Annotated in this window: 50 protein-coding genes and 1 pseudogene (1 of these 51 only partly in view); 30 read left to right on the top strand and 21 right to left on the bottom strand. The window is 61.3% G+C overall.

Annotation, left to right across the window (positions count from 1 at the left end):
• The first annotated feature begins 746 nt into the window (after positions 1–746).
• From JWZ97_RS05830 to JWZ97_RS05800, 7 genes are all read left to right on the top strand, one after another.
• Positions 747–2,003: an IS256 family transposase gene (locus JWZ97_RS05830; RefSeq protein WP_205428540.1), complete on the top strand. Its 1,257-nt coding sequence runs from the start codon at positions 747–749 to the stop codon at positions 2,001–2,003.
• Positions 2,004–2,197: 194 nt separating this feature from the next.
• The gene (locus JWZ97_RS05825; protein ID WP_205433861.1) at positions 2,198–2,572 is read left to right on the top strand and encodes a DUF3597 domain-containing protein; all 375 of its coding nucleotides are present in this window, start codon (positions 2,198–2,200) and stop codon (positions 2,570–2,572) included.
• 104 nt (positions 2,573–2,676) lie between these two features.
• Complete coding sequence (locus JWZ97_RS05820; protein WP_205433860.1) at positions 2,677–3,096, top strand: YidB family protein; 420 nt, start codon at positions 2,677–2,679, stop codon at positions 3,094–3,096.
• Between the two features lie 275 nt (positions 3,097–3,371).
• The gene (locus JWZ97_RS05815; RefSeq protein WP_205433859.1) at positions 3,372–4,418 is read left to right on the top strand and encodes an IS481 family transposase; all 1,047 of its coding nucleotides are present in this window, start codon (positions 3,372–3,374) and stop codon (positions 4,416–4,418) included.
• 62 nt (positions 4,419–4,480) lie between these two features.
• Positions 4,481–4,837, top strand: a complete 357-nt coding sequence (locus tag JWZ97_RS05810) for a flavoprotein (protein ID WP_371822613.1) — start codon at positions 4,481–4,483, stop codon at positions 4,835–4,837.
• Between the two features lie 212 nt (positions 4,838–5,049).
• Positions 5,050–5,475 (top strand): hypothetical protein, encoded by a 426-nt coding sequence (locus JWZ97_RS05805; protein ID WP_205433857.1) that lies wholly within the window; start codon positions 5,050–5,052, stop codon positions 5,473–5,475.
• A 141-nt stretch (positions 5,476–5,616) separates the two neighbouring features.
• Positions 5,617–6,777 (top strand): IS30 family transposase, encoded by a 1,161-nt coding sequence (locus JWZ97_RS05800; RefSeq protein WP_205431327.1) that lies wholly within the window; start codon positions 5,617–5,619, stop codon positions 6,775–6,777.
• A gap of 238 nt (positions 6,778–7,015) precedes the next feature.
• Here the strand turns inward: JWZ97_RS05800 and JWZ97_RS05795 are convergent, their stop codons facing one another.
• The 5 genes from JWZ97_RS05795 to lexA form a co-directional block, all read right to left on the bottom strand.
• A complete protein-coding gene (locus JWZ97_RS05795; RefSeq protein ID WP_205433856.1) occupies positions 7,016–8,344 on the bottom strand; it encodes an NAD(P)/FAD-dependent oxidoreductase in 1,329 nt (442 codons plus the stop codon).
• Positions 8,345–8,474: 130 nt separating this feature from the next.
• A complete protein-coding gene (locus JWZ97_RS05790) occupies positions 8,475–11,564 on the bottom strand; it encodes an error-prone DNA polymerase (RefSeq protein WP_205433855.1) in 3,090 nt (1,029 codons plus the stop codon).
• Entirely contained in the window at positions 11,548–13,191 is a 1,644-nt protein-coding gene (locus tag JWZ97_RS05785) for a DNA polymerase Y family protein (protein ID WP_240342507.1), read from the bottom strand. The genes JWZ97_RS05790 and JWZ97_RS05785 overlap by 17 nt, the downstream gene beginning before the upstream one ends.
• Before the next feature lie 9 nt (positions 13,192–13,200).
• A complete protein-coding gene (gene imuA / locus JWZ97_RS05780; protein ID WP_205433854.1) occupies positions 13,201–13,941 on the bottom strand; it encodes a translesion DNA synthesis-associated protein ImuA in 741 nt (246 codons plus the stop codon).
• Positions 13,938–14,546 carry a transcriptional repressor LexA gene (gene lexA, locus JWZ97_RS05775; protein ID WP_205433853.1) on the bottom strand — a complete coding sequence of 203 codons (609 nt, stop codon included), beginning with the start codon at positions 14,544–14,546 and terminating at the stop codon, positions 13,938–13,940. Before lexA ends, imuA begins: the two co-directional genes overlap by 4 nt.
• A gap of 202 nt (positions 14,547–14,748) precedes the next feature.
• Here lexA and JWZ97_RS05770 point away from each other — a divergent pair, with 202 nt between their 5' ends.
• From JWZ97_RS05770 to JWZ97_RS05755, 4 genes are all read left to right on the top strand, one after another.
• Entirely contained in the window at positions 14,749–15,480 is a 732-nt protein-coding gene (locus JWZ97_RS05770; protein WP_205433852.1) for a glycosyltransferase, read from the top strand.
• A 217-nt stretch (positions 15,481–15,697) separates the two neighbouring features.
• A complete protein-coding gene (locus tag JWZ97_RS05765; protein ID WP_205433851.1) occupies positions 15,698–16,639 on the top strand; it encodes an ABC transporter ATP-binding protein in 942 nt (313 codons plus the stop codon).
• On the top strand, positions 16,636–17,982 hold the full coding sequence (locus JWZ97_RS05760) for a hypothetical protein (protein WP_205433850.1): 1,347 nt from the start codon (positions 16,636–16,638) through the stop codon (positions 17,980–17,982). The genes JWZ97_RS05765 and JWZ97_RS05760 overlap by 4 nt, the downstream gene beginning before the upstream one ends.
• Before the next feature lie 305 nt (positions 17,983–18,287).
• Entirely contained in the window at positions 18,288–18,722 is a 435-nt protein-coding gene (locus JWZ97_RS05755) for a hypothetical protein (protein WP_205433849.1), read from the top strand.
• A gap of 529 nt (positions 18,723–19,251) precedes the next feature.
• Here JWZ97_RS05755 and amrS read toward each other — a convergent pair.
• A complete protein-coding gene (gene amrS / locus JWZ97_RS05750) occupies positions 19,252–20,349 on the bottom strand; it encodes an AmmeMemoRadiSam system radical SAM enzyme (RefSeq protein WP_205433848.1) in 1,098 nt (365 codons plus the stop codon).
• 92 nt (positions 20,350–20,441) lie between these two features.
• On the opposite strand from amrS, the gene amrB reads away from it, so the two are divergent.
• Together amrB and amrA are read left to right on the top strand one after the other, a co-directional pair.
• Positions 20,442–21,227 carry an AmmeMemoRadiSam system protein B gene (gene amrB, locus JWZ97_RS05745; protein WP_205433847.1) on the top strand — a complete coding sequence of 262 codons (786 nt, stop codon included), beginning with the start codon at positions 20,442–20,444 and terminating at the stop codon, positions 21,225–21,227.
• Entirely contained in the window at positions 21,214–21,825 is a 612-nt protein-coding gene (gene amrA / locus JWZ97_RS05740) for an AmmeMemoRadiSam system protein A (RefSeq protein ID WP_205433846.1), read from the top strand. Before amrB ends, amrA begins: the two co-directional genes overlap by 14 nt.
• Here amrA and JWZ97_RS05735 read toward each other — a convergent pair.
• Positions 21,822–22,616, bottom strand: coding sequence for a DUF5765 domain-containing protein (locus JWZ97_RS05735; protein ID WP_205433845.1), 795 nt, complete (start codon positions 22,614–22,616; stop codon positions 21,822–21,824). The two genes, amrA and JWZ97_RS05735, sit on opposite strands and share 4 nt — an antisense overlap.
• 67 nt (positions 22,617–22,683) lie before the next feature.
• Entirely contained in the window at positions 22,684–23,298 is a 615-nt protein-coding gene (locus tag JWZ97_RS05730) for a 2OG-Fe(II) oxygenase (protein ID WP_205433844.1), read from the bottom strand.
• 367 nt (positions 23,299–23,665) lie between these two features.
• On the opposite strand from JWZ97_RS05730, the gene hflK reads away from it, so the two are divergent.
• From hflK to JWZ97_RS05710, 4 genes are all read left to right on the top strand, one after another.
• Positions 23,666–24,856, top strand: coding sequence for an FtsH protease activity modulator HflK (hflK, locus tag JWZ97_RS05725; RefSeq protein ID WP_205433843.1), 1,191 nt, complete (start codon positions 23,666–23,668; stop codon positions 24,854–24,856).
• Between the two features lie 53 nt (positions 24,857–24,909).
• Positions 24,910–25,713, top strand: coding sequence for a protease modulator HflC (gene hflC, locus JWZ97_RS05720; RefSeq protein WP_240342506.1), 804 nt, complete (start codon positions 24,910–24,912; stop codon positions 25,711–25,713).
• A gap of 132 nt (positions 25,714–25,845) precedes the next feature.
• On the top strand, positions 25,846–27,039 hold the full coding sequence (locus tag JWZ97_RS05715) for an ATP phosphoribosyltransferase regulatory subunit (RefSeq protein WP_205433841.1): 1,194 nt from the start codon (positions 25,846–25,848) through the stop codon (positions 27,037–27,039).
• Positions 27,040–27,081: 42 nt separating this feature from the next.
• Positions 27,082–28,380 carry an adenylosuccinate synthase gene (locus JWZ97_RS05710; protein ID WP_205434568.1) on the top strand — a complete coding sequence of 433 codons (1,299 nt, stop codon included), beginning with the start codon at positions 27,082–27,084 and terminating at the stop codon, positions 28,378–28,380.
• Here JWZ97_RS05710 and rlmKL read toward each other — a convergent pair.
• The 9 genes from rlmKL to purM all read right to left on the bottom strand — a co-directional run bounded on the left by rlmKL (position 28,371) and on the right by purM (position 38,353).
• On the bottom strand, positions 28,371–30,605 hold the full coding sequence (rlmKL, locus tag JWZ97_RS05705; RefSeq protein WP_205433840.1) for a bifunctional 23S rRNA (guanine(2069)-N(7))-methyltransferase RlmK/23S rRNA (guanine(2445)-N(2))-methyltransferase RlmL: 2,235 nt from the start codon (positions 30,603–30,605) through the stop codon (positions 28,371–28,373). The two genes, JWZ97_RS05710 and rlmKL, sit on opposite strands and share 10 nt — an antisense overlap.
• 17 nt (positions 30,606–30,622) lie before the next feature.
• Positions 30,623–31,186 carry a DUF4124 domain-containing protein gene (locus JWZ97_RS05700; RefSeq protein WP_205433839.1) on the bottom strand — a complete coding sequence of 188 codons (564 nt, stop codon included), beginning with the start codon at positions 31,184–31,186 and terminating at the stop codon, positions 30,623–30,625.
• Between the two features lie 19 nt (positions 31,187–31,205).
• Positions 31,206–32,495, bottom strand: a complete 1,290-nt coding sequence (locus tag JWZ97_RS05695) for a YhjD/YihY/BrkB family envelope integrity protein (protein ID WP_205433838.1) — start codon at positions 32,493–32,495, stop codon at positions 31,206–31,208.
• A 22-nt stretch (positions 32,496–32,517) separates the two neighbouring features.
• Positions 32,518–33,108, bottom strand: a complete 591-nt coding sequence (locus tag JWZ97_RS05690) for a transglycosylase SLT domain-containing protein (RefSeq protein WP_240342505.1) — start codon at positions 33,106–33,108, stop codon at positions 32,518–32,520.
• A 286-nt stretch (positions 33,109–33,394) separates the two neighbouring features.
• The gene (locus tag JWZ97_RS05685; RefSeq protein ID WP_205433837.1) at positions 33,395–33,778 is read right to left on the bottom strand and encodes a cupin domain-containing protein; all 384 of its coding nucleotides are present in this window, start codon (positions 33,776–33,778) and stop codon (positions 33,395–33,397) included.
• Between the two features lie 46 nt (positions 33,779–33,824).
• On the bottom strand, positions 33,825–35,468 hold the full coding sequence (locus JWZ97_RS05680) for a glycosyltransferase family 39 protein (RefSeq protein ID WP_205433836.1): 1,644 nt from the start codon (positions 35,466–35,468) through the stop codon (positions 33,825–33,827).
• A 160-nt stretch (positions 35,469–35,628) separates the two neighbouring features.
• Positions 35,629–36,423, bottom strand: coding sequence for a DUF268 domain-containing protein (locus tag JWZ97_RS05675; RefSeq protein WP_205433835.1), 795 nt, complete (start codon positions 36,421–36,423; stop codon positions 35,629–35,631).
• Between the two features lie 122 nt (positions 36,424–36,545).
• Positions 36,546–37,283 carry a glycosyltransferase family 2 protein gene (locus tag JWZ97_RS05670; RefSeq protein WP_205433834.1) on the bottom strand — a complete coding sequence of 246 codons (738 nt, stop codon included), beginning with the start codon at positions 37,281–37,283 and terminating at the stop codon, positions 36,546–36,548.
• A gap of 14 nt (positions 37,284–37,297) precedes the next feature.
• Positions 37,298–38,353 (bottom strand): phosphoribosylformylglycinamidine cyclo-ligase, encoded by a 1,056-nt coding sequence (gene purM, locus JWZ97_RS05665; protein WP_205433833.1) that lies wholly within the window; start codon positions 38,351–38,353, stop codon positions 37,298–37,300.
• Between the two features lie 206 nt (positions 38,354–38,559).
• Here purM and JWZ97_RS05660 point away from each other — a divergent pair, with 206 nt between their 5' ends.
• Complete coding sequence (locus tag JWZ97_RS05660) at positions 38,560–39,117, top strand: CDP-alcohol phosphatidyltransferase family protein (RefSeq protein ID WP_240342504.1); 558 nt, start codon at positions 38,560–38,562, stop codon at positions 39,115–39,117.
• Positions 39,118–39,124: 7 nt separating this feature from the next.
• Here the strand turns inward: JWZ97_RS05660 and JWZ97_RS05655 are convergent, their stop codons facing one another.
• On the bottom strand, positions 39,125–40,189 hold the full coding sequence (locus tag JWZ97_RS05655; protein WP_205433832.1) for an ABC transporter ATP-binding protein: 1,065 nt from the start codon (positions 40,187–40,189) through the stop codon (positions 39,125–39,127).
• Positions 40,186–41,877, bottom strand: a complete 1,692-nt coding sequence (locus tag JWZ97_RS05650; protein ID WP_205433831.1) for an iron ABC transporter permease — start codon at positions 41,875–41,877, stop codon at positions 40,186–40,188. Before JWZ97_RS05650 ends, JWZ97_RS05655 begins: the two co-directional genes overlap by 4 nt.
• A gap of 332 nt (positions 41,878–42,209) precedes the next feature.
• Between JWZ97_RS05650 and JWZ97_RS05645 the strand changes: the two genes are divergently transcribed.
• From JWZ97_RS05645 to JWZ97_RS05600, 9 genes and pseudogenes are all read left to right on the top strand, one after another.
• Complete coding sequence (locus JWZ97_RS05645; protein ID WP_205433830.1) at positions 42,210–43,109, top strand: ROK family protein; 900 nt, start codon at positions 42,210–42,212, stop codon at positions 43,107–43,109.
• Positions 43,110–43,226: 117 nt separating this feature from the next.
• On the top strand, positions 43,227–44,894 hold the full coding sequence (locus JWZ97_RS05640; RefSeq protein ID WP_205433829.1) for an ABC transporter ATP-binding protein/permease: 1,668 nt from the start codon (positions 43,227–43,229) through the stop codon (positions 44,892–44,894).
• 161 nt (positions 44,895–45,055) lie between these two features.
• Positions 45,056–47,005: a class I SAM-dependent DNA methyltransferase gene (locus tag JWZ97_RS05635; RefSeq protein ID WP_205433828.1), complete on the top strand. Its 1,950-nt coding sequence runs from the start codon at positions 45,056–45,058 to the stop codon at positions 47,003–47,005.
• Positions 47,006–47,007: 2 nt separating this feature from the next.
• Positions 47,008–48,081 (top strand): restriction endonuclease subunit S, encoded by a 1,074-nt coding sequence (locus tag JWZ97_RS05630; RefSeq protein WP_205433827.1) that lies wholly within the window; start codon positions 47,008–47,010, stop codon positions 48,079–48,081.
• A 3-nt stretch (positions 48,082–48,084) separates the two neighbouring features.
• A pseudogene (locus JWZ97_RS05620) lies at positions 48,085–48,458 on the top strand (DUF1016 N-terminal domain-containing protein).
• A 170-nt stretch (positions 48,459–48,628) separates the two neighbouring features.
• A complete protein-coding gene (locus JWZ97_RS05615; protein WP_205433825.1) occupies positions 48,629–49,177 on the top strand; it encodes a transposase in 549 nt (182 codons plus the stop codon).
• A gap of 60 nt (positions 49,178–49,237) precedes the next feature.
• Entirely contained in the window at positions 49,238–51,274 is a 2,037-nt protein-coding gene (locus JWZ97_RS05610; RefSeq protein ID WP_205433824.1) for a type I restriction endonuclease subunit R, read from the top strand.
• Positions 51,183–52,583, top strand: coding sequence for a type I restriction enzyme endonuclease domain-containing protein (locus JWZ97_RS05605; protein WP_205433823.1), 1,401 nt, complete (start codon positions 51,183–51,185; stop codon positions 52,581–52,583). The genes JWZ97_RS05610 and JWZ97_RS05605 overlap by 92 nt, the downstream gene beginning before the upstream one ends.
• Before the next feature lie 381 nt (positions 52,584–52,964).
• The gene (locus JWZ97_RS05600; RefSeq protein ID WP_205433822.1) at positions 52,965–53,126 is read left to right on the top strand and encodes a hypothetical protein; all 162 of its coding nucleotides are present in this window, start codon (positions 52,965–52,967) and stop codon (positions 53,124–53,126) included.
• Positions 53,127–53,140: 14 nt separating this feature from the next.
• On the opposite strand, the gene cysG is transcribed toward JWZ97_RS05600, so the two are convergent.
• Positions 53,141–54,553: a siroheme synthase CysG gene (gene cysG, locus JWZ97_RS05595; RefSeq protein ID WP_205433821.1), complete on the bottom strand. Its 1,413-nt coding sequence runs from the start codon at positions 54,551–54,553 to the stop codon at positions 53,141–53,143.
• Positions 54,554–54,607: 54 nt separating this feature from the next.
• On the opposite strand from cysG, the gene JWZ97_RS05590 reads away from it, so the two are divergent.
• Positions 54,608–54,847, top strand: a complete 240-nt coding sequence (locus tag JWZ97_RS05590) for a sulfurtransferase TusA family protein (RefSeq protein WP_240342503.1) — start codon at positions 54,608–54,610, stop codon at positions 54,845–54,847.
• 9 nt (positions 54,848–54,856) lie between these two features.
• Here JWZ97_RS05590 and JWZ97_RS05585 read toward each other — a convergent pair whose 3' ends face one another.
• Positions 54,857–55,510, bottom strand: coding sequence for an HAD family phosphatase (locus tag JWZ97_RS05585; protein ID WP_205433820.1), 654 nt, complete (start codon positions 55,508–55,510; stop codon positions 54,857–54,859).
• A gap of 148 nt (positions 55,511–55,658) precedes the next feature.
• Between JWZ97_RS05585 and JWZ97_RS05580 the strand changes: the two genes are divergently transcribed.
• Positions 55,659–56,171 (top strand): RNA pyrophosphohydrolase, encoded by a 513-nt coding sequence (locus tag JWZ97_RS05580; protein WP_205433819.1) that lies wholly within the window; start codon positions 55,659–55,661, stop codon positions 56,169–56,171.
• A 429-nt stretch (positions 56,172–56,600) separates the two neighbouring features.
• Positions 56,601–57,486: the start of a CHASE domain-containing protein gene (locus JWZ97_RS05575; RefSeq protein WP_205433818.1), read on the top strand. The gene runs 1,070 nt beyond the window's last position; only the first 886 of its 1,956 coding nucleotides appear in the window; its start codon is at positions 56,601–56,603; the stop codon falls past the right edge of the window.

Raw genomic sequence — 57,486 nt, 5'->3', positions numbered from 1 at the left:
TAAGCTGTAATAAGCAGACTTTGCGCCAATGTCTAGACCGGTCGGCACGGGTTGGCTACTCAGTCGGAAGACCCAGGCATCAACCGGGATGGAGAAAAGCTGCCTTGGATAGATCGATACTATCCGGCGAAATCCCACATTAAATACCTTGTATTTTTGTCAACATTCTGACGATTTATGGGTAGGATTGTTGAAGTCTGCACAAGGCAGGTTTTGCCTATGCCGTCGGCATGAACACTCATTGATGACTATCGACGTGTGCGTGATCGTTCAGCTCCAGGACGGCGGCGCCACGCTGTATCGGCGATAGTTCAGCGCGTTCAAGCGCGACCTGCGTATCGGGGCCGAACGGGGAGCGGCGTATTCCCCGAAAACGCGGCCAGAACATAAGGGGTGGAAAACGGGCTGGCTAGCGGGTGACCCCGTTTTACCTGCGACGAAGCCGTCTGCTCAGATAACGCCAGGAGAAACAGCGGCAAGCCAACGAGGAAACCTGCTGCACGTGCACGTAAACGTTACCCGCGTAAGACAGAAGAAGCACCGAACAGCACTTGAACAGGAGGGACTGTTTCGAGACCCAGTAATCGTACGGATTGATTTTTATGCGCCAATCGATGATGGTGCTTATTAGGTACTTGTAGTGCGCTGTCTGATGTTTGCTACGCAGGTTGGCTTCCTGGGTCCCGGCTACGCGAGCCTGTCAGAAATTTTGTGTGTGAGGCATAACATGTTGTTAAGGAGCATGTATGCCAAGCAAGACGAGCAAGAAGAAACCGGCAGCGGCGCTGCCCAGCATTCCGAAAGAACTCATAGACCAGATGGTCAGTGGCCCGATGGACGCCGAGGCGATCAATGCCGCCTCGATGGCGTTCAAGAAGGCGCTGATCGAACGTGCACTGGGCGCCGAACTCAGCCATCACCTGGGTTACCCACCCGGCGCCGACAAGCCCGGCGAGGTGGGCAATCACCGCAACGGGGTGACCGGCAAGACGGTGCTGACCGAAGACGGGCCGCTTCGGATCGACATCCCGCGCGACCGTCAGGGCAGCTTCGAACCCCTGCTTATCCCTAAGCACGAGCGGCGCTTCACCGGTTTCGATGACAAGATCGTGGCCATGTACGCCCGGGGCATGACGGTGCGCGAGATTCAGGGCTTCCTGGCCGAGCAGTACGGCACCGAGGTTTCACCGGAATTCATCAGTTCAGTCACCGATGCGGTGATGGCCGAGGTCACCGCCTGGCAGTCACGCCCGCTCGAAGCCATGTATCCGGTGGTGTTCTTCGATGCTCTGCGGGTCAAGATTCGCGAGGAGGCGGTGGTCCGCAACAAGGCGATCTACCTGGCCTTGGCTGTTCTGCCAGACGGCACGCGCGACATCCTCGGGTTGTGGATCGAGAACACCGAGGGCGCCAAGTTCTGGATGAAGGTCTTCAATGACCTCAAGACGCGCGGTGTGGTCGACATCCTGATCGCCGTCACCGACGGCCTGAAGGGCATGCCCGAGGCCTTGGCCGCCGTTTTCCCAGCGACCACGCTGCAGACCTGTATCGTGCATCTGATTCGCAACAGCCTCGACTACGCGAGTTGGAAGGACCGTAAGGCACTGGCGGCAGCGATCAAGCCGATCTACACCGCGCCCAGCGCCGAAGCCGCGCTGGCCGAACTCGACGCGTTCGAGCAAGGCCTCTGGGGTGAGAAATTCCCGACCGTGGTCGCCGCCTGGCGGCGGGCCTGGGACCGGGTGATTCCCTTCTTTGCCTTCCCGCCCGCCATCCGCCGGGTGATCTACACGACCAATGCCATCGAGAGCATCAACGCCCGACTGCGCAAGATCCTCAAGACGCGTGGCCATTTCCCGAGCGACGATGCTGCCAGCAAGCTGATCTGGCTGGCCTTGCGCAACATTACGGCCGACTGGGGACGGGCGGCCAAGGATTGGAAGGACGCCATGAACCAATTCGCCATCCTCTACGCTGAACGCTTTGAAGCGGCTCGCGGATAAAATGACCACCGACTTTGCCACCGCGCCCTCTGCCTACGGTCTGAACGGACCTTCGGCAGCCGTCACCGTGGAAAAGTCTACTCACGCCTCACACACAGAAATTCTGACGCCCCCGGCTACGCAAATTCACTCGATGCGACGCAATTATCCGCTCGCAACTCGCCTCCTTCGCTTCAAATGGATAAGGACCTGCCATGAGTTTCTTCAGCAATATCCTTTCTAAACTCGGTATCAACACCGCCGACGCACAGACCGCTCCCGCCGCGCAAGCAGTGCCCGAGACCTCCGCACCTCCCGCCGCAATCACGGCGGTCGATGTCCTGGGCAAGCTCGAAGGCCTCGCCGCCTCGAACGCCCAACAACTCAACTGGAAAGTTTCGATTGTGGATCTGCTGAAGCTCCTAGGCCTCGAGAGCAGCCTCGAAGCGCGCAAGGAACTTGCAACCGAGCTTGGGTGCCCCGTTGACAAGATGGGCGATTCCGCACAAATGAATACGTGGTTGCACAAGACCGTGTTACAGAAAATCACCGAGAACGGCGGCAATATTCCGAAGGAACTTCTGGACTAGTGGGGTGCAGCAAAACCTGGTTTTGATCGGCGGTACGCTCAATATCGCCGGGCGCAGAGCGCGGCTTTTCTACGCTAAGGTTTCATACAACTCAGGAGCAGACTATGGGTCTCATCGATTCAATCGTAGGACAGGTTGGCGACGCACTGTCCAATACCGATAACAGCAATCAGGGTGGCTTGCTGGAAGTGGTCGCGGGGCTGATCAATAACCCGGAAACGGGTGGCCTCCAAGGCTTGATCAACACCTTTAACGAGAAAGGACTGGGAGAAACCATTGCTTCATGGGTCGGCACAGGGCAGAACCTGCCGATATCCGGCGAACAGGTACAGGCGGCACTCGGTAGCGAACGAGTGCAAGCCATTGCGGAAAAATTAGGTCTTTCTTCTGCAGACGCATCCGGTGGCTTGGCCAGTCTGTTGCCTCAACTGATCGACAAACTGACGCCTAATGGTCAGTTACCCGAAGGCGGCTTGTTGGAGCAGGGGCTGGCCCTGTTGAAAGGCTTCGGCAATCAAGCCTGATCATTCAGGGACTATGGGGTCGGACGCGATTTAACTTCCGTGACGAGTCGCTCGACTCGATGGAGTAGCTATCAGGTCTTGGCCGATAGTGCTAGTTCAACGGTGTTCCTGAAAGCGTGGTAGGGTGGGCAATCAGAAAGACGCTTGCCCACCCTGACTAATGTGTAGAAGTTCAGACTAGATCTGACAGTACTCCTTGCCGAGAGGTGGGGTTACCCGTTTTGATAGAGGTGCGAATCTTCATCGAAACGGCGCGTAAGCGCAGGAGTAACCCCATGAGTAGTCTCAATCAGAATGTCATACGCCACAAGATCGGCTTGCTGAACCTGGCGACCGAGTTAGGCAATGTCGCCAAGGCCTGCAAGGTCATGGGTCTGTCGCGTGACACCTTCTATCGCTATCAGCATGCGATGGCGGAAGGGGGGCTTGAAGCATTGTTTGACGCCAACCGCCGCAAACCGAATCCGAAGAACCGGGTTGAAGAAGCGACGGAAACGGCGGTGATTGCCTATGCCACCGAGCAACCGGCCCATGGGCAAGTCAGGACCAGCAACGAGTTGCGCCAACGCGGCATCTTCGTTTCGCCCTCGGGCGTCCGCTCCATCTGGCTACGCAACGACCTGGCCTCGTTCAAGCGACGCCTGACCGCCTTGGAGAAACAGGTGGCAGAGCAAGGTATCGTGCTCACCGAAGCCCAGGTGGTGGCGCTGGAGAAGAAGCAGGACGACGATCTGGCGCAGGGCGAGATCGACACGGCGCATCCGGGCTACCTGGGTTCCCAGGACACCTTCTATGTCGGCACGCTCAAAGGCGTGGGCCGTATCTACCAGCAGACCTTCGTGGATACCTACAGCAAGGTGGCGATGGCCAAGCTCTATACGACCAAGACGCCGATCACCGCCGCCGACCTGCTCAATGACCGGGTACTGCCCTTCTTCGCCGAACACGGGATGGGCGTACTGCGCATCCTGACGGACCGGGGCACCGAATACTGCGGCAAGGCCGAAACGCACGACTATCAGCTCTATCTGGCGCTCAACGACATCGAGCACACCAAGACCCGGGCGCATCATCCACAGACCAATGGCATCTGCGAACGCTTCCACAAAACCCTGTTACAGGAGTTTTATCAGGTCGCTTTCCGCAAGAAGCTTTATCTATCCATGGACGAGCTGCAGGCCGACCTGGATGCCTGGATCGACCACTATAACCAGGAGAGAACCCATCAGGGTAAGATGTGCTGCGGACGCACACCCCTACAAACACTTCATGCTGGAAAGGAGGTGTGGGACCAAAAAGTCAGCCACTTGAATTTGATCTGACAACCAGGCGCACCCAAAACGGGTAACTGTCAGATCAAGTCTGAACTTCTACAACTAATGGGATCGGAACTGCGCCTGCTGCCCGACGCCGGGCACCTGCCGGTGGGCGAGGCGATGATAGCCCCCCTGGTCGGTGCCACCGGCGAACAAGCTACGACGTCACATTCAAGGAACGCCGGCGCCTGGTCATCAGGCTGCGGGAAACGCCGCTGAATCTGGCCCATATCCGCAACATGGCGGCCGTGACCGAGATGGGCGGCATTGTCTACCCGCCCATGCCGGCCTTCTACGGCCGCGCCAAGACCCTGCCCGAGCTGATCGACGAAACCGTGGGCCGGATACTGGCGCTGTTCGGCATCGAGGACGAGCGCCTGTTCGAACCCTGGGAAGGGTTGGGCAAGTCGGACCGCCCGCGCTAGCCGCTCCTCAGCCGGGTGGGCCGCGGCACCCGATCCGCTGTCAACGCCCGCTGACGTCTGTGGTCCTTGCCTCAGAATCCCGCCGGCCGCATTGCAAATCGCGGCTACCCGCACGACCCATCGGCGCCGCGAGGGACATCCCGATAACGGTTCACTAGCCTGTCGTCCCGCGGATGCGCGCATCCGTACTCGTGTACCGGTACGAAAGTTCTATGGAACTCGCGAACCGGACTATCGATAATCGAAACAAACCGGGTGGCGCGCCTTGTGTTCGTACCGACCGACACGAAAATATCGGTTACCACTGCATGAAAACCGGTGAGCGCGGCACGGTAACCGGTGATTTTCCCGTGATAACCAGTTACCACGAGACGGTAACCGGTGATCGTCTCGCGATCACCGGTTTTCGACTGACACTCACCGGTAAATTTGCCTCAATCACCGGTGATCAACGTAAAAATACCGGTGACCCTCCCGTGGTAACCGGTTACCGTCGCGCAAAAACCGGTGATTGCATCGTGGTAACCGCTTTTTGCCGAGTCGGCACCGGGATCCGGCTGGGAGTGCCTGCGAAAATGAAATTGCGCAGGTGTCCGTTCGAAAGCTTCCTTCCCGCGCAAGGCATGGTGCTGGAATAGGGGGGGATGCGTGACTCACACCGCCAGAAGCAACATGCTTACATATTCGCGAGTGAGCGCTTCAACCCGGCTGGTTATCGGTGTGGATTCAACCGGTGGATGCAACATACTAGATCTGCATAGGCAGAAGGAGTGTTGCAGATGAAACAGCGACCCCGAATCTATTACACGGACAGCCAGAAGGCGCTGATGTGGGAGCGCTGGAGAAAGGGCGACTCCCTCCAGCAGATTGCGCAACTATTCGATCGCAACCACTCGTCGGTTCAGAGAATTCTGGCGGAGACAGGTGGGATACCTCCTGCTCCGCGATGTCGCTCTAGGTTGGCGCTGACGCTGAGCAACCGGGAAGAAATTTCCCGAGGTTTGGTTGCGGGGCACTCCATTCGTACCCTTGCAAGCCAGCTCGGGCGAGCGCCTTCCACCATCAGCCGAGAAATCAATCGCAATGGAGGTCGGAGTTGCTATAGAGCCAGCCAAGCCGACCAGGCTACCTGGGATCGGGCGCGTCGTCCCAAGCGTTGTAAGCTGGTGGAGAGCCGAACGCTTGCCCACATCGTGGCGAACAAGCTCCAGTTGCTGTGGTCGCCGGAACAGATTGCCGGATGGCTCAAGCGCATCTATCCCGACCATGCAAGTCATCAGGTGTCACACGAGACGATCTATCGCACCTTGTTCATCCAAACCCGAGGGGCTTTGAAGAAGGAGTTGCTGGCGTATTTGCGTCGTACACGCGCCATGCGCCGTTCTCGTCATCACACTCAGAAGACGGACAATCACGGCCGAATCGTCGATACCGTGTCCATTAGCGAACGTCCTGCCGCGGCGGATGATCGGGCCATACCGGGGCATTGGGAAGGCGACCTGCTGTGCGGCAGCAAGAACAGTCAGATTGCGACGCTCGTGGAACGTCAGTCACGTTACGTGATGCTGCTCAAACTGTCCGGAAAGGACACCGAAACCGTCACCAATGCGTTGATCAAGAATGCTCATAAATTGCCGCAAGAATTATACAAATCGCTGACCTGGGACCGGGGCAAGGAAATGGCTGACCACAAGCGTTTTACTTTGGCTACCGACATCCAAGTCTATTTCTGTGATCCGCACCACCCTTGGCAACGGGGAACCAATGAGAATACCAACGGACTTCTGCGCCAGTATTTCCCGAAGGGAATTGACTTGTCTGCCTATTCACAAGCCAAGCTTAATGCCGTAGCGCGAGAATTGAATGGGCGCCCAAGGAAAACACTAAACTACGAAACGCCAGCACAACGATTTCACCAAACCGTTGCATCCACCGGTTGAATCCACACCAGAAAGCCGACATTCGAGCGAAATTGAGCGGCGGGCACGAATGACCGTTGAGGCCGAATGTCGGACATTTACCACGCACACCGGCAGGGAATATGTCGTACACAAAATAAAGCCCCGCTGCTTTCGATGATGGCAGCGGGGCCGGGCTTGAGGGCTCAATCTTCCTTCGAGATCCGGCTATGCGCGGAACGGCATTTCCGGCACGACGTTCCGGCGGCGGGACCGTCTATCAATGCAGCTTGATCTTGGGCCTCAGCCGGCTTCTGAAGAAGCTGGAAACCGCCAGCAGGGAAACCCGGAAAGGTCCGAACAAGGCCAATTGGTGCATCTTGTAGAGGGACAGGTAAACCAGCCGCGCCAGCACGCCTTCTATCATCACGCTGCCCAGCAGATTGCCCATCAAATTGCCCACCGTGCTGAACTTACCCAGCGACACCAGCGAGCCGTAATCCTGGTATTTGTAGTTCTTGAGCGGTTCGCCTTTCAAGCCGCGCAGGATGTTGCCATGGACCAGGCTGGCCATCTGGTGGGCGGATTGCGCGCGCGGCGGGACGGTGGCCTCCGGTCCTTTCTCGGGCCAGGGACAGGCAGCACAGTCGCCGATGGCATAGATCGTCTCGTCACGGGTGGTCTGCAGGGTGGGCCCGACGACCAGTTGGTTCAGCCGGTTGGTCTCCAGGCTATCGATTTCGCGCAAAAAGTCCGGCGCCTTGACGCCCGCCGCCCAAACTTTGATGGCCGCCGGTATCACCCGGCCGCTGTGGGTTTTCATCGCCTCGGCGGTCACTTCCACCACCCGTTCGCCCAGCAGGATGTCGACCCCGAGCGAGGCGAGTTGCTGGCGCGTGGCGTTGGACAGCCGGTCGGGCAGCTCCGGCAGCAGCCGGTTGGAAGCTTCGATCAGGTGCAGTTTGATGTCCTCGGGCTTGACGTTGTCCAGGCCGTAAGCATTGAGCAAGCGGCCGGCCTGGTAGAGCTGGGCAGACAGTTCGATACCGGTGGCGCCGCCGCCGACGATGGCGATGTCCAGCTCGCCCGCCGCAGTCACGCCACCATGGACATTGGCGCGCAGATAGGCTTCCAGCAGACGCCGCTGGAACTGTTCGGCCTGCTCGGTGGTGTCCAGGAACAAGCAGTGTTCGTCCGCGCCGGGGATGCCGAAGTCGTTGCAGATGCTGCCGACGGCGATGACCAGCGTGTCGTAATGCTGGGTGCGTGCCGGTACGATTTCCTCTCCGCCATCGCCGAAGATGGGTGCGATCTTGACCTGTTTCGCGGCGCGGTCCAGTCCGTCCATGCGGCCCAGCACGAAGCGGAAATGGTTTTGGTGGGCCTGAGCCAGGTAATCGAGCTCGTCGTCGTGCGAGTCCAGCGTGCCGGCCGCCACCTCGTGGAGCAGCGGTTTCCAGATATGAGTGCGGCTGCTGTCTATCAGGATGACATCGGCCAGGGACTTCTTGCCCAGCGCCTTGCCCAGACTGGTGGCAAGCTCGAGCCCGCCGGCGCCGCCGCCGACGATGATGATTTGAGGTTTGGATGAGGTTTGAGTGGCGCTCATGGCGATTCCCTGGTTGTTTTTGTCATGGGAGGGTCGGTATCCGACGCCGATGATTCTGGGGAATTGTCGGAAAAATACAAGCGTGTGGAGGAGTGGGCAGGGAGAGCGACACATTCCGCTCCGCCCCGTGCTACTGAAAATCCCTCGACTTGAAAGCCAGGCTGCCGATCAAGGCGCTCCAGTCTTCCAGCCTTCCGGCGACCAGGTGAAGCACGCCGTCTTCCTGTTGCACCTGGCCGGTGGCGGCCAATAAACGCGATTTCAGCAAGGCCTTGCGCTGCTTCTGGGCGAGGGAGGCCCAGACGACGAGATTGACCTGGCCGGTTTCGTCTTCCAGAGTCACGAAGGTAACGCCGGCCGCGGTCATGGGGCGCTGGCGGCCGATGACCAGGCCGGCGACTCGGGCGATGCTGCCGTCGCGCTTGTCCCGCAAGGCTTGGGCGGTGGTGACGCCCCGCTCCCGCAGCTTGTCGCGCAAGAGTTCCAGCGGATGGCGGCGCAGGCTCAGACCGGTCGCGGCATAATCCGCCAGGATGTCCTGGGCTTCGCTCGGCGATCTGAGCATCGGGCTGGCTTCGGCGATGTATGGTGTGCCGAACACCGGCGTGGGCGGCTCCAGGGCGGCGGCCTCCCAGTAAGCCCGATGGCGGTTGCCGGCCAGGCTCTTTAAGGCATCGGCCGCCGCCAGGCATTCCAGGTCCTTCCGCTCCAGCCCGGCCCGGGTCGCCAAGTCGGCCACGTCGCGGAATAAACCCTCTTCCCTGGCCCGGACGATGGCCGAGGCCGCCCGCTCCGAGCAGCCTTTCACCTGGTTGTATCCCAGGCGCAGGGCGGGCGGCGCCTCATCCGCACACTCCAGCGAACATTGGGCCGCGCTCGCCTGCACGTCCACCGGCCTGATTTCCACGCCGTGCCGTCGGGCGTCCTGTATCAGTTGCGAGGGCTGATAGAAACCCATGGGCTGGCTGTTGAGCAGGGCGCAGCAGAAGGCGGCGGGATGATGGCATTTGAGCCAGGCGGATACATAGGCCAGCAGGGCGAAGCTGGCGGAATGGGACTCGGGAAAACCGTAATCGCCGAAGCCCTTGATCTGCTGGAAGATGCGCTGGGCGAATTCCTCGCCATAGCCGCGTTCCCGCATGCCGGCCATGAGCTTGTGCTCGAAAGGTTCCAGCCCGCCCTTGCGCTTCCAGGCCGCCATGGCGCGGCGCAACTGGTCCGCCTCGCCGGCGGTGAAGCCGGCCGCGACCATGGCGATTTGCATCACCTGCTCCTGGAAGATCGGTATCCCTAAGGTACGCTCCAGCACTTTTTGCACCTCTGGGCTGGGATAGCTGACCGGCTCCAAGCCCTTGCGCCGGGCCAGGTAGGGATGAACCATCTCGCCCTGGATGGGGCCGGGGCGGACGATGGCGATCTGGACCACCAGGTCGTAGTAATTGGCCGGCTTGAGCCGGGGCAGCATGGTCATCTGCGCGCGCGACTCCACCTGGAAAACGCCTATGCTGTCGGCTTGCTGCAACATGGCGTAGACCGCCGAGTCTTCGGCCGGGATGTCGGCCAGGGTCCAGGCGCGGCCGGTGTATTCGCCGAGATGGACCAAGGCTTTGCGGATGGCACTGAGCATGCCCAGTGCCAGCACGTCCACCTTGAGCAGGCCCATGGCTTCCAGATCGTCCTTCTCCCACTGGATCACGGTGCGCTCGGCCATCGCGGCATTTTCCACCGGCACCAGGCGCGACAAGTCGTCGCGAGCGATGACGAAGCCGCCGACATGCTGCGAGAGATGGCGGGGAAAGCCCTGGATTTCTTCGACCAGAACCGCCAGCCGGCGTATGGCCGGGCTTGCCGGATCGAAGCCGCAGTCGCGCAAGGCTTCCGGCATCAGCCGGTAGCCGTCCCAGCGGTCCACCGTGTCGGCCAATCGCTCTACCTGGGCCAGGTTCAAGCCCAGCGCCTTGCCCACGTCGCGCACCGCGCTGCGCGCCCGGTAGGTGATGACGGTGGCGGCCAGGGCGGCGCGGTGGCGGCCGTATTTGCGGTAGATGTACTGGATGACTTCCTCGCGCCGCTCGTGTTCGAAATCCACGTCGATGTCGGGCGGTTCGTTGCGCTCGCGGGAAAGAAAGCGCTCGAACAAGAGATCCAGCCGCGCCGGATCGACCTCGGTGATCCCGAGACAAAAACACACCGTCGAATTGGCCGCCGAGCCGCGCCCCTGGCACAGGATGCCATGCTCCCGTGCGTAGCGGACGATGTCGTACACGGTGAGGAAATAAGGCTCATAGGTCAGCTCGGCGATCAGCTTCAACTCATGTTCGACTTGTCGTTGCACCTTGGCAGGGGCACCGTTCGGCCAGCGCTTCCGCATGCCCGTTTCGGCCAGATGGCGCAACCAGGAGGCGGGAGTGTGCCCCTCGGGCACCAGTTCGCGCGGATACTCATAGCGCAATTCATCCAGCGAAAAGTGGCAGCGTTCGGAGATGGCCAGCGACGCCTTGAGCCAGTCCGGTGGATAGAGTTCGGCCAGGTGGGGCAGGGGACGCAGATGCCGTTCGCCGTTAGGGAACAGTTGATAGCCCAGTTGCGACAGGGGGAGGTTTAAGCGGATGGCGGTGAGCGTGTCCTGCAGCGCCCGGCGCGAGCGGCGGTGCATGTGCACGTCGTTGCAGGCCACACGAGGGATACCGAGTCGCTGGCCCAAGCTTTCGGCCTGGCGCATGCGCTCGCGATCACGTCCAGAGAGAAAACGGCCGTAACCCAGACCAAGTTCGTTGCCGAACCGATCCTTGAGCCAAAGGCCGTCGGCTTCCTGAATTTGCTCGCCGGGCAGCCAGATCGCCAGGCAGTCTCGCGGAAAATGCGTTTCCAGATCCTCCCGGCTCAATCGGTAACTACCTTTCTCCGCCTGCCGGCGGGCCAGGGTGATGAGTGCGGAAAGATGGCCGTAGCTGCTGCGGTCGGTGGCCAGCAGGACCAGCTTGAGGCCGTCTTCCAGCCGGAACTCGCTGCCGACGATCAGCCGGATATCGTGTTTGCGCGCCTCCAGGTGCGCTCGCACCACGCCGGCCAGCGAGCATTCGTCGGTCAGTGCCAGCGCCCGGTAGCCCAGCCGCGCGGCCTCGGCCACCAGTTCCTCCGGGTGCGAGGCTCCGCGCAGAAAGCTGAAATTGGACAGGCAATGCAGCTCGGCAAAGGCCGTCTCAGCCGTAGAGACCATGGAGATACCAGCCTCCGTCGTGCAGGTCGCGGTAGACCCAGAGCCGGCGTCCCCGCCTATCCGTCGCGCGATGGTAGTCGCGGCGTATCGAGCCGCCGTCCCACCAGCCGGATTCGATGCGCTCGGCTTCGGACAGCAGTCGAATGTCCTTGGCAGCCAAGGGTTCGGGTTCGGTTAGCAGCCAGACTGGGCGCAAAGATAAAAGGGAGTTCGTGCCGTATGATGCTGCGGAAGCTTCGTTTTCCTCCGTAGGCTGGGATGACCGTAGGGAATCCCGGCTTTTTGGCCTGTCTGCTGGAATGCGCCGCCGCTTATTCCAGCCTACGTGTGTAGGCTCTGGAGTAGGCGTGTGAAAAACACGGCCAGGTGTTCGTGAGCTCTTTCCTCCATCCCTGTGCAGAGCGTGCTCCGGTCTATGGTCGGCCACGGCCGCCAGCCGTTGTACGGCGTGGGAGCCCAAGCGGGCCTGGAGTTGCTCCAACACCGCCTGCCAGTCCCTGCCATCGCCGGATTGCGCCGTCTCGTCGCCGAACAAATCGGTCCGTTCCGGCTCGAAAGGCACGATGCTCCCGCTTTCCAGTTCCACGGCGATGAGCGGTGCGGGCAGGGGAGAGCGCTCCAGTTTCTCGCGCAACAAGCGGCACCAATGGGAGGCATCGCGATTGCCGGAACGGAAGCGCAGTTCCAGCCCGCTCGCCGGTCGGCCTTGATGATGCAGTATTAGCTTGAGTTCGGAGGCGGCGGCATCGCGGGCCTTGAGAAAGACCGCGAACTCCTCTGTCATTTGCTCGATGGCTGGGAAGAAATGATCCAGCCGCTCCAGTGCCAGGGGCATCTCGCGCCGGGCGGTGAAGCGCGGCGGGCAGTGATAGGCACTCAAGATCCGGGTTTCGGCGCCGCTCAGTGCGTCCAGTTGGCGCAGAAGTTCCGATCCATAACGCCGTGCCAGTCCGTCGCGGGGCAGGCGCCAAAGGTCGGCCAGATGGCGGACGCCGGTTTTGAGCAGGCGCCGTACCTTTTTTTCGTCCAGGGATAGCGCGGCGATCGGTACCCGGCCCAGTGCGGAGCGCAAGGCCTGGGTCTCGGACACGGTAGTCTCCAGGCCCAGCCTGGCCAGCAGGGCGCTGGCTTCGGAGCTCGGGGCGATGGCGATGACGGGGCTATGACCCAGTGCGGCCAGCCGGGATCGCAAGCCTACTCGCAGCTTCTCGGTGCCGCCGAAAAGATTCAGGCTGGCGCGGATTTCCAGCAGCAGGCTTTCCGGCTGGTCCAGGCTGACCCAAGGCGTGAAATCCAGCCCGGTTTCCGCCAGCCGGTTCAGCGCTTCCCGTTCCGCCATCGGGTCTCGCGACCGGATATCCAGGCCGGGACACAAGGCGAGGGCGGCGGCCAAAGCCATGCCCGGCTCGACGCCGGCCTGTTTCGCACCGGCCGATACCGCGTGGATGACTGGGCGGCCTTTCCTTTCTTCCACCGTCGCCGCCGGGCGGGCCGGGTTGATGGGCAGAACTTCCAAGGCCAGGTCGGGGAAGTGCGCGCAGAGCCACAAGCGGCCCGCTTCGGGCCGGCGCTCGGGGGCGGGCGGGGACTCCTCGAATAAAGGCAGCGTCTGGGCGAGGGCGAGCATGGCCGGGCCTCATGCGCGCACGAGTAGCGAGGTGCGGTGCAGGCAGCCGCGCGCCTTGAGGATGTCGACGGCCAGGCCCGTTTCCGCTTCCGCAGGTTTTACCTCGATGCGCAGGGCGGCATGGCTGGAGTTTGCCGTAGCAGCCTTGTGGGAGCGGGCAGTAGGTTGGGCAAAGCCGAAGGCATGCCCAACAAGCAGCCCTTTATGTTGGCTACGAGCTGCGCCTTTTGCCCGGACTAGCGTATCGGATGGCTCCATCCCCAGCGAAAACAGCACCGCCAGCGCCCCGCCTTCCTCGGCGGCCAGTTGCAGCCGGCGGGCCTGGTGATCGGCCAAAGATTGGGGCCAGGCCAGCGCCATGCCGCAATGTCCGCTGCGCAGCATTTTTTCCAGGCTCCAGGGAATGTCGGCGGCTTGCCCGGCATCCACCACCAGGAGCCGGTGCAATTGGACGCCGGCTTGCAGCAATGCCGGAGCATAGGGCCGGTGCGGCGGCGTAACCCATGCGATCCAGCGCCCGGCCCGGCTGATGGATGCCATGGCCGGCAGCAGCAGGCGCAATTCGCCGATACCGAGACAGGGCATGCGGATTTCCATCAGCGCACCCAGGGGCCAGCCGCCATCCGGCAGCGCCGTGTCCAGTTCGGGAAATCCCGTGGCGACCGCCGGCCGGGATTTCCCTTCCGCGCGGCGGCCGCGCCAGATGCCCGGATGGCTGCGTATCAGTTGTTCCAGCGTGTCGCCGTTCATGCTGGTTCCGTACGGATCACGCCGACGACCACGCCTTCGATGGCGAAGCTTTCCTTTTCCAGCTCGACCTCGATCACGGCGAAATCCGGATTGGCCGGCTCCAGGCAAGCCCTGGCGCCGTCGAGTCGCAAGCGCTTGACGGTCACCTCATCGTGCAGGCGCGCCACCACGATCTGACCGGCCCGCGCTTCCGGCGTGCGACGCACTACCAGTAAATCGCCGTTCAATATCCCGGCATCGCGCATGCTCATGCCCTGGACCCGCAGCAAATAATCGGCCCGGTTGTGGAACAGTTCAGGCCCGAGCCGGCAATAACGTTCGATATGTTCCTGGGCCAGGATGGGCTGGCCCGCCGCCACCCGGCCGATGAGCGGCAAGCCTTCTTCGGCCTGGGACTTCAGCAAACGGATGCCGCGCGAGGCGGACGGCACCAGTTCGATCACGCCTTTGCGGGCCAGGGCCTGCAGATGCCCGCGTATGCTGTTGGTGGAGCGCACGCCGAAGGCCTCCGCGATTTCCGCGATGGTGGGCGGAAAGCCCTCCTGCTGGAGGGCCTGCTCGATGAAGGCGAGGATGTCCCGCTGGCGGTCGGTGAGTGACTTCATGCTGCTTATTTAACTACTGCTTTTATAAGCAGTATTGTTCAGCTTTCGGCGGGATGCAAGAGCGGAGTCGAGAGCCGATGTCGGGATCGGTCGGTCGCGCTTTACCTACCGACTCCGGTTGTCCGAATGCTGAAACAAAAGTGTTGTAAGCATGCACCTTCATGTCCCAAGACGGCTATCCAACCCCACCACAGGACTTCCCATGACCCCGGAAAATGTGACCGTCGTACTGCCCACCCGAAACGAAGCACGCAACATCGCCGGCTTCCTGGCCACGCTGCCGAAATCCGTGGAACTCATCGTTATCGACGCGAGCGACGACGAAACGGCCGAGATCGTGAAGCGAGAACGGCCCGAGCGGACGCTGATATTTAGGCAGCGGAGCAACATCGCCGAAGCCCGCCAACTGGGTGCGGAACTGGCACGCACCGAGTGGCTGCTGTTCACCGACGCCGACGTCCATTTTCCGGAAAGCTATTTCGCCAGCCTCGCCGGTTATGAGACCCGCTGCGATGTCGTGTACGGGGCCAAATTGTCGCGCAACGGCTACGCGCGCTATTACCGAGGATTCGCCCTGGCCCAGCAGGCCTCGCATCGCTTAGGCATCCCCGCCGCAACTGGGTCCAATTTGCTGGTGAGGCGGAGCGTGTTTGCACAGGTGGGAGGATTCGACACCAGCCTGGTGTGCAACGAGGATTCCGAACTAGTCTGGCGCATCAAGCGAGCGGGCCACCGGGTGGTGTTCGCGCCCGATCTGCCGGTCTATGCCAGCGATCACCGGCGATTAGACCTTGGTCTCTGGCGCAAGACCGCCCATTCGGTGTTTCGCTGCCTGTGTTTGTATTTCGACCTGATACCGGGGCGTTGGCGGGGCAGGGACTGGGGCTACTGGTCACACCTCAAGGAAAACGAGGAAACGAAAACCGGCTATTAAGCTGGCCTGATATATCCCTGGTTAGTTATTTGTGGGAGCGGGCTTTAGCCCGCGAAGATTGCGGCCTGAAGGCCGCTCCCACCATGAGATATTTAGGCCGGGTTAATAACTTACGGTGCGGCCTGTTTTTTCCCGGCGTCCCGGCCCGCTCCGCTGGGAGTTTGCCAGGTTCTGGGTAACAATCGTGCTTTTCGAAAACCGTAAGGACCGCCCACCGATGCCGCTTCCCGCCATCACCGTCGAAAACCTGGTTTTCGAATATCCCGGCGTTCGCGCCCTCGACGATGTCAGTTTTTCCATAGCCCGAGGCAGCATCACCGCACTGGTGGGTCCCAATGGGGCAGGGAAGACGACCTTGCTGCGCTGCATCGCGGCCCTGGATTTGCCGCTTGCGGGCACTATCCGGGTCGACGGCCTGGACGTGCTGGAAGAGCCCAGCGCCTGCCACCGGCGGCTGGGCTATCTGTCCGACAGTTTCGGACTCTACGAAGCGCTCACGGTACGGCAATGCCTGCGCTACGCCGCCGAGGCCAATGGCCTGACTCAGCACGAGGCCGGACGGGCCGTCGAAGAAACCGCCGGCAAGCTGGGCTTGTTCGACCGGTTGGAGCAAAAGACCGGCGAACTGTCGCGCGGCTTGCGGCAGCGGGTCGCCATCGGACAGGCCATCATCCACCGCCCGGGCCTGGTTTTGCTGGACGAGCCCGCCGCCGGGCTGGACCCCGAGGCGCGCCACGAACTCAGCCATTTGTTCCGGCTGCTCCAGACCGAAGGCATGACCTTGCTGGTGTCATCCCACATCCTGGCGGAACTGGCGGAATACTCGACCGACATGCTGATCCTGAAAGAGGGCAAGGTGGTGGACCACCGCCGCATCGCGCCGGAAGCCGAGACGTCCGCGACACTTGAACTGCTGCTGGCCGAGCCCGTTGCGGACATAGCCGAGCGCCTACGCTCCCTGCCCGGCATCTCCGGCATCCGCGTCGACGGCACGCGCATCCGCTTCCTGCACACCGGCGACCTTGCGGCACGCCACCGGCTGCTGCGCGAACTGATAGCAGCCGGCGTTCCGGTCTGCGGCTTGAACGAAACGACGCCGGACATGCAGGCATCCTATCTCGCCAGTGTCGGCGCCACGGACCGGAGTATCCATTCATGATCCGCAATCCCGAATTGCAAAGAAACATCTGGCTGGAGTTGACTCCCCACCGTCTCATCGCCACGCCGGTGGTACTGCTGCTCCTGCTGGCGCTGATCGTCTCGACGAACGAAAACGGATGGCATAGTACGGCATCTATAACGGCAGCCGTGATCTTCGTATTCGCGACCGTGCTGTGGGGCGGGCGGCGAGCTTACGACTCCATCGTCGACGAGGTCCGCGCACACACCTGGGACACCCAGCGCATGTCCGCCTTGGGGCCCTGGCAGATGACCTGGGGCAAACTGCTCGGCAGCAATTTATACAACTGGTATACCGGGGCCTATTGCCTGGCCGTCCTGCTGTTCACCTTCGATGATGTCTCGCTCGGGTCCTGGCAAAACGGGTCGGCTCTCCGGTTTTGTCTGTTGTTGGTTCTCTCGGCCCTGTTCGTCCAGGGAGCCGGCTTGCTGTCCGGACTCACCGCGGCGCGCTCGGGCCGTACAATCAAGCCTTCCCGCAACCTGCCCATCACTGTGCTCGGCTTATTGCTCCTGCTTTGGCTGGAGCGGCCCTTGGCGCAACATACCGAACGGCCGGTGGAGTGGTACGGCTTCATCTGGCAGGGCCACGATTTCGTGCTGGGCAGCCTGGCCGTGTTCGCCGCTTGGGTCTGGTTCGGCGCGTATCGGCTGATGTCCGACCTCTTGGCGGTCCGCTCGCTCCCCTGGGGCGCCTTGAGTTTCGTCGTCTTCCTGAGCGCGTACGTCTGCGGCTTCATCGACGATGCCCTCTGGGGCTATGCCAGCCGCTACGCCGCCCTAGGCACCGCAATCGGCGGCGGCGCGGTTTACGTCGAAGCCTGGAAGGAACGCCGCGACTGGATCGCCGTCCAGCGATTCCTCCGTGCGTGGCGCGGCGAGTCCTGGCTACCGGCCCTGCAGGCCACGCCGAGCTGGCTGGTGGTGGCCGCGTTCACCCTGCTGATGTCTCTGGTCACCGGATTCCTGCCGGCCAACCGGCCTTACTACATCCCCGATATATCGCCTGTATCACAGCACGTGTTCGATATGCTGACGATGTCGCCTTTGGTTTTCACCCTGTTGATGTTCCGCGATGTCGGTCTGCTCTACTTCTTCAGCTTGGGCGAGCGACCCGAGCGGGCTCCCTCCACCACTCTGGTCTATCTGGCCGTGCTCTACGCCGTCCTGCCGAGCTTACTGAATCTGGCGGGGCTGGGTTTTCTGGCCTTCCCGGCCGTCTACCCGCTGCATCACGGTGGCTCCTGGGTAGGCATCACTGTCGCCGCTGGGCATGTGGCCGTGGTCGCGGGGTTGTTGCGGCAACGGTTGGCCAGAATCTGAGCGCTTGCCCAGCCTTGCCTGCGCGTGGTCCGCGTATAAATTCTTTATCGTAGGCTCGCGCGTAAAAGATGACGCGCTACCGCGGAAAATCTGTCCTCCGGGGGCGCCAAGCCCGTTCTCGATCCGGCTTCCGGCCCTTCCCAAAATCGCGTGGGATTGAGGACCGCGCAAATGAGCGAAGCGAACTGCACGACCCTTACTCCGACCGCCTCCATAAAATAAGTCACGTGACGTAAATACTTGAATTTATCGTCGCGTGACATAAAATAAAGTCACTCTGGTAAATAAGCGTCACGGTGACAAAAATGCAAGCCCCCAAGGATAGCCAAGCCAGCGATGCTTTCCCGGCCCAGGCCAAGCGTGGCAGGGGGCGTCCTCGTACCGGCAAGGCCATGACCCACGCCGAACGCCAGAAGCGTTACCGTGACAAGCAGCGGGCATTATCCGTGATGTCCGCTAGTAAGATGATTTCCGCTGCTGGAACCGGTGAATTTGACGAGCTTTTGGAGCGGATCGCTGGGTTAGAGCAAGCGGTAATTGCGTGTGAGGCTCGAGTAATGCGGGCTCACGAGGTGATCGAAAAGCTTGAGCACGAGCTAGCCGAGGAAAAGTGTTTCCATGTTATGGATGTTCGATCCCTTGAGAGTGAGCGTGCCGAAGTGAGTCGACTCAGGCGCCAAGCCTGGGATTTGCAGTCCACGCGCAAAGAACCGAAAAACATGTCACGTGACGAAAAATGATTTTCCGTTCCCCTCGTTGTTTAGTGTCTACGCATGGCGCGCTCCGGTGACCGGCCTCATCGTTCGACGATCGGCTCCGGCCGATTACCCCGAAGTTGAAGGCTTTCAGTATGTTCAATCTCGTCAGACGCCCACGGTGTCCCTGGAGGCTTTCGGGCATAAATTGGTTTTCCCTGTACACCAAACGACCGCGGAAAAACAATGCCTTCCCAGCCTCGATAGCCGATCTATTTCCGGTCCCACCAAAGCAAAGCTCGGCTGTGCCCGGGGCGCCTTTTTTGTCCCAGTTCTCAACCGTGCGGACCGTCACGCCGTATAGTTCGGCGGCGTGTGCCTTGCTGATCCCCAGCTTTACGCGCAGATGGTGCCCGGGCGACTTTTTCGGTCGCGCCATTTTTTAGTCCTCCGTGTCAGGCCGGCCAGGAAGTCTAGCCACATTTCGCGAATCCTTTTTGCGGCCGTTTTTAATGCCGATAATGTATATTATGTTAAATAATGGCCGTAATGAGACATTACTTTGTAGCCTACATTAAGCCCAGCGCCGCATGTCTATGGGGGCTCTGCGAGCCCCCCAATCGCCGGGTGTGGCTTCGAATACCCCGGCACATGGGGTGCCACATGCCTGACAGCAGCCGTTGGGTGTCAGATTCCACTCGGACAGTTCGTACCAGTCTCGGCCGATGAGCAGTTCTCCACAATGATGGCAATAGGTGCTGTCGCCTTCCTTGTAATGGACGTTGCCGACATAGACATAACGCAGGCCGTTTTTAATGGCGATGCGTCTAGCGTTTACCAGGGTCGATACCGGGGTGTGCGGTGTATCCAACATCTTCCAATCCGGATGGAAAGCTGAGAAATGTAGCGGAACATCGGGGCCCAGCTTGTCGGCGACCCACTGAGTCAATGCTTCCAGTTCGGCCTCCGTATCGTTTTCTCCCGGTATGAGCAGCGTCGTGATTTCCAGCCAGACATTGGTTTCGTGCTTGATATATTGCAGTGTGTCCAATACCGGCTGTAGTTGGCCGCCGCAGATTCTGTGATAAAAGTCTTCGCTGAAGGCTTTCAGATCGATGTTGGCGGCGTCCATCCAGCGGTAAAACTCGGCTCGAGGCTCCGGACATTGATAGCCGGCGGATACCGCCACGGACTTGAGGCCTTTTTCGCGACAGGCCTTGGCGGTATCGATGGCGTATTCGTGAAATATGACAGGATCGTTATAGGTGTAGGCCACGCTGCGGCATCCCAATTCTTCAGCCGCCCGCGCGATGGCTTCCGGACTGGCCTTGCCCATCAGCGTATCCATTTCGCGCGACTTGCTGATATCCCAATTCTGGCAGAACTTGCACGCCAAATTGCAGCCGGCGGTACCGAACGAAAACACCGGGGTTCCGGGCAGAAAGTGGTTGAGCGGTTTTTTTTCGATCGGATCGATGCAGAATCCGCTTGAACGTCCGTAGGACAGCAACACGACCTTGCCTTGGGAGTTTCCGCGCACGAAGCAGAGTCCCCTCTGCCCTTCGTGCAACTTGCAAAAGCGCGGGCATATCTGGCATTCGACGCGCCCGTCATCCAAGGTGCGCCAATAATGGGTGGGAAAGGTTTCGTTCCCGTTTATCGTGGCGTCCATAAAACCCCCGGAAGCGGCTATTGACACTGAGCCCCACGATAGGGATTCTGTCGGGTATTGACAAGTCCCTCTGGTTATATGAGGAGGTCGCCATGCGTACTGTTCGTCAACCAGCCGTTGCCGGCCTGTTTTATCCCGGGGATAGCCGGCAGTTGCATGCTGCGGTTCAAGCTTATCTGGCCGAAAGCCACAGCACCGGTACCGTGCCGAAAGCCCTCGTGGCGCCCCATGCCGGCTACATTTATTCCGCCCCTATAGCGGCGACCGCCTACTCGAGACTGGCCGTGGCGCGCGACAGCATCAATCGCGTCGTTCTGTTAGGCCCTTCGCATCGGGTCGGCTTTCAGGGATTGGCCGTGAGCTCGGCGGACGCGTTTGTCACACCGTTGGGCGAAGTGCCTCTCGATCGGACGGCCATCGCACGATTGGCCGAACTGCCGTTCGTGCGGGTACTGGACGAGGCCCACCTCTATGAGCACAGCCTGGAGGTGCATCTCCCCTTCCTGCAGGAAGTTCTGGCCGCTTTCGTGCTCACACCCATCGTCGTCGGCGACGCGGAACCCGATCAGGTGGCGCAAGCACTGGACTCTGTCTGGGGCGGGGCCGAGACCCTGATCGTGGTGAGCTCGGATCTCAGTCATTACCATGATTACGCGACCGCGCGGAGGATGGATGCTGCAACCTCCCAGGCCATCGAGTCCCTGCGTCCCGAAGACATCGATTACGAACAAGCCTGCGGCCGATTGCCGGTCGCCGGCTTGTTGCAGGCCGCGCGCAGCCATGGTCTCAAGGCCAAAACCATCGATCTGCGCAATTCGGGCGATACCGCCGGCGACAAGAACCGTGTAGTGGGGTATGGGGCCTATGTCTTCGAATAAGCATGCCTGCAGTTTGCCGAGCTCCCAACAGCGCTTCCTGATGGAACTAGCCCGCCAGTCGATACGTCATGGGCTGGAATACGGGAAGCCTCTGGCCGTGAATATCGCCGCACTGCCCGAGGACTTGGCCGCGCCGCGCGCAAGCTTCGTGACCCTGGAGAAGAATGGCCGATTGCGCGGCTGTATAGGCTCCTTACAGGCGTCTCGAGCCTTGGCGCTCGACATCGCGGAAAACGCCTACGCCGCTGCCTTCCGCGACCCCCGCTTTCAACCGGTGAGCGCGGAGGAAGTTGACGCGCTGGAAATCCATCTCTCTTTGCTGACCGCGCCAGAGCCGATGGCATTCGCCTCGGAAGCCGATCTCCTCGCGCAAATCACGCCGGAAGTCGACGGACTGGTACTGGAAGATGGCGTCCACCGAGGTACCTTCCTACCCTCGGTGTGGGAAAGTCTGCCCGATCGGACAGATTTCTTGCGCCATCTCAAGCAAAAGGCGGAACTGCCCGCCGACTACTGGTCTTCGAGCTTGCGCGTGTCGCGATACCGCACGGAAGTCGTCAGCGAAGAGAGCGCCGCCGAAGCAAATCCAGCGGATTAACCGAGCTCTTCGGCCGGTTCTCCCTCGTCTATCGCATCCTCACTAGGCTGGCCTCCGATAGCGGGATAAAAAGGCCACCGCTGCACCCTCAAGTGCCGTCGCAAGGGGGTTTTGATCACCGATACGCACAGAGCGATGGACAGCAGGCACCACACGGCGGCGTGTTCATTGGGCTGGCGGGTCAAAATATCCGCCAACACCGGCCCGACCAGGAAGTGGAAGCCGACGAAACGCCAGGAGCCGTAAAGTGCCGGCATGAGGAAACTGACCAGAAAATAGACGAAGCCGTGCAAGCCATAGCGGAACGGGAAAAGATTTTCCGGATGGTCGGACATCAGGCCGTTGAGCGGCAGAGCCCAGGCGATGTGCCAGTCGCCCGATACCGAGCAGGCTTGCGGGCCGCAGAAGCCCTCATATCCCGGGATGCAAAGTTTGGCCCAGGGAAAAGGGTAAAGTTTGATCAGCATGAGAAGTGCCGCGATACTGCAAGCGGTGTAAACCCATGTGCTGATACGTCGTTTCACCGCGGCCGGGATGAAATACATGGCCACCATGTTGACGAAAAACGGTTGAAACGAGATGTGCAGATAACCCAGCAAGGTCAGGAGCTGATTTTGCGGGGTATCGCACTGGTCGATATAGACATAAGTCGCCGCCTGCAGCAATTCCATGCAGGCGAAATAGGTCAGCGGCAGCCAAAGCTCGCGCGATTCCCCCTTATAGGCCACATAGCTGGCCGTGCCGAAACCTACCGTGGCGAGCACCGCCGACGCTTCACCGCTCCAACACATGATGATCCCCCGTATCGTTGTTCTTGTAATTTGCAAGCCTGTTACATGACAAGGATGGAGCCAGGCTCTAGCTACTCCGCTTGAACCAGCCCGTCAGGCTCATGCGTTCCCGCCTCGCCGGCAGCACTTCATGGTAAAAGCGGGCGCTCAGAAAAGTCACCAGCCGTCCGCCCTGCGGCTGAATATCCTGATAGCCGCCCTCCTCGTCCAGATAAATCCGCAATTGGCCACCGTTGTCTTCTGTCCACCCGTCATTCAGGTAAAAGACCACCGTCAGCTGCCGGGCATCGACGCCGCGAAACTGATCCAGATGCTTGCGATAAAAGCTGCCTGGCGGGTAGATGGCCAAATGACATTCGAAGCCTTGTAACCCCAGGTAGAGTTCACGATTGACGGCCAAACGGAGCTCGTCGAAACGATCAAGGCAGGCCTGTTGCGTAGTGGTGAGCCGGTCCGGCTCCAGCCACAATATGCTGTCGCTGCGTATGCCGGGAGCCAGCGTACCGGCCTGCCCCTGCCCCACGCCTGCTGCGCGAAATCGGCCGGCGCCGTAAAGCTTCCTGCCCTCTTCGGCCAGATCGCGCCATGCGGACCCGCACAGAAAATCGTCGCAAACAGACCAGCCGGGACCCGCGAGGTCGTTCAGGACGCCCGCCAAAATCGTATCGCTAACTGTTACCATGACGTGCAGGGTGTCGGCTGGACTGGGGGCGACGGGTATGAATCTACATAATGAATCAGGCTCGCCATTGCCCGGGCTGATCTCAACGACGAGCGGGGCATTATCGCCTGATTTGGCCGCAATGGCATCCCGGCTCGAAGCGCGCGGAGAACTCGCCAAGCAGGATCGCCCGGGAGCGCGGCAGCCATTTCCTGACGCTTTCGATATTCAGCGATCAGCGTGCCAGGGCTGCCGACTCGAGGTCCGGGAGAGAGCGCTGCTTTTGTGCGCCCGGTAAAATTCCTGGATAATTCCGTTTTCTACACTGTCTGTGTATGGGCTCCCAAACGAGCGCATACCCTTGAACCTAAATATCTGGAGTGACGCAATGTCCTGGAATGAACCGGGCGGTAGCAAAAAAGATCCGTGGAGCGGGCGGGATCAGCAGGATACGCCGCCCGACCTGGACGAAGTGTTGCGCAAGCTGCGCGACGGCATAGGCGGTTTGTTCGGCGGCAATTTCGGCCACGGTGGCAGCCCCGGCAAGACGCTGGCGCTGCTGGCCGGCATTCCTTTGGCCATCTGGGGGCTAACCGGGATCTACATCGTCGACGAAGGCAACCGGGGCGTGGTGACACGCTTCGGCAAATACACCGAGACCACCCTGCCCGGCCCGCACTGGCATTTGCCCGCCCCCATCGAAAGCAAGGCGATCGTCAACGTCGAGCAGCAGCGCTTCATCGAGGTCGGCTACCGCTCGGGCGGCGGCCGGCAACAAAATTTGGGCTCGGTTCCCAAAGAAGCCCTGATGCTGACCCAGGACGAGAATATCGTCGATATCCGCTTGGCGGTGCAATACCAGATCAAGGACGCGAGGGCTTACTTATTCAACGTCTACGAGCCCGAAAAGACCTTGAAGGAGATCACCGAAAGCGCCGAGCGTGGCATCATCGGCAAGAGCACAATGAATTACGTCCTGACCGAGGGACGTAGCGGCATCGCCGACGAAATCAAACAAGAAATCCAAGAAGTTCTGGACAAATACGAGGCGGGCATCCGCGTCATTACCGTCAACTTCGTCGATGCGCAGGTTCCGGAAGAGGTGCAGAGCGCCTTTGAAGATGCGATCAAGGCACGCGAAGACGAGCAGCGGTTGAAAAACGAAGCCGAAGCCTATGCCAACGAAGTAGTGCCCAAGGCCCGCGGCGCGGCGGCGCGCCTGCTGGAAGAGTCGGAAGCCTACAAACAGCGCACCATAGCCAAGGCGCAGGGCGAGGCCGGCCGCTTCAAACAACTGCTCACCGAATACGAAAAAGCGCCGGAAATCACGCGCCAGCGCCTTTATCTCGACACCATCGAGTCGGTATTGCAGAAATCGAACACCCTCATGCTCGATGTGAAGGGCGGCAACAACATGATTTACCTGCCTATCGACAAACTGCAGCGGCAATCCACGGCCCTGGACATACCCAGGGAGAGTGAAGGCGTATCGGCCAGCGTCGCCGATAGTATCGACAACAGCGCGAAAAATGCGAACCGTGCGGCGACGTTGCGCGGCCGCGAAAGCAGGGGGCAATAATGGCCGTGAATAAACTCATCGCGATTCCGGTTGCTGCGGCAATCTTACTTCCCATGTCGATTTTCACCGTGAGCGAAAGCCAGAAAGCGATCAAGTTCCGCTTGGGCGAAGTCATCTCCACCGATTACAGCCCGGGGCTTTATTTCAAGATTCCATTCATCAACGATATCAAGAAGTTCGATGCGCGCGTGCTGACGCTGGAATCCAAACCGGAGCGCTTCCTCACGTCGGAAAAGAAAAACGTCGTCGTCGACTCCTTTGTGAAATGGCGCGTCAAGGACGTCTCCAAGTACTACACGACGGTAGCCGGCGATGTGGTGCAGGCGAATATCCGGCTGGACCAGATCGTGAAAGACGCCATGCGAGGGGAGTTCAGCAAACGCACTATCCGTGAACTGGTCTCCTCCGAACGCGACGCCGTGCGGGACATTCTGATCAAGGCCGCCAGCCCGGTTGCGGTGGACTTGGGCATAGAGATCGTCGACATCCGCGTGATGCGCATCGACTTGCCCAGCGAGGTCAGCTCATCTGTCCACCAACGCATGGAGGCCGAGCAGTCCCGCGTGGCGCGCGACTATCGGTCCCGTGGCGCGGAAGCCGCCGAACGCATACGGGCCGACGCCGACCGCCAGCGCGAGGTGCTGCTGGGCAACGCCTACCGTGACGCCGAATTGAAACGGGGCGAAGGCGATGCCACCTCGGCCGAGGTCTATGCCCAGGCCTACGGCAAGAACAAGGACTTCTTCGGCCTCTATCGGAGCCTGACGGCGTACCGGGAGGTATTCCGCAATGAAGGCTCCACCGTCGTCCTGGAGCCGGACTCGGAATTCTTCCAGTATTTCAAAAAATCCAAGTAAGCGGCCTGAAGCAGCCGCTTGCCACCCGCCGCCGCGTCGGGCTCCGGACAGCCTTCCGGAACCGGACGCGGCGACGTCTTTGGTAGGGCCGGCAAATTCGCCGACATTTCATCCACTCATCCACACGCGAACATGTTATCGGAAGACCGATGGTTGCTCCCTGAGGGCGTCGAAGAATTGCTGCCGGCGGAAGCCCGGCATCTGGAAAACCTGCGCCGGGTCGTCTTGGACCTCTTCGAAAGCTGGGGTTATCAACAAGTCATACCGCCGTTCATCGAATACATCGAATCTTTGCTCACGGGAACCGGCCATGACCTGGACCTGCAAACCTTCAAGCTGATCGACCAGATTTCAGGACGACTGCTGGGCGTACGGGCCGACATGACGCCCCAGGTGGCCCGTATCGATGCCCGCCATTCGGTGGGCGATCGACCGTCCCGCCTGTGTTATCTGGGCACCGTGCTGCACACTCAGTCCGACCACCTGGAAAAGTCGCGCTCGCCCATGCAGATGGGCGCTGAACTCTACGGCCATGCCGGCATCGCCAGCGATCTGGAAATCATCCGCTTGATGCTGGCGGTCCTCGATGCCGCCGGTGTCGACGGCATCCACCTCGATCTGGGTCATGTCGGCATTTACCGGACGCTGATCGGGCAGGCCGGGTTGAGCGGCCCGGACGAAACCGAACTGTTCGACATCCTGCAGCGCAAGGCGCATCCGGAACTCAAGGGCTTTCTAGCCTCGACCGGCATCGCCAAGCATACCGGCGAGATGCTGAATGCCGTGATCGATCTGCACGGCGGCATCGAAGTCCTATCCGCCGCGCGCACGCGCTTGGCGCCCGCCGGGGATGCGGTGTTGAATGATCTAAGCGATCTACAGGCCATCGCCGAGCGACTGCACGACGAATATCCGCATCTGCCGATACACATCGATCTGGCGGAACTGCGAGGCTATCACTACAAGACCGGCGTGGTGTTTTCCGCGTTCGTTCCGGGCTATGGTCGTGAAATCGCGCGGGGCGGACGCTACGACGAAATCGGCAAGGTATTCGGCAAGGCCCGTCCGGCCACCGGCTTCAGTGCGGACCTCAAGCTCTTGGCGCGCCTGGGCGAGCAGGAAGAAGACGATTTCGAGCAGCGTACGGTATTCGCGCCGGACCACGGCGACCCCGCGCTGGCGAGTAAAATTGACCGATTGAGGCTGGAGGGCTGGGTGGTCATCCGCGAACTGGCGGGGCAACGGGCCAGCGCGCGCGAGATCGGCTGCCGCCATGAGCTGCGCCCGGCGGGAGACACCTGGGAACTGGCCGAACTAAACGATTGAAGGCGCAACCGTAAGATTCACATCACGATGAGTAATCAGAAAATGGGCAAAAACGTAGTCGTCATCGGCACCCAATGGGGTGACGAAGGCAAGGGCAAGCTGGTCGACCTGCTAACCGAACGCGCCGACGCGGTCATACGCTTCCAGGGCGGGCACAATGCCGGGCACACCCTGGTGATCGACGGGCACAAGACCGTCCTTCACCTCATCCCGTCTGGAATACTCCACGAGGGCGTGCGCTGCATCATCGGCAACGGGGTGGTGCTTTCCCCCGACGCGCTGCTCGAAGAAATCGGGATCCTGGAAAAAGCCGGCGTGCCGGTGCGCGAGCGGCTGCTGATCAGCGAAGCCTGTGCCTTGATCCTGCCGGTCCACGTCTCGCTGGATCAGGCGCGGGAAAGCGCGCGCGGCAGCAAAGCCATCGGCACCACCGGCCGCGGCATCGGCCCGGCCTACGAAGACAAGGTGGCGCGACGCGGACTGCGTGCCGGAGACTTGCTCAATCCTGCCGGTTTCGCGGAGCGCCTCAAGGAACTGCTGGACTACCACAACTTCGTGCTGACCCAGTATTACGGCGCGCCGGCCGTCGATTTCCAGGAAACCCTGGAGCAGCTCACGACCCTGGGCGAACAGATCAAACCCATGCTGATCGACGTGGCCGAAGTGCTTTACGCCCACGCGGATGCCGGCGACAACATTCTTTTCGAGGGCGCGCAGGGGGCCATGCTGGACATCGATCACGGCACCTACCCCTTCGTCACCTCGTCGAACACGACATCCGGCGGCGCCGCCTGCGGCACGGGCATAGGCTTGCTCGATTTCGACTATGTGCTGGGTATCACCAAGGCCTATTCGACCCGGGTGGGCAACGGCCCCTTCCCCACCGAATTGTTCGACGACGTCGGGCGGCATCTTTCGGAAAAAGGCCAGGAGTTCGGCGCCACCACCGGTCGCGCCCGCCGCTGCGGCTGGTTCGATGCCGTACTGATGCGGAAATCGGCCCGCCTGAACAGCCTGAGCGGCATCTGCCTGACCAAGCTGGACGTGCTGGACGGCGTGGAAAAAATCGGCATCTGCACGGGTTACACGATAGACGGCAAGCCGGTCGACTCGGTTCCTGTGGGCGCGGACCAATATGCCCGCTGCCGTCCCGTCATCGAGGAACTGCCCGGCTGGTCCGAATCCACGTTCGGCGTCACCACGCTGGAAGACCTGCCGGCCAACGCGCGCGCCTATATCCGGCGCATCGAGGAATTGGTTGGCGTTCCGGTCGACATCCTATCGACCGGCCCGGACCGCAATCAGACCATCGTCCTGCGGCATCCCTTCGATCAGGACTGAGCTTCGTCCCGCCCCCGGATCATATAACACTGGTGTATCCGGGGGTTGCGTTCGAAGTCCTTGGGTATGGTCTGCCGGCTGACGTCTTCCACCGACAGGCCGCTCAAGGCGGTCCGGTCCAGCTTGAATTTGCGGAAGTTGGTGGAGAAGATCAGCACGCCGCCCGGGGCCAGCAAGGAGGCGGCTTGTTCGATCAGCGCAACGTGGTCGCGCTGCACGTCGAATGCGCCGCTCATGCGCTTGGAGTTGGAGAAGGTGGGCGGATCGAGGAAGATCAGGTCGTAACGGCGCGTACGTTTCGCGGCTTCGGCTTCCAGCCAGCCCAGACAATCGGCCTGGATCAATTCGTGCTGTTTCCCGCTGACGCCGTTCAGCTCCAGGTTGCGCTTCGCCCACTCCAGATAGGTGTTGGACATGTCGACCGTGGTGCTGGCGCCGGCGCCGCCCACGGCGGCGTGGACGGTGGCCGCCCCCGTGTACGCGAACAGGTTGAGAAAGCGTTTGCCGTGCGCCATTTTTCCTACCATCAACCGGGTCGGTCGATGGTCCAGGAACAGGCCGGTGTCGAGATAATCCTCGAAATTGACCCAGAACGCACAGCCACCCTCCTCCACCCGGTGGAAACGGCCGAGGCCGGCCTGTTTTTCGTATTGCGCCGTACCTTTCTGCTTGCGCCTGACCTTCAGATAGACCTGCTCCGGAGGAATTTCCAGCGTGGCCGGCACTACCGCCAAGACTTCGACCAAGCGGCTTTCGGCCTTGTCGGCGGCGACGCTGGTCGGCGCCTCGTATTCCTGGATCGTGACCCAGGTTTTATCGCCCTGGTAGACGTCCACCGCGACGGCGTATTCCGGCAAGTCCGCGTCGTAAAGTCGATAACAACTCACCCCGTTCTGCCGCGCCCAACGCCCCAGGGTCTTCAGGTTCTTGCGCAGCCGGTTGCCGAACATTTCACCACCCGGGCCGATCAAGCCTCGCTGCGCCATGGTTTGCGCCCGGCGGGTGAGTTGCTTGAGCTGGCGAGCCTCCTCGCTCAAGCCGGATTCGTCTTCGTGCGGGGTGAAGTAACGTTCCGGCTCGACCTCGAAGTTGAACAGCCGGCATTCGAGCGCGCCGTTGAACAAGCGATAAAACTTGGTGGCTCGGATACCCAGACGGAATGCCAGCTCGGGATTGCCGGTGAATACGCTCGCATGCCAGCCGCTAAACCGGCTCTTCAAAATTTCGCCCAACTCGGTGTAAAGGGGGATCAGAGTCTGCTGATCGCCCAGCCGTTCGCCGTAGGGCGGGTTGACCGCCAGCAGTCCCGTGGACAGGCGCGGCCTGGCCTCGGACAGCGGCTTGCGCTCCACGTAGACCCTGCCCCGCAGACCGGCGCGCTCGATATTGCCCAAAGCGGCATGGATCGCGTGGCGGTCGAGGTCGTGCCCACCGATGTTGCAAGGCAGGGCCAGGCCCGCGTCGCGCCGGGCGCGCGCTTCGGCGAGCAGGCTGCCCCACAGGTCAGAGTCGTGGCCTTTCCAGTTGAGAAAACCGAAATGCTCGCGCTGCAAACCGGGCGCGATATCGGCAGCGATCCAGGCAGCCTCGATCAGCAGGGTGCCGGATCCGCACATGGGATCGAGCAGTTCGCCGCCGCTACGCGCGATCGCGGGCCAGCCGGCGCGCAGCAGGATGGCCGCCGCGAGATTTTCCTTGAGCGGCGCGGCTCCGCCCTCCAGGCGGTAACCCCGCTTGTGCAGGCTCTCGCCTGAAAGGTCCAGGCTGACGCTGGCAACGTCCTTCTCCAAATAGACATTGACGCGGATATCCGGGCTATCCAGCCGCACCGAAGGGCGCACGCCGCACAGCTCGCGGAACTGGTCGACGATGGCGTCCTTGACCTTCTGCGCCCCGTACTGGGTGTGGCGTATGGCCGAACGCTGGGAGGCGAAATCGACGGCCAGCGTAGCGTCCGGCACCATGTATACGGCCCAGTCTATATCGTGGATGCCGGCGTATAGATCTTCCGGCGTGGATGCCGGAAACTCGGCCAGTTTCAACAGCACCCGATTGCCCAGCCGCGACCATAAACAGGCCCGGTAGGCGGCCTCCAGGCTGCCGGTGAAGGCGACGCCGGCCTTGCGTTCGCGCGCGTCGCCGGCCCCCAGCGCCCGCAACTCGTCGGCGAGCAGCAGTTCCAGACCCAGGGGGGCCGTGACGAAAAAACTATGCGGTTCGCTCAAGCGATCTCCGTTAAATTTCAGCGGGGATAAATCGGCATTCCGGGATAAAAGCCGCGGTACTGTTGTATGACCATCTCGGCCTCCCGGCGTACCCTGTCGAGCTGTATCTGCTTTTGCTGCAACTGCGTGGCCTGCTGCTGCAGGTTTTCACGCAATCGCTGCAGTTCGTGCTCGTATTTCGATTTCATTTCGCTCAGTTCCCGGCCGTTTTCGGTGGTGAAATCCTCCGGCAGCCTGCCGGTCACCAGGGCCGAGCGATGGACGAGCAACTCGTTGACGAGTTTCTGTTTCGCCTCGGGGGTGAACTCATAATCCGGCCCGAATCCGGCGGGCAGTTTTTTCAGCCGCGCGAGTTCTTCGTCGACCCGGCGGACATGCTCGTCCTGCAATTCCTTGCAGGACAGTTCGGGGTAGCCCCGCTCCCTCAGACGCTCCAGCCTTTCGCCGGCCGGCTTGGCCTGCACGCCGACCGGCGGCCGCGAGCCGAAGCGAACCTGGCCGCTCTCGTCGGTCCATTCGTACAAGCTCGCCGCCTGGACCAGAAGCGGGCTCATCAGACTAAGCATGATCAATCTACGCATGAGACCGCCCCCCGGTGATTCAGACCAGAACGTCGCGCAGCGTTTGCCCTGCGAATGTCTGTTGCAGTGTCGCCTCCAGCCCGTCGGTCAACTCGCTCAACGCCGGATGCACGGATTCCGGCGCCGCCGGAACGGGCATTCCCTCGTGGGCACCGCGCAGCGCCGACAGTAACTCCGACAATGGGATGGCCGACAGATCGCGCGCCGGCACATAGTTTCTCCGTTCGCCATCGAGCGGGACGAGCAGACCCGCGTCGGCCAGCACGTTCAGGATCTCGATGACGCCTTCTTCCGGCAGGTCCAGGCGCTCGGACAGTTGCTCGCTGCAATACGGCGCCTCGCCACGCAGGAAGCGCTCGCCCACCAACAGCATGATGGCCAGTCCCGAGCGCTCGTAAAGGCGCGCGCCGAGACGCAGGGGACCCGGACCGAAGCGCAGGTAGCCCGGATGCTGGTAGAAAAAGGATACCTGCACCCCCAGCAGCACGATCAGCCAGCTCACATAGAGCCAGATCATGAACAAGGCCAGAATGGCGAAACTGGAATACACGGCATGGTACTGCGCCGAACCGGCGATAAACAGCTCGAATGCCCAGCCTGCCAGTTTCCAGCAGATGCCACCGAGGACGCCGCCCAGCAAGGCGGCCCTAAAGCGCACCCGGGTATTCGGTATCATCCAGTAGAAAAAGGTAAACGCGACGATCACGAACACGTAGGGCAATAGCTGCTGCAGGCCTTGATAGAGCAGGCCGGGCACACCGTGCGACCACACCCTCGCGGGCCGGTGCCCGAACAGCCCCGCCACGCTGCCGAAGGCGGTGAAGACCAGAAACGGCCCTATCAGGGTGAAGGTCAGGTAATCGCCGAAGCGTCTCAGCAGGGAACGGCTCGTGGGACTACGCCAGATGTGATTGAACGACTCCTCGATCTTCTCCAGCAGATCCACGCTGGTGAAGAACAGGAAAAGAAAGCCGACGCCGCCCAGCACGCCCACTTTCAAGCGTTTGACCGAATCGAGGATGCTCCCGGCCACTCCGTCGGCCTTTTCGCCGAACGGGGCCAGTATCTCGGACAGCAAGGGATACAAATTGGATTCGGCGCCAAAGGTTTTCAACACCGAAAAACCCACGGCCAGTAAAGGAATCAATGCCAGCAAGCTGGTATAAACCAGGCCCATGGCGCGATATTCCAACCCGCCGCCGCGGATCTCCCGGCCGATGGCGATGACCGCGCGCCAAGATGTGGTCATGCGCGGGGAAGTCAGCCAGGTGCGCGCCCGTCCCACCCAGCCTCGAATACGGTCAGTCAAACGCTCTCTCCGGCAGTTTTCGTCATTCGGCGCGCACGAGTTGGGGTCGGCAGGCATCGAGTTGTTTCTGATATCGCCAGGCGACCGAGGCAACCTTGCGCGCCGTCCCTTGCAGCCACGGCTTGGCCCGCCAACTGCCGCGGCGGAATCCGCCCTGCCCCTCGTGGTACGCGAGATACTGGTTATAGGAATCGGTCGGGGCTATGCCGGTCGCGATGCTGGTCTGGTGGATATACCAAGCGACGAAGTCCGCCGCATCGGCGAATTCGTCCCGATCGGCGCCCGTATTGCCAGTCTTGCTCTTATACCAATCCCAGGTCTCGTCCTTGGCCTGCCCGTAACCATAAGCCGACGAGGGCCGCCAAAGCGGTATCCCGAGGAAACGGACGCGCGCCGGCTTCGCGTCGTCCACGAACGAGGACTCCTGATTGATGATGGCCATGATGAGGCAAACCGGCACGCCCCATCGCCTCGAGGAGGAATTGGCGTCTCCGTACCAATCGTCTTTTTCCAGAAAGATGCTGCATAGATTGCTCGTGTTTCTGGGCGGATTCGTCGCGCAGCCAGCAGCCAGCAGCGCCAAGATCATCAACACGATCAAGCGGATATTCATGGTGGCGCCCATTATATCCAAAGCACGGCCGAGTCATGGATTTCATCGAGGACGAGCGCACTGGAAGAAACCGGCCAGGGCTATTATGCCGCCGCGGGAAAACAGGGAATGAATGCTGCCAACGGAAAAACTTTCCGCGCTCGGCACCTTGATAGGACGGGCCCGCACGAAATCAACAAGCCGTTGAGGGCGAGTGGCGGACAATGGACCCCGCATGCCGAAGGGCATACGGGCAGGCGTCTTCGATCCCTTTTCTACCACCCAACCGCCGAGCCCGGGCTTACCTCTATTTGGGCGCCACCAACTCGATAACCAGCAGTTCCGCTTCGCCCTGCCCTACGTTTTCCGCATACATCCACTGGCCGGTCTCCCAAAACACTTCACCCGGGCCATAAACCCGCGATTCGCCGCCCTCGTCGATTTTGATCCGTCCGCGCACCACGTAGCGTGGTCCCGGCCCTTCATGGGTATGCAAGGGCGTCTTGTAATGTTCCGGAAACACCACTTTGGCGACCTTGGTCGTCAGGGCGACCCCGCCAAACTGCGCCTGTTTTTCCAGCAAGTTCTGCCGGGGCGGAACGGCGGCCTGCGCATCGTCGGCCAGCGCCGATGTAGTACCCAGGCCAGCGATGGCCAGCAAAACCGGGCATGCCATAAATAGCATTTTCATAGGGATAGTTGGACCTCGATTAATACAGGGAAGCATTGTAACGCGGCTACTCCATCAGTTCCTTGAGAACATCCGGCCTGGCGACAAGCTCCGCGGCCTTCCATAAAGTGATGCGGCGGCTGCCTCGGTAGAACTGCCCGAATTCGGCGCCCTCTTCCAGCCTTTTTTCCTTGTGGCGATGAATGATCACCGCGTAGTCCTCCGGGTGCCGTTTCAGCCAGTCCACGAAAGCCTCGCTCGCCTCGATTTCCTCCAGCCTGCGTTCGAGACGTCCGAGAAACTGGAAGTCGCCGCTGTATTTGCCGAAATAAGCCACGTCGCGCTCCTGTTGCTGGACCGCCGACAATCGCTGCGCGAACGGGAGCATGTCGTAATAAGTCCAGCCCACCTGACGGTAAACCAAATGGGCGCTGAACAATAAGGCCAGCATGGACAGGGTGAGCGCGCGCACGGCACCGTAGCGGCTGCCCGGCTGTCCGCGCAACAGAAAAATTCCGCTCAGGAGCAAGACTAACTTGGCGGTCAGGGGCGCCGCGTCGGCGATATGCACAGCATCTTCGAGCGATTCCGGCAGGCCGAAAAGCGATCCCGCCACCGGAATCAAGGTAAATGCCAAACCGACGACCAGCAACAGGAAGCCGACGTAAACCTGGTCGTTCCGGATCGCGGGTTGATCGCCACGGCCGAGCAGGCGCGCCAGCAACAAGGCAGCGGACGGCAGCGCCGGAAGCAGATAATGAACTTGCTTGCCGCTGATCAGTGAGAAAATCAGGAATACGGATGCGGCGTGCAGAGCACAAAAGCGCAGCCCGGGATCGAACTGAATACGCCTCAGGCCTCGCCATAGCGGCGGCCAAAGCACCCAGGGGAACATAAGCAGGGGCAAGATTTCCAGATACCACCAGACCGGCCTCTGATGCGCGAAAGCATTGGCGATGCGGCCGGCCGATTGCCCCCAGAAGATCATCCGGCGGTATTCCTCGCCGCCCGCGAAACCGGCGGGTATCGCCCAGGCCAAACCCATCGCGGCTCCCAGCAAGACCGCACCCAGCAGGCCCCGATACCAGTTGCCCCAGCCGGCATCCGGTCGCAAAGCCCCCCACCAGGGAGCCCCCAACGCAACGGGCAGGACCAGCAGTAAAATGACCGGACCTTTGGCCAGCACACCGCCGCCGATACCCAATCCGGCCCAAATCCAGCCGATTCGGGTTTCGCCCCGCCCCGCCCGGCTTATCCCGTGCAAACCCACCAGCACGAAGGTGGTGGTCAGCATGTCGTAGAGCGTCAGCGAACTCCACATCGCCCATACCGGCATGGCCAGCAAAAGCCAGGGCGCCAGCCGGGCGCTCGATTTGGCTTCGGGCCATAAACGGCGGGCCAAGCGCTCTGTGAGGAGCAAATTGCCCAGCGCAAACAGGGAGGGAAGCAGTCGCGCGCTCCATTCGTTCACCCCGAACACCAGCCACATCAGGTTGATGCCCCATAGCAGCAGGGGGGGCTTGTGGCTGTAAGGCTCGCCATTCAAATGCGGTACCAGCCATTGATGCTGCGACCACATTTCCCAGGCGACCGTCACGGCGCGGGTTTCATCGACCGGTGTCAAGGGACGATAAGCCAGGCCCATCAGGACCAGAGCCAGCCACACGAAGACGTAATCCTTGCGGAGCGCGAGGTGCCTAATTATCGTCATCTGAAGGAATGGGCCTGCATGCAAGAAATATAATTAAGAGCCATCAAACATAATAAATAATGCCGGACAAAATGCGTCGCTCCGCCGCACCGCGGCCGACACTGAACGGCCCAACCGGCATGGAAAATCCGGGAAAAATTAGGCAGCCGGCGAACATCGCCTATAACTTTGTCAATTCAAAAATACCGCATCCCAGCCAACAGCCGAAGTTGCCCGCCAAATCCTTTTGCTCGTACTGTACGTGTTCATGCAAGTCGCCCCTATCATCCACAAATGAAATAAAGTCGACCCTATACTTCCCCGCAAAACATTCCATCAGGTAATCAACCGAAAAAACCCTGTGCGCATTAAACTCGATGCGCTGTGGGCCGATGGGAACCGAGAAATAAAACTTTCCACCCGGCTTCACTATCTTGTATAAGTTATCAAACCCACGCACATAACCGTCATAATCCACGGTATCGCCATAACGGCCCAAGCCGAAATGCTCGAGCGCATGAAGGCAGGAGAGCGAATCGCACGAATCGACAAGACTTTGATCCAGGTCGGCCATCAGATCTGCCCGAACGAACTCGATATTGGGTACTTTATTCGATAAGGGGCGAATATCGACCACCTTGATCGGCCTGAACGACGCGACATGGGCCACAAATCCATCTATTCGCGATCCTACATCGACATGCGTTTTCGGCTCATTCTGAAATATTCTTCTGGCGACCAGTAGGTCTTGATGAAAATAATGTCCCTTGGCAACCCCGCCCTCGTCAAATCGGTCTTCGATACAAGGGAAAAGCGCCCCAAAAGGAAACTCCTTTACCGCAAGCGGCACTTGCTTTTTTAGCGTCAGGTAATCGCGAAAAAACAAAATCAAACCACGCAAAGTCCTCAAGCCCTGGCGCGGAGAGAGCAGCAGTATCAAGGGCAGCCGAACGAGCAGCTTAATAATCTTTTTCACGTTGATTCCCTCTTCGTTTTAGGGCGGCAGCCACACCGAAAAATCCCCCTGCCGGTCTAGCCGCTTTGAACATCCGTTCATTGAACACTGAGCCGGGCGCCAGCCCATACTTTAAGCTCAGGCTAGTTGATCAAGGGGCCTTCCGATTCGTCGATGTCTGGAAGGTGGGCCCGTCTCTGCAGCCACATGACCCCGACCAGGTCGACGATGCCTACCCATAGCCGTTGCCAGGTGCCGTATTTGGACACCCCGGCCAGGCGTGGCCGATGGTTGACTTCCACTGAAACGACCTTGCCGCCCGCGCGCTGAGCCAAGGCCGGCAGGAAGCGATGCATGTGATCGAAATAAGGCAGGCGTAGAAAGAGTTCGCGGGAGAATACCTTAAGCCCGCATCCCGTATCCGGCGTGTGATCCCGCAGCAAACCGCCCCGTACGGTGTTGGCCACGCGCGACGAGAAACGCCGCCACCCGGTGTCCTGCCGGCGCTTGCGGTAACCGGCTACCATCGCGAGCGGTTGTTCGGTCTGCAGTTCCATGAGGGCGGACCATAAGCGTGGAATGTCCGCCGGATCGTTCTGGCCATCACCATCCAGGGTCGCGATCACCGGCGCGCGCGCCGCGCGGATACCGGTCAGCAAGGCGGTGCTCTGGCCGCAGGCCCGCCGGTGCCTCAACACCCGTAAGCGGGGAAACTCGGTGCGTAAGGCCAGCAAACGGGATCCCGTATCGTCCAGGCTGCCATCGTCCACGTAGACGACCTCATATTCTCGAACGCCGTCCAGCGCCTGGGCGATTTCGCCGAGCAGCGGGGCGAGATTTTCCGCCTCGTTGTGCACCGGCACCACGACACTCAATTCCATGCCGACTCCCTCGCTCATGCCGACTGGAGCCGGCCGGAGTAGGCCACGGAGGCTGGTCCCGCTTCGATCCGGCCCAAGCGGAACACGTGTTCGCCGGCTTCCGTCAATGTCGCGATCGCGCGCGTTTCGTCCTCGGGACCGACGCAGACGATCATGCCGACTCCGCAGTTGAAGGTACGCAACATTTCCGCTTCCTCGATATTGCCCTGCTCCTTCAGCCATCCGAAGATGGCCGGCAACGCCCAGGCCGACAGGTCGATCGCCGCGGCACTTCCTTCGGGGAGCACCCGCGGAAGGTTTTCCGTGATGCCGCCACCGGTAATATGGGCGAAGGCGTGGACCTCCACGGACTCCAATAGACGCAGCAAGGATTTGACGTAGATGCGGGTCGGAGCCATCAGCCGGTCGCCCAGCGTCTTGTCGCCCAGCAGGTCGTCGAAGCCGGCGCCAGAACGTTCCAAAACCTTGCGGATCAAGGAATAGCCGTTGGAGTGCGGCCCGGAAGACGCCAGGCCCAACAACACATCGCCCGGTTGCACGCGGCTGCCGTCGAGCAGGCGGGACTTTTCCACCACACCGACGCTGAAACCGGCCAGATCGTATTCCCCGGGCGGATACATGCCCGGCATCTCGGCCGTCTCGCCGCCGACGAGGGCGCAGCCGGCCAGTTCGCAGCCTTTGCCTATGCCTTCGATCACGCTGGCGGCGACCTCGACATCCAGTTTGCCGGTCGCGTAGTAGTCGAGGAAAAAGAGCGGCTCCGCGCCTTGCACCACGATGTCGTTGACACACATCGCCACCAGGTCGATACCAACGCCGCCATGACGGCCCGAATCTATGGCGAGTTTCAGCTTGGTGCCGACGCCATCGGTACCGGCCACCAGTATCGGCTGGCGGTAGCGGTCGAGCGGCAGTTCGAACAAGGAACCGAATCCGCCCAGCCCGGCCAGTACGCCGGGGATCCGGGTCCGTGCCGCGACGGGCTTGATCCGTTCCACCAACGCGTTGCCGGCGCTGATGTCCACGCCGGCGCTTTTATAACTAAGACCTGGGTCACGAGTCGTATTCAAGGGCTATTCCTCTGGATGGGGCCTCGGCCCGAGCGAGGCCTAAAGGCCCGCCGGACATGGATAGGGTGGGAGCTTCCGACGCCCGGTTCGCGTGCGACCGCGCCGATCTTCCGCTTCGATTCGAGTGTGGTATTGTACATCGCGGGCGGTGGCTTGTCGGGAGGCTCATCCTTCGTCGCCCTTTACCGTTTTTTTGTGAAACCCACATGATCCGGGCACGCCACATCCCCAATATCATTTCGGTGCTACGCGTGCTGCTGGTCTATCCGGTGGCGCATTACATGCTGAACGGGCGCTACGAACTGGCGCTTTCCCTGTTTATCGTGGCGGGCGTCTCCGACGGCCTCGACGGTTTTCTCGCCAAGCATTACCACTGGCAAAGCAAGCTCGGCTCCCTGCTGGATCCGCTGGCCGACAAGCTGCTACTGCTCACCTGCTTCATCCTGGGTGCGCACCTCGGTCTGCTGCCCGTTTGGGTCACCGCAGCCGTCGTGGCGCGCGACGTGGTCATACTGGGCGGCGCCATCGCCTACTACCTGTTGCTGCATCCCTTCGAAGGCCGTCCGCACTGGACCAGCAAGCTCAATACCTTTCTGCAACTCGTGCTGATCGTCGCCGTATTATTCGAACACGGCGTCGCGCCCTTGCCTCCACTCTTGCTGTCCACTCTGACGTGCCTGGTGCTGGCGACTACGGCGCTCAGCGGCATTATCTACGTCCTCATCTGGGGGCGTAGTTACTGGCGCGAGACGCGCGGCGGCTGAGTGCCGCTCACACGCGCCCTTCCAGGTTGACCAATATCGGTGGCGTAAGCCTGTCCAGGCTGGCATGCAGCCTTTCCCCGAGCGGATAGCGGCTGCAGGAAGGGGCTGTGGCGGATATTTCCTGCCCGCTGTCCAGGCGCAATACATATAACACGTCGGCCCCACGATAAAACCGGCGGATCAGCGTCGCGTTGGACTTCTCGTCCGCGCTCAGGCGCACGTGGCAAGGGCGTACGAGGATACCCACATAGTGACCCAGGGGCGGCGCCTGCGCCGATTCGGGAAGCAGAACATCGCCCAGGGGAGTGTGCAGCAAATCGCCCGCGCCTCCCACCCGTGCGCTCAGCACCACGCCCTGACCGATGAGCTGCGCGACGACGCGATTGGCAGGCTGCTGATAAAGGGTTTCCGCATCGGCCCATTGCTGTAATACCCCCGCCGACATCACGCCGATGCGGTCGGCGGCGGCGAATGCCTCCTGTTGATCCGCGGTCGCCAGCAAAGCGGTCATCTCGGCTTCCTTGAGCATCAGACGCAGATCGTGCGCTAGACGCAATCGGTTTTCCGCATCCGCATCGGCGAAAGGCTCGTCTATCAGCAGGAGCCGCGGCCTAGGCGCAATGGCACGCGCGAAGGCCAGCCTACGCTGCTGATCGGCGGTCAATTGATACGGATGGCAATGCGCCGCCCCGCCCAGCCCGAAGAGTACAAGCATCTCGGCGATGCGCCCCTGCCGTTCGCCGGACCTGATTTCGCTCAGACCGAATGCGATATTCTCCGCCACCGTCAAATGGGGGAAAAGCGCAAAATCCTGAAACACCACCCCGACCAGCCTATCCTCGGGAGGCACGGTCACCAGCGGGGAGGCCACCTTGGCGCCGTCGATGTGTATGGCTCCCCGCGAAACCGGCTCGAATCCGGCGATGGCCCTGAATAAGGCCGTTTTGCCGCAACCGCTCGGCCCCAGCAGGCAACCGATCATCCCCGGCGGCAATTGCAGCGTAACGCCCTTGATCACCAGATGCGCGCCGCGTGTCACGTGGACCGCGCTCAACTCCAGACGCGGACTCACCGATGGCGCTCCGCCGCCCGCGCCAGCAATAGCACCGGGATCAGCCCTATGCCGACCAGAGCCATGGCTGGCAAGGAGGCCCGCTGCCAGTTGCCTTGCACCGCGTACGCGTATGTCCTAACGGCCAGGGTGTCCCACCCGTCGGGACGTAGCAGTAGGGTGGCGGGTAATTCTCTTGCGATCTCCACCATGGCCAGTATCCAGGCTTCGAACAGCCCGCCGAGCAGCAGCGGTGCGTAGAGCCGGCGCCACAGCGCGTATCCCTTCACGCCCAGACTGCGCGCCGCCGCTTCCATGCCGGGCGTCAGGCGCTCGATACCCTTGTCGATGGCGCCAAAGCCGGCCGCCAGAAATCGGATGACATAAGCGGCCAGCAAGCCCGAGAGCCCGCCGATAAGGGAGAGAGCCGACGCATGGCCGCCTGCCGACCCTTCGAGTTCCGCCAGCACGGAATAGACCGCTATCGCCACGGCCACGCCGGGCATCGCGTAGCCCAAGCTCGCCAGGCGCACGACCAGCCGCGCCGGCCGGGCCGCTCGATCACGATAGCGCCATCCCAAGACGAGCGCTCCGGTGGCGATCAGGGCTGCGCCGGCTCCCGCCAGCATCAGGGTATTCAGCGCGGGTTCGAAAAATTGGCTGTCATCGGGCGAGAGCAGCCCCACCACACCCCATATCACGATCTGGGTGACGGGAAGGACAAAGGCCAGCATGAGCACCGATCCCGCGGCGGCCGTCGCCATGACGGCGCGCCAGCCGTCAAGCCGCCTGGTCCGCACGCGCGCACGCGGGGTGGCGGCTTGACGGCGTCGTTGACGGAGGCGCAGGGACTGTTCGGCGCCGGCGACCAGAAGCGTAAACAACAGCAGCAAGGCCGACAGCCTGCCGGCGAGCGGCAGATCCAGGCCCACTCCGGTCCGGTAGATCGCGGTGGTGAATGTTTCGTAGCCGTAGAGCGAAACCGCACCGAATTCGGCCAGCGTTTCGATGCTTACCAGGGCCAAGCCGGCGCCGATCCAGGGCCAGGCCAAAGGCAGGCTGACACGGAAAAAAACCGTCCAGGGTCCCGCGCCCAAGCTGCGGGCGGCCTCCATGATCGGTATCGAGCGCTGGAGAAAGGCGTTGCGCGCCAGGAGATAGACATGGGGATAAAACGCCAGCACGAGCGCGACCGTCAAGCCCGCTCCGGAGCCCGGGGAAGGCAAGCGGACATCCGCGCCGAACAAGGCACGCCCGGCGGTGAGAACGGGGCCGCTGGTTTCGAACGCGCCGAGCAGGACGAAAGCCAGCACATAGGCCGGCATCGCCAAGGGTAGCGCCAGGGCAGTCACCAGCCAGTCGCGCCCGGGAAAACGGTACAGAGAGGTGAGCCAAGCCAAAGCGGTGCCGATGATTCCGGCGCCGGCCACCACCCCCAATGCCAGTTCGACGGTATTGCCCAGCAATTGCGGCAGCATGGGCGTCGCCCATGCTCCGGGTTCCGCCCCGAACAGGGTCGATCCCGTCTGCAGTACCGGCATCAAGACCAGTGCGCACAGCAGCAGACACAGTATGCCCAACAGTCGTTGGGAAAACCGGCCGGTCGTGGGTGCTGAAAAAGGTGCGTCCGTTCTGTCGGCCTGCGTCACCCCTACCGGTGACTGGCGGTTCTTGGGCAAATTCCCGGCCCGCTTAAGCCATCTGCGCAATCGGGTAGGGCCGCCGGCCGGAGAACGGCCGGGAAAAACGCGATCTCGCTGCGCGAACGTGGCTAGGGGAGTATGCGTACACGGACATAAGTCGAGACTCCTGGCGAGATGTCAGGCTGACGAACCCTTCGGGCCGAAACGACATGGGAATACTTCGCCCGTGGGAATTATTCACATCGCGCGAGGAAGTGTCCAGCCGTTCCGGCCGCCTCCGGATCGTCGCACGGACGCCGCCGGGACGGGGACCGGCGCGGGATGGGCCAAGATGGCATGTGCGGGCCGGGACGCTTAGAATCTGCCCCCTTTTCCTCATGATTTAAGGCGGAGCGGGCATGCAACTGCGGGCGGGTATAGACCTCGGCGGCACCAAGATCGAACTCATCGTACTCGACGATGGTGATCAGGAAGTCTGGCGCCGCCGGATTTCCACGCCCCAGGGCAACTACCCGGCAACCCTGGACGGCATAGCCGCGCTGGTTACGGATGCGGAACGCGAACTGGCCGTCCGGCTCACGGTCGGGATCGGAACGCCCGGGGCGACCTCACGGGTCACAGGACGGCTCAAGAATTCGAACTCGACCTGCCTGAACGGCCAGCCGTTGCAGGAGGATCTGCAGCGGAAATTGAACCGTCCGGTACGCATGGCCAACGATGCCGACTGCTTCGCCTTGTCCGAGGCCAGCGACGGCGCGGCGGCGGGTGCCACGGTGGTTTTCGGCGTCATCCTCGGAACCGGCGTTGGAGGCGGGATCGTGGTGAACGGCAGACTCCTGAACGGACCCAACGCCATCGCCGGCGAATGGGGCCATAACCCCCTGCCCTGGCCGCGTGACGATGAAAGACCGGGACGGGCTTGCTATTGCGGACGCTCGGGCTGCATAGAAACCTGGCTATCGGGCCCCGGACTCGCGGCCGATCATCTGCACATGACCGGGAGCCCCCTGACGGCACCGGTCATCGCCGAATCCGCCAGGAACGACGCCGCCTGTGAAGCCAGTCTGCGCCGCTACGAAGAGCGCCTGGCCCGTGCACTGGCGCATGTCGTCAACATCCTGGACCCCGACGTGATCGTGCTGGGCGGTGGGCTATCCCAACTGGAAAGGCTATACCTCAACGTGCCTCGGCTGTGGAATGACTGGGTATTTTCCGACCGGGTGGACACGCGACTGACACCGCCCCGGCACGGCGACTCCAGCGGGGTGAGAGGTGCGGCATGGTTGTGGGACAAGTAGATTTGCCCCTCATCCTGCCGCGGCGGACGGAAGAGCGGTCGCCGCTCATGGGCATAGGTTTTAATCACGCGCCGTATTTCGAAGCACTATTAAGAATAACTAAAAGGGGATTTTGAATTGAAAACCAAGCCGAACCGGGAGCAGCTACTTAACGCCGCCAAGAGTTTCGTCGCGTCGGAGGTCGGCGGAAAAGCCCTGTACTTGTCCGCCGCCCTCCTATTCTTGCTGCTCGCGGTCAACGGGCTCAATGTCGTCAACAGTTTCGTCGGGCGCGATTTCATAACCGCCCTGGCCGAGCGCAACGCCGACGAATTCACGGTCCAGGCCATTCTTTACCTCGTCGTCTTCGCCCTTTCCACGCTCGTCGCGGTGATTTTCCGATATACGGAACAAAAGCTGGGCATGTTATGGCGAGACTGGCTCACCCGCCGCCTGGTTGGCGCTTTTCTCGCCGATCGCACTTATTACCGCCTCAAGCAGGACGGCGGAATAGAAAATCCCGACCAGCGCATCGCGGACGATATACGCTCGTTTACCGTGACCACGCTGTCGTTCGTATTGATGATTCTGAACGGCAGCATCACGATCATCACCTTTTCCGGCGTCATGTGGACCATCAGTCCCCAGCTGTTCGCGGTGACGCTCGCTTATGGAGCGCTGGGCTCGTATCTCACGCTGAAACTCGGCCGCCCCCTCATCGGCATGGAATACAGCCAACTGGACAAGGAGGCCGATTTCCGCGGCACCCTGCACCATGTATGGCAAAACACGGAATCCATCGCGCTCGCCCAACGCGAAGAGAACATCGAGACGCGGCTGTCGCAAAGGATGCACAGTTTGATCGCCAACTATCAGCGCATCATCTTGATGCACAGAAACCTGGGCTTTTTCACCACGGGCTATAACTATCTCATCCAGATCCTGCCCACCCTGATCGTCGCCCCCCTGTTTCTGCGCGGCGAGGTGGAATTCGGCGTGATTACCCAATCGGCGATGGCATTCGCTCACCTGGTCGGCGCGTTTTCCCTCATCGTCAATCAATTCCAGTCCTTGTCCTCGTTCGCCGCCATCATCGCAAGACTGGGCGCGCTCGGCGAAGTCATCCGCGAATCCCGCTCGGGCCGCTCCGAAGGGATCGTCATTTCCCGCGACGAAAAAAATTGGAGCTACGACAAGCTGAGCCTATTGCCCCCCAAAGGCGATAGGCCACTGCTGAGCGAACTCAGCCTGAGCGTGCCGGCGAAGTCCCGGGTATTGATCGCCGGCCCCAACGAGGACGCCAAGCAGGCTTTGTTCAAAGCCAGCGCGGGCCTGTGGGAGCATGGCTCCGGGCATATCATCCTGCCCGGCGCGGAGCAGATACATTTTCTGCCGGAACGCCCTTATTTTCCTCCCGGCACCTTGAGGGAGTTCATCGCGGGGGTTAGCGGAAATCACCCGGCCGACGGCGAGCCTTGCGATGCGATCCTCAAAAAACTGGGCTTGATGCCCGTAGTGAACAGCTTGGGCGGCCTCGATCGGGAACACGATTGGACGAGCGTGCTGTCGCTGGACGAGCAGCAGTTGTTTTCGTTTGCCCGCATCCTGCATGCCCGACCTTCCTACGTATTTCTCAACCGGGTGAGCGGTACGCTGAGTGCCGGACGTTTCCACGACATGCTCGAACTGCTCTCGGAACACTCGATCGGATATCTCAACATCGGCAAAGCCGACGAGCCCGAGGACGATTACGACGCGGTGCTCGAACTGAAGGCCGATGGCCTGTGGAATTGGCGCGACAGATAAAGTCCCGGCCATACCTGGGTATCGCGCGCGGCGCGCGTGCGAAGTCGGCAAACCAAGCGCTTGGACCCGCCATGACAAAACCGCTCGCAATTTTCTCGGGGCCATACACCTGGCCGCCGCTGTCGTTTGTTCGACAGATCACACCCTGAACTTGACTGACCATGCACTGGATCGCCCCCTCCGAAAAAGACACCGCCGCCGCCAATCTGGAAAAACGCCTCTGGGACGCCGCCGACCAATTCCGCGCCAACTCGGGGCTGAAGGCCCAGGAATATTCCGGTCCTATCCTCGGACTGATCTTTCTACGTTTCGCCGATGTCCGTTTCTCCGCCCAGCGCTCCAAGCTCTCGCTCCCCTCGCCCTCCGGGACAAATCCGCCGGGAGCGGATTTGGTCGGGCGAAGCCCGCCCGGAGGGTTCCGGGCAGGAAAGCCCGGAAACACTGGGACCGGCGGTGAGGGGGCGCAGCTGTCGCGCCGCGGCAGCCGGGTGGATGAACCCGCCGCCTATCATGCCGAAGGCGTGCTGTACCTGAGCCCCGAGGCGCGATTCGACTACCTGCTCGCACTGCCCGAGGCCATGGATATCGGCGGCCAGATCAATGCCGCCATGCGCGACATCGAGAAGCAGAACCCGCAGCTTTCCGGCGTCCTGCCCAAGACCTACAACCTGTTCACCAGCACCCTGCTCAAGGAATTGCTGAAGAAGGTATCGGAGATTCCCGCCAGCGTGGACTACGACGCCTTCGGCCGCATCTACGAATACTTCCTCGGCGAGTTCGCCCGCACCGAGGGCCAGAAGGGCGGCGAGTTCTACACGCCTTCATCCATCGTCAAGCTGCTGACGGAAATCATCGAACCCTTCCACGGCCGCATCCTAGACCCGGCCTGCGGCTCCGGCGGCATGTTCGTGCAATCGGCACGCTTCGTCGCCGAGCGCCAGAAGAACCCCGCCGCCGAGTTGGCCATCCACGGCGTCGAGAAGACCGACGAGACCGGCCGGCTGTGCCGCCTCAACCTCGCCATCCACGGGCTGGAAGGCGACATCCGCCACGGCGGCCAGGTCAACAGTTACTACGACGACCCCCACGACGCCATCGGCTGGTTCGACTTCGTCCTCGCCAATCCGCCCTTCAACGTCAACGCCGTGGACAAGGAAAGGCTCAAGGATCAAGTCGGCCCCGGCCGCCGCTTCCCCTTCGCCCTGCCGCGCACCGACAACGCAAACTACCTGTGGATCCAGCTGTTCTATTCCTCGCTCAACAAGCAGGGCCGCGCCGGCTTCGTCATGGCCAACTCCGCCTCCGACGCCCGCGCCTCTGAGCAAGACATCCGCCAGAAGCTCATCGAAGCCCGCGCCGTCGACGTGATGGTCGCGGTCGGCCCCAACCTGTTCTACAACGTCACGCTGCCCTGCACCCTGTGGTTCCTCGACCGAGGCAAAGCAAACCTCCCTCTCCCTTTGGGACAAATCCGCCGGGAGCGGATTTGGTCGGGCGAAGCCCGCCCGGAGGGTTCCGGGCAGGAAAGCCCGGAAACAAAGGGCCGGGGTGAGGGCGAAGTCAATCACGCCAACACCATCCTCTTCATCGACGCCCGCCACATCTACCGCCAGGTCGACCGCGCCCACCGCGACTGGACCCCGGCGCAGATCGGCTTCATCGCCAACCTGGTGCGGCTCTATCGCGGCGAGGCGCTGGACTACACCCTCGGCGGCGAAGAGGCCGAAGCTAAGATCAAGGAAGTTTTCTCCTCTCGCCCCTTGGGAGAGGGGCCGGGGGTGAGGGCTGAAGCGATCAATGCTTCAACGGCTTCGCCCCAAGCATCAGGTGCGCAGGCCCTCACCCCAACCCCTCTCCCACAGGGCGAGGGGCTCGTCTACCGCGACATTCCCGGCCTCTGCAAAGCCGCCACCCTGAGTGAAGTCGAAGCCCAAGGCTGGTCCCTCAACCCCGGCCGCTACGTCGGCGTCGCGCCGGGCGAGGACGTGAGCGACGAGGACTTCAAGGAACAGCTCGAAGAACTGAACGAGGAACTGGAAGCGCTGAATGCTCAGGCGCGGGAGTTGGAGCAGATCATCGCCGCGAATGTGGCGGGGATATTGGAGGCGTGAGGATGGAAACGACGACGCTCGGCGAACTCATCAGCCTTCAGCGTGGCTACGACCTCACTGAAATGCAGCGTCGTCCGGGCAATGTGCCAATCGTCGGCTCAGCCGGCGTCCACGGCTACCACGACACAGCAAGAGCAAAAGGGCCAGGCGTCATGCTCGGTCGAAGCGGCGCATCGTTCGGCAAAGTTACGTTCATTCGGGAAGACTATTGGCCGCATAACACTACGATTTTCGTCACAGACTTCAAAGGTAACGAGCCACTGTTCGTCCGGTACCTCTTGGAAAGCCTCGATTTCTCGTCACTGAACTCCGGCAGCGCGCAGCAGTCCTTGAACAGGAATTTCGTTTACCCGGTCAAAGTGCCAAAGGTTTCGCTGCCGGAGCAACGACGCATCGCGGGCATTCTGTCGGCCTACGATGATCTCATCGAAAACTGCCAGCGGCGCATCAAGATACTGGAGACGATGGCCCGCGCCCTCTACCGCGAGTGGTTCGTCCACTTCCGCTTCCCCGGCCACGAAAACGTCCCCCGCGTCGCCTCTCCCCTCGGCGAGATTCCGCAGGGGTGGGAGGTACAGAAGCTCGGCGAAATTCTCGAATTGAACTACGGCAAGGCTCTGAAGAAAGAAGATAGGCGCGACGGTGCATGTCCAGTCTTCGGCTCCAGCGGTGTGGTCGGCACTCACGAGACTGCTTTGGTCCAAGGACCTGGGATAATTGTTGGCCGCAAAGGAAATGTCGGAAGCGTGTTCTGGTGCGACGATGATTTCTTCGTTATTGATACGGCGTATTTTGTGACTTCGAAGAAATTACCGTTGCGCTACCTGTTCTATGTTCTGCCGACGCTAAATTTCATCAACAGCGATGCAGCCGTGCCGGGCTTAAGCCGCAATCAAGCTTACGCGCTCAACGTGCTCGTCCCACCTGCGGACATACTTTCAAGTTTCTGCGGGCTCGCCGATGCGTTTGAACGGCAGGGGGCTACGCTCCAACGCCAAATCCAAAACCTCCGCCGCGCCCGAGACCTCCTGCTGCCGCGCCTGCTCTCCGGCCAGATCGACGTCGAGGCCGCCTGAGCCATGATCGACATCATCCCGCTTCCCGCCGATTACGCCGCCTGGTTGACCGAGCTGAAGGCCCGCATACACGCCGCCCAGCAGCGGGCGGCCCTGGCGGTCAATCGCGAACTGGTGCTGCTGTACTGGCAGATCGGCCAGGACATCCGGGCACGGCAGGACCGGGAGGCTGGGGCGCCAAGGTCATCGAGCGGTTGGCGCAGGACCTGCGCAATGCTTTTCCGGAAATGAAGGGTTTTTCGCCGCGTAATCTCAAGTACATGCGCGCCTTCGCCGAGGCGTGGCCGAATGCCGAATTTGTGCAAGGGGTGCTTGCACAATTGCCCTGGTATCACCATCTGGCGCTGCTCGACAAACTGCGAACCGAGTCATCGTAGGGTGGGCAGGCTCGGCCGGCCCACCGAACCGGTGGGCAAACCAACAGCCGTTTACCCACCCTACGTTATCAATATGGTAGGGTGGGCGAGCGCCAGCTTGCCCACCATAGCCGACCATCGCCCACCATCCCCATTCCCACCCGATCAACCCAGCAAAGCCAAGGACAGCCATGCCGAGATACCTCCGCGCCAAAGGACCTGGAAACCAATATTTCTTCACGGTGGTCACCTATCGGCGCCGGCCGATACTGACCTTGCCGGAAAGCCGCTCCGCGTTGCGGCAAGCCGTCATCACCGCCCGCAAAGGCGCGCCTTTCGGCGTAGATGCCTGGGTATTGCTGCCCGATCATATGCATTGCGTCTGGTCCTTGCCGGACGGCGACAAGGATTATCCGCGGCGCTGGAACGTGATCAAAACCACGTTTTCTCGTTTGATGAAGGGACTGTTGAACGATGAACGCGCCATGACGGCTTCGCGGGAAAAACATCGGGAATTGAGCATCTGGCAACGCCGCTATTGGGAACACCAAATCCGCGATGCCGAGGATTTACACCGGCACTACGACTATATCCATATCAATCCGTTGAAACATGGTTTGGTGAGCCGGGTTGTCGACTGGCCCTATTCGACCTTTCACCGATTCGTTGCGGAGGGCATTTATCCGGTCGGTTGGGCCGGGAGCCGTGTTTCGGAAAGCGGGGCGGATTATGGTGAATGATACATTGCGGTGGGCAAGCTGGCGCTCGCCCACCATAATCCAGATACAGGAAGTCGATCCATGAGCAGCCACGCCTATACCGAAGACCAACTCGTCGAGCAGCCCGCCATCGGGCTGTTTGCCGCGCTTGGCTGGCAGACGGTTTCGGCGATGGAGGAAACCATTGGCGTCGGCGGTACGCTGGGGCGCGAGACCAAGGCCGAGGTGGTGCTGGTGGCGCGCCTGCGGGAAGCGCTCTCCAAACTCAACCCGAAGCTTCCGTCCGAGGCGATAGACGCCGCCATCGACGAGCTGACCCGCGACCGCTCGGCCATGAGCCTGGAAGCGGCCAATCGGGAGGTGTACCGGCTGCTTAAGGAAGGCATTGCCGTGTCCGTCCCCGACCGCGCCCCCGGCCCCTCTCCCGCACGCGGGAGAGGAGAGGAAAAGGTGCGCCTGCGCGTGGTGGATTGGGAAAACCCGGAGAACAACAATTTTCTGCTGGTCAGCCAGCTCAGCGTCACCGGCGCGCTCTATACCTGCCGGCCCGATCTGGTGGGTTTCGTCAACGGCCTGCCGTGGGTGGTGATCGAACTGAAGAAGCCGGGCGTTTCGGCGCGGGTCGCCTTCGATGAGAACCTGACCCACTACAAACAGCAGATTCCCCAGCTGTTCTGGTACAACGCTTTTCTGATTGCCAGCAACGGCACCGACAGCCGTATCGGCTCGCTGACGGCGGACTGGGAGCGCTTCTTCGAGTGGAAGCGCATAGCCCGCGAGGACGAGCCGCGCCGAGTGTCGCTGGAAACGATGCTGCGCGGCACCTGTGACCGCCAGCGGCTGTTCGATCTGGTGGAAAACTTCACTTTGTTTTCCGAGCACAAGGCCGGGCTGGTCAAGATACTCGGGCAGAACCACCAGTTCCTCGGCGTGAACAACGCCATTGCCTCCATGCTCGAAGCCCGCAAGCTGGGCCACGGGCGCGGCGGTGTGTTCTGGCAGACCCAAGGCAGCGGCAAGAGCTTTTCCATGGTGTTTTTCGCCCAAAAGGTGCTGCGCAAGCTGGCGGGTAACTGGACTTTCGTGATCGTCACCGACCGCATCGAGCTGGACGAGCAGATCGCCAAGACCTTCAAGGCGGTGGGTGCGGTGTCGCAGGCGGAGGGCGACGCCTGCCATGCCGGCAGTGGCGCGCATCTGCGCGAATTGCTGCGCGGCAACCATCGCTACGTCTTCACGCTGATCCATAAGTTTCGTCCCGAAACACCCTCATCCCCAGCCCTTCTCCCAGCGGGAGAAGGGAGTAAGAATCTCCCCTCTCCCTTTGGGAGAGGGGACGGGGGTGAGGGCCTTATGCCGGTGCTGAGCGACCGGCCCGACGTCATCGTGCTGAATGACGAGGCGCACCGCAGCCAGTACGACACCCTGGCGCTGAACATGCGCGCCGCCTTGCCCAAGGCGATGTTCCTGGCCTTTACCGGTACGCCGCTGATCGCGGGCGAGGAACGCACCAAGGACGTGTTCGGCGACTATGTGTCGATCTACGACTTCCAGCAATCCATCGAGGACGGCGCCACCGTGCCGCTGTTCTACGAGAACCGCACGCCCGAACTGCAACTGGTCAACCCGGACCTGAACGACGACATCTACCGGCTGATCGAGGAGGCCGAACTCGACCCGGATCAGGAAGCCAAGCTGGAGAAGGAATTGTCGCGGCAATATCACCTGCTGACCCGCGACGACCGGCTGGAGACCGTGGCCCAAGACATCGTGCCGCATTTCCTCGGGCGAGCCCCGTTTGGATCAGGCTATCGGCAAGGCGATGGTGGTTTCCATCGACAAGGCCACCGCGCTGCGGATGCACGACAAGGTGAAGAGATGCTGGGCGGACGAAACTGCCCGGGTGCAACAGGAATTAGGGCAACTGGCCCATCGGCCGGGTGGCGAAGGGAGCTCGGAACAGGCGCGGCGCGACTTGCGCGTATCGGAGTTGAAGGCCCGTCTGGAGGTACTGACGACCACCGACATGGCGGTGATCGTCTCGCCCGGCCAGAACGAAATCCAGCAGATGCAGAAGCTGGGCCTGGACATCGCCCCACACCGCAAGCGGATGAATGAATCCGAGCCGGGACTAGCCCAGAAGTTCAAAGACACCGAAGACCCGCTGCGCCTGGTGTTCGTCTGCGCCATGTGGCTGACCGGCTTCGATGCGCCGAGCTGTTCGACGGTGTATCTCGACAAGCCCATGCGCATCCATACCCTGATGCAGACCATCGCCCGTGCCAACCGGGTGTTCCCCGGCAAGCACAGCGGGGTCATCGTCGATTATGCCAACGTGTTCGCTTCGCTGGAGAAAGCGCTGGCCATCTATGGAGCCGGCAAGGACGGCAAGAATCCCGTCAGGGACAAGAAGCTGCTGGTGGAGGAATTGCGCAAGGCCGTCGTTGAAGCTACGGCTTTCTGCACCCAACAGGGCGTGGTGCTGGACGAGATCGAGTCGCTAGGGCACCCTCTCCCTCTGGGAGAGGGACGGGGTGAGGGGAGCGGCCTGGAACGTCTGCAGCGCATCGAAGACGCCATCGACGCCCTGATTGCACCGGACCCCCTGCGCCGCGAATTCCTGGGCCATGAGCGCTTGGTCGGCACCTTGTACCAAGCCGTGAAACCGGAGCCCACGGCCCTGGAGTTCACCGGGCGCGTGGCCTGTCTGGGGACACTGGCCGGGGCGATTCGCGCCAAGCTGAACCCCAACCCTCCGGACATCTCAGGGGTGATGAGCCAAATCAACGGCCTGCTGGACGACTCCATCACGGGGCACGCCATCCGTGAGCAGGGTCCGCCGGCACTCGATCTGTCGAAGATCAACTTCGAAGCGCTGGCCCAACGGTTCAAGGAGTCCAAGCACAAGAACACCGACCTGGAGATGCTCAAGGCCGCGATCCGCGCCAAACTGGAAAAGTTGATCGCGCTCAACCGCACCCGCGCCGACTTCGCCGAGAAGTTCGAGGATTTGATCGAAAGCTACAACGCCGGCAGCCGCAGCATCGAAGAGCTGTTCGAGGAATTGCTCAAGCTGTCCAACAGCCTGAACGACGAGGAACAGCGCCACGTTCGCGAGCACATGAGCGAGGAGGAACTGGTCATTTTCGACATCCTCACCCGGCCGGCGCCGGAGCTCAGCCCCAAGGAGCGCGCCGAGGTGAAGAAGGTGGCCCGCGATCTACTGACGCGCCTCAAGGACTTGCTGGTGCTGAACTGGCGCCAGAAGTCGACGGCACGCTCACAGTTGAAACTGACCATCGAGGACACCCTCGACATGGGACTGCCCCGTGCCTATACGCCCGAGCTCTATCAGCAGAAGTGCTCGGCGGTGTTCGAGCACGTCTACGAGAGTTACCCGGAGCGGAATGCGGGTGTGTACGCCTGATTTGTGAGCCGTTCCCGCAATCAGGCGCTTCCGTGTTTTCCCGGACTTTCCCTATCCGCCGCGAGCAGAGTTCGAGGCATTCAAGTCATTGGGATGAGGCGGAGAAGAGAAAGCCCTAATCTCGCGGGTAAGCGTCGGAAAGGATCCAGGGAACAGGTCTTGTTTTTTGCTCCATCAATGACCGCTGCCGCATAAGCTCGGACAAAACACCAAGCCTGACGCAATGCCCTGCGGCCTCCGCTGTAAGCTCCGTTTTACAGTCGGGTGACCCCTAATCGTTAATTTACTGATTTGATAGGATTTTTAGTCGCGGCACGGATGATGCTGGATTAAAGGTGTGTAACCAGTACTTGCATCGCTCGAAGCGACAAGGAGGGTGTCATGGCCAGCCCGACTATCCCCAAAGGCATCGTCGAACGCGATTTGGATGAGCGTACGTTCGTCGTGCTAATCAAATACGCGAAAGTCATCTGGTGGTTCCACCTGGAAGGCTTGTTGGCGAAAGCCGACGACGGTGCGGCGGTCGAGCGCGCCCGCGATTAGACCGCCGTTTCAGGTCATGGCCCCGGCAACTCCTGCCGCTCACCATAAAACCAGGCCAGTTTTTCGTGCAATTTGACGACATGGCCGATGATCACCAGCGTGGGCGCCTTGATGTCGCGCTCGGCGACCAGACCGGGCAGCGTGCCCAGGTTTCCGCAGACGACCACCTGGTGGCGGGTCGTCCCCTGCTGGACCAAGGCCGCCGGTAGATCGGCCGGGCAGCCGTGTTCTATCAGGGCCGAGCAGATGCGGTCCAGCCCCTGCAGCCCCATGTAGATCACCACGGTCTGCTGGGGCACGGCCAGACGCCGCCAGTCCAGATCGATGGTGGAATCGTCCTTCAAATGGCCGGTCACGAAGGTGCAGGACTGGGCGTAGTCGCGATGCGTTAGCGGTATGCCGGCATAGGCGGCGCAACCGGACGCGGCGGTGATGCCGGGCACCACCTGGAAGGGCACCCCTTCCTCCATCAGCGTCTCGATTTCTTCCCCGCCACGGCCGAAGATGAAAGGATCGCCGCCCTTCAAGCGCACCACCCGCTTGCCGGCCTTGGCCAGGCGCGCCAGCAGGCGGTTGATGTCTTCCTGCGGCAAGGCGTGCAGGCTGCGCTGTTTGCCGGCGTATATCTTCTCGGCATCCTTGCGCACGAGATTCATGACCTCGGGCGATACCAGGCGATCGTAGACGACGACGTCCGCCTCCTGTATCAGCCTCAGCGCTCCGAGTGTGAGCAGGTCGGGATCGCCGGGGCCGGCGCCGACCAGGGCGACCCGGCCCATCGCATCGACGTCGCTGTCGTGCTCGTCGAGTTCACGCTGCAGTTGCGCGGCGGCTTCTTCTTCGCGCCCCGCGAACACCAGTTCCGCGACCCGGCCCTGCAGTACCCGCTCCCAGAAACGGCGACGCTGCCCGACGTCCGTGAGCCTTTGTTTGACCCTGGCGCGGAAATTCTCGGCCAATGCGGCCAAGCGGCCGTAGGCGGGCGACAGCAGGGTTTCCAGGCGCATGCGCAAGACCCGGGACAGGACGGGCGAGGCGCCGCCCGAGGAAACCGCGGCGATCACGGGCGAACGGTCGATGATGGCCGGGAATATGAACGTGCAAAGTTCCGGGCTGTCGACCACATTGACCGGAATGCCGCGCGCCTTAGCGGCCTGTGACACCGCTTCGTTGACGGAACGGTCGCTCGTCGCGGCGACCACCAGGGCATAATCCGCCACAACCGCGCGATCGAAGTGCTGCTCCAGCCACGTGATCTCCCCCGACTCGGCCTGTCGAGCAAGGCTGGCCACCAGTTCCGGAGCCAGTACGGAGACCGCGGCACCGGCCGCCCTGAGGGTTCCGACCTTGCGGGCGGCCACCTCGCCTCCCCCCACGACCAGGCAAGGCCGGCCGGTGAGTTTGATGTATATCGGCAAATAATCCATGGGAGTGAGCTTTTGTTAGAATCCTTCCCCTTTTCGACATCGGGAGAAGCTGAGATGTTGGTCATTTCGCAATGCGACCTGGAAGTCGACACCTGTGGGCTCGCCTGTCCATTGCCTTTGCTGCGCCTGAAAAAAGCCCTGCAGGCCCTGCAAAGCGGCCAAGTGGTGCGTGTGACGGCGACCGATCCGGCGTCGGTGCTGGATTTCGGCGTCTACCTGGATCAGGCGGGCCACGAATTGATGGACCGCTGCCAGCAAGACGGCATCCTTTATTTCGTCATCCGCAAAGCTTGAGTCCCGTGCTCAGCGCAGGCTGATGATGGGCCAGCCGCGCGCGCGCGCTTCATCCGCCAGGATCTCGTCCGGATCGACCGCCACCGGATGCCCCACCCGCGACAGCAGCGGAAGATCGTTGTGCGAATCGCTGTAAAACCAGCTATCGGCCAAGGCGTGGTCGTTCTCGACCCGCCACTCATCCAGGCGCTTGACCTTGCCGTCCTGAAAACAAGGCACGCCGACATGGCGCCCGGTGTAGCGCCCATCGGAAAACTCCGGCGTCGTCGCGATCAGGTGCTCTATCCCGTAAAGCCCGACGATGGGTTCGGTCACGAATCGGTTGGTGGCCGTGATGACCACGGGCAAATCGCCCGCATCCCGGTGCTTCGCGATCAAATCCCTGGCGGCCGGTAACAAGATGGGCAGGATCTTTTCCCGCACGAACTGCTCGCGCCAGACGTGCAGACGCTCCACGGGATGTTCCGCCAGCGGCTTGAGCGCAAAGGCCAGAAACTCCGCGATATCGAGGCGGCCCTCCCGGTATTGTCGATAGAACTCGGCATTCGAGGTCTCGTAATGTTCGCGGTCGACGATGCCCTGATCGACCAGAAATTGCCCCCAAAGGTAATCGCTATCGCCGGCGATGAGCGTGTTGTCGAGATCGAAAATGGCCAGACTCACGGATACTCCAGGCTAAATACGGGCCACGGACGCCGCCGCCAGGCGGATGACATCCGGACGAGTTTTGTGAAACAATGACACCGATGCGCCCGCGGACGCGGACGCGCATTGTAGCATTCGAAGACAGCCACCGGACCTGATACAGACCATGATCGACTCGGAGGGATATCGCCTCAACGTAGGCATCATCCTGTGCAACGACGAGGGTCGGGTATTCTGGGCGCGTCGCGTCGGTATGCGCTCGTGGCAGTTTCCTCAGGGTGGCATCAAGCTGGACGAAGCGCCCGATAACGCCATGTACCGCGAACTGTACGAAGAGACGGGGCTCAGCCCGCATCATGTGCAGCTACTGGCGCGCACGGGCGGCTGGCTGCGTTACGAACTCCCCGACCGCTACATCCGCAAACATTCCCTGCCGCTGTGCATAGGCCAGAAACAGCTCTGGTATCTGCTCAGGCTCGATGCGCCGATCTCCAACATACGCCTGGATCGCACCGACAAACCGGAATTCGACGCCTGGTGCTGGGTCGATTATTGGCACCCACTCGCCGACGTGGTGTATTTCAAGCGGGAAGTCTACCGCCAGGCCCTAACTGAATTGAGCCCCCACCTTCCGGCTGGCGACGCTCGCCGCGCGCAACCCAACATCGCCGGCGTCTGAGGCGCGCGGCCGGGACAGCCCCCCGCTGCCCCTATTTACCGGGCGGCGACTTAAATTAAGCCAAACTACCGGGGCGTCCGCGACCGCTCGGGCTTCCGTGTAGCGCATCTCCCCCGGTCCTTCTTTTATCCGGCCGAAACCACGCTCGCCAGCCTGAATGCCGAATGGGGGCACCCGACGCGGCGAAATGAACGCAAAGGACTTGCGCCTCGTGCCGTACGATGTCCGACTCCGGTTCTAACTCCCACCAAAGCGCTACCGGATAGTTGCCGGGCGTTTGATCCCCGCATCACTGCAAAATCCGTTCGGCACATTACACTACCCTCGTGCGCTGCACAGGCGCACTGCCGCATGTTGCGCCGGGCATACCCTCAGGGCGCCGGCGTGCCGGTCCCCAGTTCTCCAACTTAAACGGAGTCAGGAAGCCGTATGCTATCGATAGTCAGCCATGTATCAGGCATTACGGCACGCGGCAAGCTCATCGCCCCCGGACTGACCGGCGTGGTTTTGTCCCTGGCCTTGGCCGTCACTTACGGTTTGTGGTCCTCGGCGGACAGTGCTCTGGAACGAGACGAGCATACGTATTTCGATTTCCGGGTCCGGCAGCTACGCGAACTCATCGAAAATCGCCTGGATAATTATCAGCAAGTCCTTTACGGGACACGCGGCTTGTTTGCCGCGTCCGTAGCGGTGGACCGCGCCGAATTTCACGACTATATCGCCGCTCTGTCTCTTGAAAAGCGCTATCCCGGCGTGCAAGGCGTCGGTTTCGCTTTGAGGGTTCCCAAGGAACAAAGGGATAAACATGTCGAGGACATTCGCCGACAAGGCTATCCCGATTACGACATCTATCCGGAAGGCGATCGAGATTCTTATACCGCTATCGTCTATCTGGAGCCATTCCTGGACCGCAACCTCAGGGCATTCGGCTACGACATGTTTGCGGAACCGGTGCGCAACCAGGCCATGTGTTTGGCCCGGGATGGCGACGCAATCGGCGTATCCGGCAAGGTCGTACTGGTGCAGGAAACCGAGCACGATGTGCAGGCCGGATTCCTCATGTATCTGCCGGTTTATAAAAACGGCTTACCCCACGACACGGTGGAACAACGCCGGGCCAACATTGTCGGCTGGGTTTATTCGCCTTTCCGCATAAAGGATTTGATGGAAGGGATAGGCGGAGAGCGGGCAGCGGATTTGGGGCTGGAAATATTCGATGGCACACAGGCCGACGAGGAAACCCGCCTGTATGGCACCGCACCCATGCAAACGGGCGACCCCTCCCTGCATACCATTCAGCAATTACTAATCGCGG

The organism is Methylococcus sp. EFPC2 (assembly GCF_016925495.1).
In the GTDB taxonomy this organism is placed as follows: Bacteria; Pseudomonadota; Gammaproteobacteria; order Methylococcales; family Methylococcaceae; genus EFPC2.
The sequence above is the reverse complement of the archived record's forward strand: the minus strand, read 5'-3'. Positions and strand labels throughout refer to the sequence as shown.

Bases quoted from the DNA above. Each gene is read 5' to 3' on its own strand.
- JWZ97_RS05830 (WP_205428540.1), top strand. From the start codon at position 747: ATGCCAAGCAAGACGAGCAAGAAGAAACCGGCAGCGGCGCTGCCCAGC.
- JWZ97_RS05825 (WP_205433861.1), top strand. From the start codon at position 2,198: ATGAGTTTCTTCAGCAATATCCTTTCTAAACTCGGTATCAACACCGCC.
- JWZ97_RS05820 (WP_205433860.1), top strand. From the start codon at position 2,677: ATGGGTCTCATCGATTCAATCGTAGGACAGGTTGGCGACGCACTGTCC.
- JWZ97_RS05815 (WP_205433859.1), top strand. From the start codon at position 3,372: ATGAGTAGTCTCAATCAGAATGTCATACGCCACAAGATCGGCTTGCTG.
- JWZ97_RS05805 (WP_205433857.1), top strand. From the start codon at position 5,050: ATGGAACTCGCGAACCGGACTATCGATAATCGAAACAAACCGGGTGGC.
- JWZ97_RS05800 (WP_205431327.1), top strand. From the start codon at position 5,617: ATGAAACAGCGACCCCGAATCTATTACACGGACAGCCAGAAGGCGCTG.
- JWZ97_RS05795 (WP_205433856.1), bottom strand. From the start codon at position 8,344: ATGAGCGCCACTCAAACCTCATCCAAACCTCAAATCATCATCGTCGGC.
- JWZ97_RS05790 (WP_205433855.1), bottom strand. From the start codon at position 11,564: ATGGTCTCTACGGCTGAGACGGCCTTTGCCGAGCTGCATTGCCTGTCC.
- JWZ97_RS05785 (WP_240342507.1), bottom strand. From the start codon at position 13,191: ATGCTCGCCCTCGCCCAGACGCTGCCTTTATTCGAGGAGTCCCCGCCC.
- imuA (WP_205433854.1), bottom strand. From the start codon at position 13,941: ATGAACGGCGACACGCTGGAACAACTGATACGCAGCCATCCGGGCATC.
- lexA (WP_205433853.1), bottom strand. From the start codon at position 14,546: ATGAAGTCACTCACCGACCGCCAGCGGGACATCCTCGCCTTCATCGAG.
- JWZ97_RS05770 (WP_205433852.1), top strand. From the start codon at position 14,749: ATGACCCCGGAAAATGTGACCGTCGTACTGCCCACCCGAAACGAAGCA.
- JWZ97_RS05765 (WP_205433851.1), top strand. From the start codon at position 15,698: ATGCCGCTTCCCGCCATCACCGTCGAAAACCTGGTTTTCGAATATCCC.
- JWZ97_RS05760 (WP_205433850.1), top strand. From the start codon at position 16,636: ATGATCCGCAATCCCGAATTGCAAAGAAACATCTGGCTGGAGTTGACT.
- JWZ97_RS05755 (WP_205433849.1), top strand. From the start codon at position 18,288: ATGCAAGCCCCCAAGGATAGCCAAGCCAGCGATGCTTTCCCGGCCCAG.
- amrS (WP_205433848.1), bottom strand. From the start codon at position 20,349: ATGGACGCCACGATAAACGGGAACGAAACCTTTCCCACCCATTATTGG.
- amrB (WP_205433847.1), top strand. From the start codon at position 20,442: ATGCGTACTGTTCGTCAACCAGCCGTTGCCGGCCTGTTTTATCCCGGG.
- amrA (WP_205433846.1), top strand. From the start codon at position 21,214: ATGTCTTCGAATAAGCATGCCTGCAGTTTGCCGAGCTCCCAACAGCGC.
- JWZ97_RS05735 (WP_205433845.1), bottom strand. From the start codon at position 22,616: ATGTGTTGGAGCGGTGAAGCGTCGGCGGTGCTCGCCACGGTAGGTTTC.
- JWZ97_RS05730 (WP_205433844.1), bottom strand. From the start codon at position 23,298: ATGGTAACAGTTAGCGATACGATTTTGGCGGGCGTCCTGAACGACCTC.
- hflK (WP_205433843.1), top strand. From the start codon at position 23,666: ATGTCCTGGAATGAACCGGGCGGTAGCAAAAAAGATCCGTGGAGCGGG.
- hflC (WP_240342506.1), top strand. From the start codon at position 24,910: ATGTCGATTTTCACCGTGAGCGAAAGCCAGAAAGCGATCAAGTTCCGC.
- JWZ97_RS05715 (WP_205433841.1), top strand. From the start codon at position 25,846: ATGTTATCGGAAGACCGATGGTTGCTCCCTGAGGGCGTCGAAGAATTG.
- JWZ97_RS05710 (WP_205434568.1), top strand. From the start codon at position 27,082: ATGGGCAAAAACGTAGTCGTCATCGGCACCCAATGGGGTGACGAAGGC.
- JWZ97_RS05700 (WP_205433839.1), bottom strand. From the start codon at position 31,186: ATGCGTAGATTGATCATGCTTAGTCTGATGAGCCCGCTTCTGGTCCAG.
- JWZ97_RS05690 (WP_240342505.1), bottom strand. From the start codon at position 33,108: ATGAATATCCGCTTGATCGTGTTGATGATCTTGGCGCTGCTGGCTGCT.
- JWZ97_RS05685 (WP_205433837.1), bottom strand. From the start codon at position 33,778: ATGAAAATGCTATTTATGGCATGCCCGGTTTTGCTGGCCATCGCTGGC.
- JWZ97_RS05680 (WP_205433836.1), bottom strand. From the start codon at position 35,468: ATGACGATAATTAGGCACCTCGCGCTCCGCAAGGATTACGTCTTCGTG.
- JWZ97_RS05670 (WP_205433834.1), bottom strand. From the start codon at position 37,283: ATGGAATTGAGTGTCGTGGTGCCGGTGCACAACGAGGCGGAAAATCTC.
- JWZ97_RS05660 (WP_240342504.1), top strand. From the start codon at position 38,560: ATGATCCGGGCACGCCACATCCCCAATATCATTTCGGTGCTACGCGTG.
- JWZ97_RS05645 (WP_205433830.1), top strand. From the start codon at position 42,210: ATGCAACTGCGGGCGGGTATAGACCTCGGCGGCACCAAGATCGAACTC.
- JWZ97_RS05635 (WP_205433828.1), top strand. From the start codon at position 45,056: ATGCACTGGATCGCCCCCTCCGAAAAAGACACCGCCGCCGCCAATCTG.
- JWZ97_RS05630 (WP_205433827.1), top strand. From the start codon at position 47,008: ATGGAAACGACGACGCTCGGCGAACTCATCAGCCTTCAGCGTGGCTAC.
- JWZ97_RS05615 (WP_205433825.1), top strand. From the start codon at position 48,629: ATGCCGAGATACCTCCGCGCCAAAGGACCTGGAAACCAATATTTCTTC.
- JWZ97_RS05610 (WP_205433824.1), top strand. From the start codon at position 49,238: ATGAGCAGCCACGCCTATACCGAAGACCAACTCGTCGAGCAGCCCGCC.
- JWZ97_RS05605 (WP_205433823.1), top strand. From the start codon at position 51,183: ATGGCGGTGATCGTCTCGCCCGGCCAGAACGAAATCCAGCAGATGCAG.
- JWZ97_RS05600 (WP_205433822.1), top strand. From the start codon at position 52,965: ATGGCCAGCCCGACTATCCCCAAAGGCATCGTCGAACGCGATTTGGAT.
- cysG (WP_205433821.1), bottom strand. From the start codon at position 54,553: ATGGATTATTTGCCGATATACATCAAACTCACCGGCCGGCCTTGCCTG.
- JWZ97_RS05590 (WP_240342503.1), top strand. From the start codon at position 54,608: ATGTTGGTCATTTCGCAATGCGACCTGGAAGTCGACACCTGTGGGCTC.
- JWZ97_RS05580 (WP_205433819.1), top strand. From the start codon at position 55,659: ATGATCGACTCGGAGGGATATCGCCTCAACGTAGGCATCATCCTGTGC.